Here is a 57,671-nt window from a genome sequence, read left to right as displayed (position 1 = left end):
GACGGTGAGCGTCACCTGCGCCAGCTGGGAGGTGGCGTTGTAGCGGTCGATGGCGCGCCGGTAGGCGGCGACGACGGGCTTGGTTCCCCACAGGCCCACGGTCAGCTCGGGCAGGTCCTCGGTCGGGGTGCCGCTCGCCGTGTCGGAGGCGTCCGCGGAGGAGGAGACGGTCGGCTGGCCCGAGAGGCCGCTCTCGCCCTCGGTGCTGCAACCGACCAGGAGGGCCCCGGTCAGGAGCGTCGCCACGGCCGTGGCTGCCGTCCGCCTGGTGCTGCGCGTGCGCGCGCCTCGTCCGACGACCACCGACTGTGCCTCCTGTGCCTCGTGCTCCTGCTGTGCACCGGCGTGCTGCCGGGGCGCCGAAACCATACCCACCGGCCCCAGGCACTCCGCAGTCCGCGACGCGGGCCAGGGCCGGGGAGCCCGTCGTGCCGGGCCCGGGGCTGGGCTCAGAGCAGCCGGTGGAAGCGCCGCGCCTCGGTGACGACCGCCTCGAACCGCACCCGTTCCAGGGCGGCGCCCTCGCGCCGCACCGACGTCTCCTCCAGCTCGATGAGCCGGTCCAGCCGGACCTCGCTCGGCCGCCGCTGGCGGTCCCAGGCGCCGGAGCCGACGTCCATCCAGTACCGGCCCCAGCGGGCCTCCTGCGTGGCGTCGCGGTCGTGGTCCTGGCTGGTGAGCATGAGGCCGTAGAGCCGCTTGCGGTCGCGGGCGACGAGCAGCACCGGGCGGTCCTTGCCCTGCCGCGGGTCCTCCTCGTAGGTGACCCAGGCCCACACGACCTCGCCGGGGTCGGGCTTGCCGTCGGGACGCGGCGCGTAGCTGACCTTCAGGCCCCGGGTGACCGCCCGCGAGCGGCGGCGCAGGGACGGGACCAGACGGCGCAGCGGGAACCTCACAGCGCGACCCTAGTGTCCTGCGGACGACGACGGGGCGCCCCTCCGGAGGAGGAGCGCCCCGTCGTGACGAGTGGTGCACGCCGGACCGGGAGCGCCTCACGGCGCGTGGCCGCTCGTAGCGGCTTATTTTGGGACCCGGGGCTGCCACAGCCCGACGTGCGCGTCCCACTGTAGGAGTTCTGCGCGCGACCTCAAGTCCACTGCGGCGTGGCGGATCTCATGCGCCCGCGGCCGCGCCCCCGGCGGGATCGCCTCAGCCCTCAGCCGAGGTGGCCACCCAGCTCGGCGTGCCCGGCGGCCTCCAGCTGCTCCGAGAGCGCCAGCATCCTGCGGACGTCGGCGGTCGGGCTGCCCTCCCCCGCCGCCCGGCCCGCGGCGACCACCCGGGTGAACGCCGCGGCGCGGAACAGCACGTCGGCGAAGTCCCCGGTGGCGATGCCACGCAGCACCTCGTCGACCATCGCCCGGAGCGCCTCGGGCCCGGGCGGGTCGGCCACCCCTGCCACGACGCGGGCCACCTGCGCGCTGGCGCGTCCGGCCTCGAAGTCACGGGCGGCGCCGGCGGGGTCGGCGTGCACCCAGGCGCGCAGCAGGTACAGCCGCCACAGGCAGCCGGCCAGCGTGTCGGCGGGCGCTGCCGACCACAGCTCGGCCAGCGTCTCCAGCCCCTCCTCCTCGGCCAGGTGCAGCACCCGGTCCGCGGTGCCGGTGTCGCCCGCGTCCCGCGCCCCGCGGACCAGCAGGTGCGCCGCCCGGTCGGCCGCCTCGCTCACCTGGAGCGGGTCCGGGCCACCCTCGACGCCGTCGAAGAACTCGCCCGTGCGCTGCATCGGGCGGTGGTGGGGGCGGCCGGAGGGCTGCGAGCCGGGAGAAGTCATCGCGCCGAGGCTACGCCGCCCCACCAGCCCTCCCCACCGCCGAGTCGGCTGTCGGGACCCCCGATGAACATTGCTGCCGACTCGGTCCAGGTCCGGGGTCAGGAGGAGGCCGCGGCCAGGGCCTTGCGGACGCGCTGGTCGGAGACGGGCCCGTCGGTGCCGAGCTGCTGGGCCCACAGCGAGACGCGGTACTCCTCGAGCATCCAGCGCACGCTGCGGTGCGCCTCGCTCGGCGGCATGCCCGCTGGCAGCGCGGCGAGCTGGTGCAGGTAGGCCTCCTGGAGGCCCGCGACCGCGTCCATCTGCTGGCGGTCGCGGCCCACGGAGCCGGCGCCCTCGCCGAGCTTCTCCCGCCGCACCCGCATCGCGTGCAGGTAGGTCGGGTACCGCCGCAGGCGGGCGGGGCCGGCCTCGCCGATGAACCCCTCGTGGACGAGGCGGGCCAGCTGCGCGTTGAGGTCCGAGAGCGCCGGCAGCATCGTCATCTCGGTGCGCCCGGAGAGCTCCTTCTCGGTGCGTCGCCAGGAGTCGAGCACCCGCAGGACGTCGGCGAGCAGACCCTTGACCCGCGCGGTCACCTCGGGACGCACGGCGGCGACGAGCGCGTCGAAGGCACCCTGGTCGCGCACGGCCGGGCGGGCGTCGACGGCCTCGCCGACGACCGCGGCGCGGCAGTCGGTGAGCAGGTCGGCGACGCTGCGGTACGGGGAGCCGGCGAGGCCGAGCTTCTCGGCATTGCCGAGCCCGTCCAGCACCTGCTTCACGGTGCTGTCGCCCGCCGCGTCCAGCGCGAGCAGCACCAGGCGCCGCACGGCCAGCCGGTGCCGGGCGTCCCGCTCGGTGGCCGACCCGACGACCTCCAGACCGACGGTGCTGCCCTCGTCCACGAGGCCGGGGTGGGCGGTGACCTCGTGGCCGGCGCGCTTCTGGGTGATCTCGGCGGGGATCTCGCCGAAGACCCAGGTGGTCTCGCCGGTGCGCGCGAGCCCGGAGTCGGCGGCCACGGCGCTCATGGCGTCGCTGAACTGCGGGCGCAGCGGCTCCTTGAGCGCCTCGAGGTCCTTGCCGCGGGCCTGCTCGCGGCCGTCCTCGTCGACGACGCGGAAGGTCGGCTTGAGGTGCTCGGGGATGCGGTCCCAGCCCCACGCGTCGCGGGGGATCACCACCGAGGTGGTGGCGCGGGCCCAGCGCTCCAGGGCGTCCAGCAGCGGCTCGGAGCCCGGAGGCACGGTGCGCAGGAACTCGCGCGCCTTGTCGGGGGCGGGCACGAGCGAGACGCGGAGGTTCTTGGGCAGCGAGCGGATGAGGCTCGTGACCAGCTCCTCGCGCAGGCCGGGCACGTTCCAGGAGAAGTCGCCGGCCTCGACCCGGTTCAGGGTCGCGACCGGCACGTCGATCGTGAGGCCGTCGTCCGCGTGACCCGGCTCGAAGTGGTAGGCGATGGAGAAGGTCAGCCCCTCGTCCTCCCACTGCTCGGGGTAGTCGGCGGCCGAGACCTCGTCGGCGGTGTCGAGGGTCAGCATCGCGGGGTCGAAGTCGAGCAGCCTGGCGTTGCGCTGCCGCTCCTTCTTCCACCACTGCTCGAAGTGCGCGCCCGAGACGACGTCGGCGGGCACGCGGGCGTCGTAGAAGTCGAAGAGGGTGTCCTCCGAGACCACGATGTCGTGGCGGCGGGCGCGGTGCTCGAGCTCCGCGGCTTCCTCCAGCAGCGCCCGGTTGTGCTCGTAGAACTTCTGCCGGCCCGACTCCAGCGCGGCCCAGTCGCCCTCGACCAGGGCGGAGCGCAGGAACATCTCACGGGCCACGGCCGGGTCGACCTTGCCGTACTGGATGAGCCGGTCGGCGACGAGCGGGACGCCGTAGAGCGTCACCTTCTCGTAGGCCATGACGGCGGCGCGCTTGCGGCTCCAGTGCGGCTCGGAGTAGCTGCGCTTGACCAGGTCGCCGGCGAGCTTCTCGGCCCACTCGGGCTGGATCGCGGCGTTCTGCCGCGCCCACAGGCGGCTGGTCTCCACCAGCTCCCCGGCCATCACGAAGGCCGGGTTCTTCCGGTGCAGCACGGAGCCGGGGAAGATCGCGAACTTCGCACCCCGCGCGCCCTGGTACTCCCGCGGGCCGCGCGGCCGGTCCTTGCCCTTGCTGCCCGGCGCGGGCTTCTCCCGCTCCTCCAGCATGCCGATGTGGCTGAGCAGACCCGAGAGCAGCGCGGTGTGGATGCCGTCGGCGTCGGGGACGTCGGCGGGCGTCCCGATCGCGATGTCCATCTCCTTGCAGACCTGGCGCAGCTGCGACTCGTAGTCCTGCCACTCGCGCACGCGCAGGTAGTTGAGGAACTCGGCCTTGCACATGCGTCGGAACGCCGAGGAGGAGAGGTCCTTCTGCTGACGGCGCACGTAGCGCCACAGGTTGAGCCAGGTGAGGAAGTCCGATCCCTCGTGCTTGAACCGGGCGTGCTGCTGGTCGGCCTGGGCCTGCATCTCGGCCGGCCGCTCGCGCGGGTCCTGCAGGGAGAGCGCGGCGGCGATGACGAGCACCTCGCGGACGCAGCCGAGCCTGTCGGCCTCCAGGATCATCCGGCCCAGCCGCGGGTCGATGGGCAGGCGGGCGAGCCGGCGGCCGGTCGGCGTGAGGCCGTCGTCCTCGCGCTGGCGTCCTCCCCTGCCGCGTCCCTGCTGCCCGTGTGCCTGCCCGCGCCCCTGCTCGCGGCGGGACGGCGGCGGGGCCGGCGTCCTCGCCTCGCCCACCCGGATCGCGCCGAGCTCCTCCAGCAGCTGCGTGCCGGCCTGCACGTTGCGCTTGTCCGGGGGTTCCACGAACGGGAACCGGCCGAGGTCGCCCAGGCCCAGCGAGCGCATCTGCAGGATGACGCTGGCCAGGTTGGTGCGCAGGATCTCGGGGTCGGTGAACTCCGGGCGCCCCTCGAAGTCCTCCTCCGAGTACAGCCGGATCGCGATGCCCGGCGCCACGCGGCCGCAGCGGCCGGCGCGCTGGTTGGCGCTGGCCTGGCTGACCGGCTCGATCGGCAGCCGCTGCACCTTCGTGCGCACCGAGTACCGCGAGATGCGGGCGACGCCGGTGTCGACGACGTAGCGGATGCCCGGCACGGTCAGCGAGGTCTCGGCGACGTTGGTGGAGAGCACCACGCGGCGTCCGGTGTGGGGTGCGAAGACCTTGTGCTGCTCGGCCGCCGACAGGCGCGAGTACAGCGGGACGACCTCGGTGCCTCCGCCGCGCGCGAGCACGCCGGACCCGGCGACCTCGGCCAGCGCGTCCGCGGTGTCGCGGATCTCCCGCTCGCCGGGCAGGAACACCAGGACGTCGCCGGGGCCCTCGCCCGCGAGCTCCTGGACGGCCTCGACGACCGCCTCCGTCTGGTCGCGGACGACCACGTCACCGTCGCCGTCCGGGGCGTCGCCACCGTCGGCTCCCGAGCCGTCGAGGTCCATCAGCGGCCGGTACCGGACCTCGACCGGGTAGGTCCGGCCCGAGACCTCGACGACCGGGGCGGGGTTGCCGTCGCGGTCGGCGAAGTGGGAGGCGAACCGATCGACGTCGATGGTCGCGGAGGTGATGACGAGCTTGAGGTCGGGTCGGCGCGGCAGCAGCTGCTTGAGGTAGCCGAGCAGGAAGTCGATGTTCAGCGAGCGTTCGTGGGCCTCGTCGATGATGATCGTGTCGTACTTCCACAGCATCCGGTCGCGCTGGAGCTCGGCCAGCAGGATGCCGTCGGTCATGAGCTTGACCCGGGTGTCCTTGCTGGTCCGGTCGGTGAAGCGCACCTGGTAGCCGACGACGCTCGCGTCCTGGCCCAGCGGCTGCCTGAGCTCCTCGGCGATCCGCTCGGCCACCGAGCGGGCGGCGATCCGGCGCGGCTGGGTGTGGCCGATGAGGCCGCCACGCGCCCGGGTCTTGCCGTCCCGGGCCGTGTGGTGGGTCTGGCGGCCGCGGCCCAGCTCGAGGCAGATCTTCGGCAGCTGGGTCGTCTTGCCCGAGCCGGTCTCGCCGGCGACCACGACGACCTGGTGGTCGCGGATCGCCTCGGCGATGTCGTCGCGCCGCTCGGAGACCGGCAGCTGCGGCGGGTAGGTGATCTCCAGGTCGGGTGCCGGTGCCGGCGCGTCGGGGGCCTGGGTGGGGGCGTCGCTCATCTCGCGGGCCATCGTGCCACGCGGGCCCGGGCACCCCGCACCTCGGTTTTCGCCCGCGCGGGTGGGGGGAGGCTCCGGCCACGGCACCCTCGACGTCCACGACACTCGGCCCCGACGATGTCGAGGGCGCCGGGGCGGCTCCGACCCAGGGGTGAGCGTCGCCACCGGCGGCGCCGCAGACGAGAGGACGACACCGTGCCGAAGTACCTGTTGCTCAAGCACTACCGCGGCGCCCCCGCGGCCGTGAACGACGTGCCGATGGACCGCTGGACGCCGCAGGAGGTCACCGACCACATCGCCTACATGCGCGACTGGGCGGCCCGCCTCGAGGCCACCGGCGAGTTCGTGGACGGGCAGGCGCTCTCCCCCGACGGGCTGTGGGTCCGCTCCGACGGCGAGGGCCGGCCGCCGGTCACCGACGGCCCGTTCGCCGAGACCAAGGACCTCGCCGCGGGCTGGATGATCATCGACGTGGAGACCCGCGAGCGCGCCATCGAGCTGGCCGGCGAGCTCTCGGCCGCCCCCGGCGCCGGCGGACGCCCCATCCACGAGTGGCTGGAGCTGCGCCCGTTCCTCAACGACCCCGCCCCGGCGACCGACGAGTGAGCGAGCCTGCCGCGTCCCTCGACCCGGGCAGCGCCCGGGTCGTGCGGGAGCTGGCGCCCCGGGTCCTGTCGGTGCTGCTGGCCCGGGGCGCCGACTTCTCCTCGGCCGAGGACGCGGTCGCCGAGGCCCTGCTGCAGGCGGTCACCACCTGGGCGCAGGACCCGCCGCGGGACCCGCAGGGCTGGCTGGTGACCACCGCCTGGCGCCGCTGGGTCGACGGCGTCCGCTCGGCGTCGGCCCGCACGGCGCGCGAGGAGGCGCTGGCCCTGGCCCCGCCGCCCGGCGACGTGCCGGGCACCGACGACACCCTCGAGCTCTACCGGCTGTGCGCCCACCCGGCCCTGTCCACCGCCTCGGCGGCAGCGCTCGTCCTGCGCGCGGTCGGCGGCCTCACGACGCGGCAGGTGGCGGACGCCTTCGCCGTGCCCGAGGCGACCATGGCGCAGCGGATCAGTCGCGCCAAGCGCACCGTGCGCGAGCAGGGGCTGCCGCCCTCCGGTTCCCTCACCAGCGTGCTGCGGGCGCTCTACCTGGTCTTCAACGAGGGTCACGACGGTGACGTGGACCTGTGCGAGGAGGCGATCCGCCTGGCCCGCGAGCTGCACCGGCGCACCGCGGACGAGGAGGCCGCGGGCCTCCTCGCGCTCCTGCTGCTGCACCACGCCCGACGCCCGGCACGCACGGACGAGGCGGGGCAGCTCGTGCCCCTGGACCGGCAGGACCGGACCCGCTGGCGCACCGACCTGGCGGCCGAGGGCGTCGCCGTGCTCCAGGCCGCGCTGGCCCGGGAAAGGCGCGGCGAGTACCAGCTGCAGGCGGCGGTGGCCGCCCTGCACTGCGACGCCGCCACCTGGGAGGAGACCGACTGGCCTCAGGTCGTGGCCTGGTACGACGACCTCGTGGCCCTCACCGCCTCCCCCGTGCACGCGCTCGGCCGGGTGGTCGCGCTCGGTGAGGCGCAGGGGTCGGCCGCGGGGCTCGCGGCGCTGGCCGCCGTCCCGGCCGACGTGCCCCGCCGCGTGGCGGTGGAGGCCCGGCTGCGCGAGGCCGCCGGGGAGCGGGCGGTGGCCGCGAACCTGTACGCCGAGGCGGCCCGGCGGGCCACCCGGGTGCGCGAGCGCGACCACCTCGTGCGGGAGGCGGCGCGGTTGCGCCAGGGCCGCTGAGGGCGTCCGGGTCACGGCCTGGATCAAGGCCGAGGACCAGGGCCGGGGTCAAGGCCGAGGTCACGATCAAGGCCAAGATCAAGGTCAAGGTCAGGGTCCCGGGAGCCTGGACCACCCGTGCTCCCGGGACCCTGACGCTGCCGGCGTGACGTCGCGGGCGAGACCCCCCAGTCCGCCCGGCCGCGCGCCGGCCACGGTCACCGCGGCAGCGGTCCCTCCCCGCCACGTCCGCTCGCCGGGCCGTGCCGCGTAGGGCAGGCGACCGGGGCGAGCAGCCGTGTCTCGGGTGCGGAGAGGACTGCCGTGTCGACCTGGTGACGACTCTGGCGCGGCAGCCTGTGGTGGGCCTGTGCCCGACGCGAGGTTGTGCTGAGGACCGGCTGCCGGACCGCTGACGCCACGAGACGGGCGCCCCCGAGCGCTGCCGGGAGCGTACTGACGTCCGCTGGCCGCAGCCCGTGCGTGCGCCCGGTGCGGCCGGTGCTGTGGCACTCTCAGGACACCGAGCGCCCTTTCACAGAAAGCGCACAGACAGGAGCCTCACAGTGTCAGCCATGGACCTCACCCGCCCGGACGGCACTCCCCTCCGCGTCCTCGTCGTGGACGACGAGATCAACATCGCCGAGCTCATCTCCATGGCCCTGCGCTACGAGGGCTGGGAGGTGCAGGCCGCGCACTCCGGCTCCAAGGCGGTGCAGGCAGCCAAGGACTTCCGCCCCGACGCGATCGTGCTCGACATGATGCTGCCGGACTTCGACGGCATGGAGGTGCTGCGGCGCATCCGCGGCTTCGACGCCCTCGTGCCGGTCGTCTTCCTCACGGCGCGGGACGCGGTGGAGGACCGGATCGCGGGCCTGACCGCGGGTGGCGACGACTACGTCACCAAGCCGTTCAGCCTCGAGGAGGTCGTGGCCCGGTTGCGTGGCCTCATGCGGCGGGCCGGCGCCCAGCAGCAGCAGGAGTCCTCGCTGCTCACCGTGGGCGACCTGTCGCTGGACGAGGACAGCCACGAGGTCTTCCGCGACGGCACCGAGATCAACCTGACCGCCACCGAGTTCGAGCTGCTCCGCTTCCTCATGCGCAACCCGCGCCGCGTGCTGAGCAAGGCCCAGATCCTCGACCGCGTCTGGAACTACGACTTCGGCGGCCAGGCCAACGTGGTGGAGCTCTACATCTCCTACCTGCGCAAGAAGATCGACGCCGGCCGCGACCCGATGATCCACACCATGCGCGGCGCCGGGTACGTGCTCAAGCCCGCCGCCTGACACGCTTCGCCGCGCCCGCACCCGCACCACCCCGAGGACGACCGTGCCCGAGCAGGACCCCGCCTCTCCCGTCACCGACGTGACGACCGCCGACGCGTCGACGTCCCCCACGGCAACCGCCGCGGGCGGTCCTGGGGGCGGTCCTGGGGGCAGCCCCGAGGGCGCCGCGTCCGGTCGCCGAGCCCGGCTGGCCGCGGTCCTGGGCACCTCGCCCCTGGCCCGGCCCGCCCGCGCGGTGTGGCGGCAGCGGCACCGGCTGGCGCCGCTCTCGACCCGCCTCGTCCTCACCGCCGTGGCGCTGGTCGTGGCGATCAGCGTGGTCATCGGCGGGGTCGCCACGGTGGCGGTGCACGCCTACCTGATGGGGCAGCTGGACGACGACGTCACCGCCGCGCTCGACCGGTCGGCGAAGTTCCCCGGCATCTCCGCGGGGTCACTCGGCGAGGCCCCGCCCGACGACGGGCGCGACTCCAGCACCGACCAGCGCGACGACGACCGCGGGTTCGGGCAGGGCTTCGGCTCGATGGAGGCCTACTTCCTCGGCGACGGGTACGTGAACTCCGACGGCACGACCGAGGCCGGCGTCGTCATCACCCAGGGCTCCGACGGGGCCGCGTCCTTCTCCCTGCTCTCCGGGGAGGCGCTCGAGCAGCTCTCCGACCTCGACACCGACGGCACCCCGGTGACCGTGCGCGTGGCGGGCCAGGGCGAGTACCGGGTGGCCGCGACGCAGACCGTGTACGGCGTGGCCGTGGCCGGTCTGCCGGTGGGCGACGTGGAGGACGTGGTGCGCACGCTGCTGGCCTGGGAGGTCGCGCTGATCCTCGGTGGCGCCGTGGTCGCGACCGGTGCCGGGCTGGTGCTGGTGCGCCGGCAGCTGCGGCCGCTGAAGGAGGTCGCCGAGACCGCGCACACGGTGGCCACGCTGCCGCTCTCCTCGGGCGAGATCGACCTGGACGAGCGGGTGCCCGACCACCTCACCGACGCCCGCACCGAGGTCGGCCAGGTGGGCGCGGCCCTCAACACGCTGCTCGAGCACGTCGAGACCTCGCTCTCCGCGCGGCACCGCTCCGAGCAGCAGGTCCGCCAGTTCGTGGCGGACGCCAGCCACGAGCTGCGCACTCCCCTGGCGACGATCGCCGGCTACGCCGAGCTGGCCCGCCGGCGCCCGGACGACGCCGGCGCCCAGCGCCTGGCCCTGGCCAAGGTGGAGGAGGAGTCGGCGCGGATGACGGCGCTCGTGCAGGACCTGCTCCTGCTGGCCCGCCTGGACGCCGGCCGCCCGCTGGAGCGTCGACCGGTGGACCTGACCCGGATGCTGCTCGAGGCGGTCTCCGACGCCCGGGTCGTCTCCCCCGCCCACGAGTGGCGCCTGGAGCTGGCCGACGAGGCCGTCGAGGTGGTGGGCGACGAGCTGCGGCTGCACCAGGTGCTGACCAACCTGCTCACCAACGCCCGCAAGTACACCCCCGAGGGGTCGACCGTCACCGTGGCCGCCCTGCCGGACGGGTTCACCGTGCACGACGACGGGCCGGGCTTCCCCGCCGAGCTGGTGGGGCACGCCTTCGAGCGGTTCGTCCGCGGCGACCAGGCGCGCAACCGCGAGGGCGGCGCCGGCCTGGGGCTCTCCCTGGTCCGGGCCATCGTCAGCGCCCACGGCGGCACGGTCACGCTGCGCTCCGTCCCCGGCGACACCACGATCGAGGTCCGGCTGCCCGTGGCCTGAGGCCCCGCACCCCGGCTCGCGCATCGTCAGATTGTCTGACAATCTTGGACTTGCGGCCGCACACCTGGTCTCGTGGAGGAGACCCCCGCGGTGCCGCGGCCCGGCGTGCCCGCGGCCCGAGCACCGTGGCCGCTCCCCGACCACGGCCGTCCCGCGGCCCCGCAGCACAGGAGGCGACATCGTGACCGTCACCGAGTCCAGCACCGAGAGCACCTCGGCCGGTGCCACCCGCACCACCCAGGCCTTCCAGGAGGCGGAGGCCCGCACGGCCCACAACTACAAGCCGCTCCCCGTCGTCCTGGAGCACGCCGAGGGCGCCTGGATGACCGACGTCGACGGCCGCCGCTTCCTCGACCTGCTCGCCGGGTACTCCGCCCTCAACTTCGGCCACGGCCACCCGGGGCTGCTGCGGGTCGCCCACGAGCAGCTCGACAAGCTGACGCTGACCAGCCGCGCCTTCGTGCACGACCGGTTCGCCGAGTTCTGCGCCTCGCTGGCCGACCTGTGCGGCAAGGACATGGTGCTGCCGATGAACACCGGCGCCGAGGCCGTCGAGACCGCCATCAAGGTCATGCGCAAGTGGGGCTACGAGACCAAGGGCGTGGCCCCGGGCCAGGCCACCGTCATCGTCGCCTCCGGCAACTTCCACGGCCGCACCACCACGATCGTCGGCTTCTCCGACGACCCGGACGCCCACGACGGCTTCGGGCCGTTCGCGCCCGGCTTCACGATGGTCCCCTACGGCGACCTGGACGCGATGGCCGCCGCGATGGACGAGAACACCGTCGGCGTCCTGATCGAGCCGATCCAGGGCGAGGGCGGCGTGGTGATCCCGCCGGAGGGCTACCTGCGCGGCGTCCGCGAGCTGACCGCCGAGCGCGGCGTGCTCTTCGCCGCCGACGAGATCCAGGCCGGCCTGGGCCGCACCGGCAAGACCTTCGCCTGCGACCACGAGGACGTCGTCCCCGACCTCTACGTGCTCGGCAAGGCCCTGGGCGGCGGCGTCGTCCCGGTCTCCGCCGTGGTGGCGGACGCGGACGTGCTCGGCGTCCTGCGCCCGGGCCAGCACGGCTCGACCTTCGGCGGCAACGCCCTGGCCTGCGCCGTCGGCACCGAGGTGGTCGCCATGCTGCGCAGCGGCGAGTACCAGGAGCGCGCCACCCGCCTCGGCGAGGTGCTCCGCTCCCGGCTCGAGGCCCTCGTGGGCCACGGCGTCCTCGCCGTCCGCGTCCGCGGCCTGTGGGCGGGCGTCGACATCGACCCCGCCGTCGGCACCGGTCGCGAGGTCTGCGAGAAGCTCATGGCCCGGGGGGTGCTGGCCAAGGACACCCACGGCTCCACCATCCGCCTCGCCCCGCCGCTGGTCGTCTCCGAGGCCGACCTGTCGTGGGGCCTGGATCAGCTCGAGGCCGTCGTCCGCGGCGAGTGAGCCGCGTGCGGACCGGTCCGGCCCGCGGGTCTGGACCGGTCGGGAACCCTGGGCGCTCGCGCCTGCGGCGGATGCCCGGAGGGGTAGCCTGACGGCGTCCTGACGACGCGCGATCGCCGCAGGACCGGCGGGCCCCAGGCCCGCCGACGCAACTCCTGGACGCGAGCGCCACGCCTCCCGAGGTCCTGAGACTCCCTCGGGCGCGTGGCGCTCGCTTCGTTCCGGAGCCGGGTCAGGAATCGCCGGGATCGGGCCGGGTCAGGACGGGGTCAGGACGGGGCGGGCAGCAGCGCCTCGGGCGCGGCCGAGGCCAGCAGCGCCGGCAGCGCGTCGGTGACGAGGCCGAGCAGGTCCTCGCGAGTCGCGCCGGCGCGGCGCCCGTCCGCGTCGACCGGCGCGCCCTTCCAGGCCAGGACGCTCTCCTCCACGAACGCCGCCCACCCGCGCACGGCCAGGCGGGCCATCGGGCCGTCGGCCACCAGCGCCGGCCGGGAGGCGAAGACCCGGTCGACCAGGACGGTCCGGGTCTCCTCGTAGATCGCGCGCAGCTCCTCGGCCCCGCCGGCGGCCGAGCGCACCAGCGACACGTAGCCGGCGTAGCTGGCGTCGACGTAGTCGAGGTAGCCCGCCATGGAGACCCGCAGCCGCTCGAGCGGCTCCCCCGTGCGCGGCGGCTCGGTGCGGGCGATCAGCTCGTCCGCGGAGCGCCGGACGACGGCCGCGTGGAAGTCGTGCTTGTTGCCGAAGTAGTGGTAGAGCAGGCCGCGGGAGATGCCGGCCTCCTCGGCCAGCACGTCGATGCTCAGCTGGTCCAGCGGCCGCGAGCCCAGGAGCCGCACGCCCAGGTCGAGCAGCTGCTCGCGGCGCTGCTCGGGCGAGAGCCGGACGCGGCCGCCACGGCTGCGGGCGGGCGCGGGGTCGCGGGGGGCGCTGCTCATGACGGCCACTCTATTGACCATTGTTCAATAGCGCCATACCGTCGGGAGACCCACCCCCGCACCTCCCTAGGACGTGATCAGCGTGCAGGACCTCCGCGACAAGGTCGTCGTCATCACCGGCGCCGGCTCCGGCATCGGCCGGGCCCTCTCCCTCGCCTGCGCCCGGCGCGGCAGCCTGCTGGCGCTCTCGGACGTGAACGCCGAGGGGCTGGCCGAGACCGGCCGCCTGGCCGAGTCGCTCGGCGCCCCCAAGGTGCGCACCGACACCCTCGACGTGGCCGACCGCGCCGCCGTCCTGGCCTACGCCGACGACGTGGCCGAGACCTTCGGGCGGGTCAACCTGGTCGTCAACAACGCCGGCGTGGCCCTCGCGGGCGACCTCGTCGACCTCGAGTTCGAGGACATCGACTGGCTGCTCGGCGTGAACCTGCACGGCGTGCTCAACGGCACCAAGGCGTTCCTCCCCCACCTCATCGCCTCCGGCGAGGGCCACCTGGTCAACATCTCCTCCCTCTTCGGTCTGATGTCGATGCCCGGGCAGTCGATGTACAACGCCGCCAAGTACGCGGTGCGCGGCATGACGGAGTCCGTGCGCGAGGAGATGCTGATCGCCGGCCACCCGGTGGGCGTCACCGCCGTCCACCCCGGAGGCATCAAGACCGCGATCGCCCGCAGCGCCCGCGTCTCCGCCAAGGAGGACCAGGCCGCCACCGCCGCCTACTTCGACAAGCACCTGGCCCGCACGACGCCGGAGAAGGCCGCCGAGGTGATCCTCGCCGGGGTCGAGAAGGAGAAGGCCCGGGTGCTGGTCGGCGCGGACGCGCACGCCCTGCACCTGGTCTCCACCGTGCTCGGCTCGCGCTACCAGGACGTCGTGGCCCGGTTCGCGCGGCGCGCGATGCCGCCCAAGAAGGGCGTCTGAGGCACTCCCCCGGCCCGCCCGGTCAGGAGGGTGAGGACGACGGACGCTGCCGCTGCCGGCGGCGTCGGTCGCTCGCCTCCTGCTCGGGCGTGACGGTGCGCAGGCTGCCCGTGGTCGTCGAGCCACGCTTGCGGCGCTTGGGCCGCGGCACCTTGAGCGGCCCGACCAGGCGCGGGCCGGAGAGCCGGTGCTCCAGCTTCGAGGCCTCGCGCGCCAGCGGCTGCGCCAGGTACTCGCCGAGGATGACGCCGGAGGCGATCGAGATGGCCACCGAGATGGCCGCGACCATCGCCAGCAGGCCCTCGGAGATCGCGCTGCCGCCCTCGCTGAGCAGCGTCAGCGACCGGTAGATCGAGAGACCGGGCAGCATCGGGACGACGCCGGAGACCACCACGACCAGCGGCGGCACCCGGTACCGCGCGGCCAGGTGGTAGGCCACGAGACCGACCGCCGTGGCGGCGAACGCGGTGGACCAGGCCCGCGCCAGGTCGACCTCGGCCAGGGTGCGGCTGATGACGATGGCCACGCCGGCCACGCCCGCCACCGCGGGCAGGACCCGCAGCGGCGCGTACGAGGCGTACGCGAACCCGGCGGCCGCCAGCGCGGAGCCGAGCACGAGCATGCCGACGGTCTGCAGGTTGTAGGTCCCCGGCTCCAGGACGGGGGTGGGCAGCCCGACCGCGCCGCCCAGGCTCAGCCCGCCCGAGACGCCGGCGATGATGCCGGCGGTCGCGAGGAACGCCTCCATCAACCGCGCCGAGGCGGTCACGTAGTAGCCGGTGAGCGCGTCCTGGAGCGCGCCGACGAAGCCGACGCCCGCGAGCAGCATGATGATGTTCGCGGTGACGACCTGGGAGACGTTGATCTGGAGCGGGGTGGCCGCCACCCCCAGCGCCAGCAGCGTCGCGACGCCGCCGCCGGCGACCTGCTGGTAGAAGCTGGGCAGGCGGCGCTTGGCCATCCGGTGCTGGATGCGGTCGATGAGCACGGCGGACACCGCGGCCAGGGCGATGACCAGCGGCTTGCCGCCGAGCTGGAGGCCGACGCCCGCGCACATGACGGCCCAGGCGATGGTGACGGCCCAGCGCGGGCGCGAGCGCCCGGTCGAGGTGATGCGGCCCATCTCGGTGCGGGCCTGGCGCAGGTCGACCTCCTCGCGCAGCAGCGCGCGGACGAGGTGGTCGACCGAGGTGAGCTGGTCGTAGTCGATGGTGCGGCGGCTGACCTGGCGGTTGCCCACGACCGGCGGGTCGCCCAGCTCCTCCTGCGCCGTCATCGACAGCGAGGTGAAGGTGACGTCCACGTCGACGTTGCGGATGCCGAGCGCGGCGGCCACCGACTGCATGGTGGCCGAGACGTCGGCGGCGCCGGCGCCGCTGCTGAGCAGCACCTCGCCGATGCGCAGGCACAGGTCCAGGCCCAGCGCGGTCTCGCGCATGACGGCCTCACGGCGGGCGGCCTCGAGCCGCTCCTGCTCGCGCTCGTGCTCGGCGCGGCGCGCGGCCTCCTCGGCGGTCGCCTCGAGGGCCTGCTCGGGCGCGGCGTCAGGGGGTGGAGTCTGGTCGTGCGGGGTCACCCTCGGATCGTGACAGCAGGCGCGGCGCGACCCCAATCGAGCCGATCAGCGCCCGATCCGGCCCCGATCCGGCCCACTCCTCCCCCGCGCGGCGGGGCACGGCCGGTGCCGAGTGTGGAACGCTGTCGCCGTGCGCATCGACTTCCGTTCCTCCCCCGAGCCCACGCTGGGGGTGGAGTGGGAGCTGGCGCTGGTCGACCGCACCACGCGGGACCTGCGCAACGACGCCACCGACCTCTTCGCAGCGGCCGGGCCCGTCATGGCCCAGCCCGAGAAGCTGCACTCCGAGCTGCTGCGCAACACCGTCGAGATGGTCACCGGCATCTGCCGCACCACCGGCGAGGCGGTCGAGGACCTGCGCCGCACCCTGAGCGACGTCGTCCCGACCGCGGACGCGCTGGGCATCGACCTCTACGGCGGCGGCACCCACCCGTTCGCCTCGTGGAGCGCGCAGCAGCTGACCGAGGGCCACCGCTACGCCGAGCTCATCAACCGCACCCAGTGGTGGGGCCGCCAGATGCTCATCTGGGGCCTGCACGTGCACGTCGGCCTGCCCGAGGTCAGCCGGGTGATGCCCGTCCTCAACGGCCTGCTCACCTACTTCCCCCACCTCCAGGCCCTCTCCGCGTCGTCCCCGACCTGGGCGGGCACGGACACCGGCTACGCCTCCAACCGGGCCCTGCTCTTCCAGCAGCTGCCCACGGCCGGGCTGCCGTTCCAGTTCGAGCGGTGGGAGGAGTTCGAGTCCTTCGCGCAGGACCAGCTGACCACGGGCGTGGTCGACCACCTGAACGAGATCCGCTGGGACGTGCGGCCCGCGCCGCACCTGGGCACGCTGGAGAACCGGATCTGCGACGGCGTCTCCACCTTCGCCGACCTCTCCGCCCTCGTGGCGCTCACCCACTGCCTGGTCGTCGACCTGGACCAGCGGGTGGCCGCCGGCGAGCAGGTCGCCACGATGCCGCCCTGGCACGTGCAGGAGAACAAGTGGCGCGCGGCGCGCTACGGCCTGGACGCGATCGTCATCCTGGACGCCGAGTCGAACGAGCGCCTCGTGACCGACGACCTCGCCGACCTGGTCGTGCGGCTGGAGCCCGTCGCGGAGCGCCTGGGCTGCAGCGAGGAGCTGGCCTCGGTGAACGACCTGGTCGAGCGGGGCGCCTCCTACCAGCGGCAGCGGCGCGTCGCCGAGGCCACCGGGGGCGACCTGGTGGCGGTCGTCGACTCCGTCGTCCGCGAGCTGCGCGCCGGCCTCTGAGACGTCCCCACCGCCCCCACCGGGCGGGACGCCTCAGCGCGGCGTCGGGGGCAGCGACTCCGTCGCCTCGAGCTGGTCGAGGCCCGTGACCATGAGCAGGTCGACGACCACCGAGCGCAGCAGGGCGAGCACCACCTCGGCGGTCATCTCGTCGGAGCGGGGCACGGACCCGGAGGCCTGCGCCACTGCGAGCAGGGCCGGGCGGGCGGCCACGGCCATCCGGTCCGCGGCGAGCTCGGCGACCACCACGTCCACCGCCAGCGCCAGCTCGTCCACGAGCGCCACGTACTCGTCGGGCACGACGCGCGCCCGGTAGGTGGCCACCGAGACCTGCCGCACCAGGACGCGGGTCGAGCGCAGCGCCCGGTCCATCGGGTCCACCAGGTCGGCCATCCGCCGGATGTCGTGCTTGTGCCGCACCCGGAACGGCGAGGAGCTGACCACCGCCATCCCCTCGTCGGCCGCCGCCCGCAGCTCGCGGACGAGCACGTCGGTCGAGCGGGCCTCCACGAGCAGCGCCCGCGCCCGCTCGGCGTCCTCCTCGCGCAGCGCCTGCGCGGCGTGGCCGAGCAGCACGGCGACCTTGCGCAGCACCCGCGCGGCCTGCTCCCGGGGGCGGCGCAGCGGCGCCGAGGGCACCACGGTCGCCGCGACCAGGGCGACCGCGCCCCCGATCACCGCGTCGATCCAGCGGGTGAACGAGGCCCCGGTGGTGGGCAGCAGCGCGAGCACGAAGATCGACTGGACGGCGGCCTGGTTGACCAGCAGCGCACCGCCGCCGCCCATGACGGCCACGGAGACGGCCAGGCCCACGACCACGACGATCTGCCACCAACCCGCGCCGATCCAGGCGACGAGCAGGTCGGCCATGAGCACGCCGATGGCGACGCCGGCGGTCACCTCGGCGATCCGCTTGAGCCGCTGGCCGTAGGTGGTGCCCAGGCCGAGCACGGCGGCGATCGGGGCGAACAGCGGGGCGTCGTGGCCGAGCAGGTCGTGCGCGACCAACCAGGCCACGCCGGCCGCGACGGCCGCCTGGCCGACCTGCCAGCCCTTGGCCCGCAGCCGCGCCCGGCGGGCGCGGAAGGAGAGCCGACCCCGGCGGAGCACCGCGGCACCGGGGAAGAACGCGACGTCCGAGGTGCGAGGCTCCACGAGGCCCGATCCTCTCACCGCCGCCCCCTGGCACGGCTCACACGGTCGCCCCGATCGCCGCGTCGTGCGCGTGCTCGAGCGCCTGCTGCAGGTCGGCGAGGTCCCGGTACCAGGTGCGCACCTCGGTGCGGCAGCGCACGCGGTGGCCGAAGCGCTCGTAGGCGGAGCACTCGGCCAGGGCCTCGGAGTCGGTGGGCGGGTACAGCGCGGTGCCGTCGAGGTGGTGGATGCCGAAGCCGTTCCCGGCGTCCCCGGTGACCTCGACGATCGTGTCGCCGGGGGCCTCGTCGGTGGGGCCGTCGGCGGCCGTGGCGAGGCCGGCGGTGACCCCCAGCGGCAGCCCGAGGACCAGCACCAGGAGGGCCAGGGGCAGGGCGCGCAGGGGCAGGGACGGGACGAGCGGGCGGAGGGGGAAGGTCGGTCGGCGCACGGTGCGCTCCTCGGTGGGAGGTGCCGGGCTGGTCCCGGCGGGTGCACACGACGCTAGGGACGCGCGAGGCCCGGTGGGGGCGCCGTCGTCCCGCCTGGGGAGGGGGGCGCTGCGGGGTCGGCCTGTGGACGGAGGACGGCCCCGCAGCGCCTGCGGGAGGGGGGTGGTCAGCGGGCGAGCGTCACCGTGATGGTGAGGTCGCTGCAGGTGGAGGCGAGGTCGGTCATGGCGGCCTTCTCGGTGGCGTCGACCGAGAGGCCCCAGCGGTGCTTCACGGCCGTCCACTCGCGCAGGTAGCGGCACTGCTGCTGGGCGGGCAGCCACTCGGCGACGTCGCGGTCGGACTTGGACTGGTTCACGTTGTCGGTGACGCCGACGAGGGTGCGGTAGTCGCCCAGGTCGTTGGCGTAGGCCTCGCGGGTGGCGTCGGACCAGGACCAGGCGCCGGAGCCCCAGGCCTCGGCGAGCGGCACCATGTGGTCGATGTCGACGTCGGAGGGGTCGTACCAGGAGACGCCGTCGTAGTAGGAGTACCAGCGTCCGCCGGACAGCGAGCAGCCCGCGCCGACCGTCACCGGGTCGTCGGCCTCGCTGATCAGCACCTCCCGGCGGGTGTCGCAGCCGTCGCCGTCCGCGTCGGTCCAGTGCTCGAACAGGTCCCGGTCGTAGCCGGTGGCGTGCTCGGCGGCCACGGGCAGGTCCGCCACGGCGCGGGACAGCGGGGCCGAGTAGGTCTGCCCGGCCGCGGCCGTGGCCGGCGAGCCCGCGATCAGCATGATCCCCACGACGAGCGCGACCGCGAGCCCCGCGAGGCCTGCCAGTGACAGGAGGGGCTGCTGGATCGGGGTGCACGGACGGGGCCTGTGCATGTCGTGCTCCTGGGGACCGGGTCGGGCACGCCCCGACCTCCGGGACTCAGTGAACGCCCGCACTCCCTCTCCCGACCAGCCCCAGGAACCTGCGCTGCACGAACCTGCAGCTTTACCCTGGTGGGTATCCGGCCGGGGTGTCCGGTGACGGTGACCGGTGGAGCCCCGCCGGACACGGGCCCGGGTGTTGTGGCCCCGCTCACAGTGCTCGATGATCGGGCCTCACCCTCCTGCCCCCGAGAGGACCCGTGGCCACCCTCATCGACCCGACGTCGGCGGCGTTCCTGCTGGCCGAGAACCGGTCCATGCCCATGCACGTGGGAGCGCTCCAGCTCTTCGAGCCGCCCGAGGACGCCGGCCCCGACTGGACGCGCGGGATGTACGAGTCCCTGCGCGACGCCGGCGACGTCTCCGCGATGTTCCTCAAGCACCCCTACCGGTCCCTGCGCACCGCGGGACAGCTGGTCTGGCTGCCCGACCGCCAGCTCGACCTCGAGCACCACGTGCGGCACAACGCCCTGCCCCGTCCGGGTCGCTACCGCGAGCTGTTCGAGCTGTGCTCGCGGCTGCACGCCCAGCGATTGGCCTGGGACCGCCCGCTGTGGGAGAGCCACGTCATCGAGGGCCTGGACGACGGCCGGGTGGCCGTCTACACCAAGATCCACCACGCCCTCATCGACGGCGTCGCGGGCATGCGGCTGCTCCAGAGCGTGCTCTCCCCCGACCCCGAGGCGCGCGACGTGCCGGCGCCGTGGTCGCAGCGTGCCGGGCACCCGCACGTCGACGCCACCGCCGAGGAGCAGACGGGCCCGTCCACCCCCGGATCGTCCGGCCCCGGAACGACCAGCCCAGGATCGCCCAGCCCAGGCCCACCCGTCTCCGGGTCGCCGGACACGCTGCTCCAGGCGGCGCTGGCCTCGCAGGACACGCTGCGCGACCTGGCCGGCAGCGTGCGCACCGGGTACGGGGTGCTGGCCGAGGCCGCCGGCATGCCCGGCGCGGTGGTGCGCGGGGTGCTGCGCGGCGCACAGGACCAGACGGGGGCGCTGAGCTTCCACGCGCCCCGGACGATCTTCAACCGGCCGATCACCGGGTCGCGCCGGTTCGCCGCCGAGGACTGGCCCGTGGAGCGGCTGAGGCTGGTGGGCAAGGCGGCCGGCACCACCATCAACGACGTCGTCCTCGCGATGACCAGCGGCGCGGTGCGCCGCTACCTGCTCGAGCACGACGCCCTCCCCGCCACCCCGCTGGTGGCGATGGTGCCGGTGGCGCTGCACGCGGAGCGCTCCCACCTGGCGGCCACGGACGGCGGCAACGCGATCGGCGCGGTCATGGCCTCGCTCGGCACCCACCTGGCCGACCCGGCCGACCGGCTCGCGCACGTGGCCGCCTCCATGACCGACGGCAAGCAGGCCCTCTCCGCCATGACGCCCACCCAGGTGCTGGCGATGAGCACGCTCGGGCAGGCGCCGGCGATCCTGGGCCCGCTGCTGGGCCTGGGCCGGCTCGTCCGCCCGCCGTACAACCTGGTGATCTCCAACGTGCCGGGGCCGCGCGAGCCGCTGTACTGGAACGGTGCGCGCCTGGTGGGCACCTATCCGCTGTCGATCCCGATCTCGGGGATGGCCCTCAACGTCACCTGCACCTCCTACACCGGTCAGATGGCGTTCGGCGTCACCGGCTGCCGGCGCACGGTGCCCTCCCTCCAGCGGCTGCTGACCCACCTCGACGGCGAGCTGGCCGACCTCGAGAACGCCGTCGGCGTGGCCTGACACGTGTCATGATCGGCGCTCGTCGTCGGCGCTGGGCCGACCCGTCCCGGATCGAGGCCCCGTGCTCGCGCAGATGCTCCACCGGACCCGCCTGTTCACCTGGCTGGCGCGCACCGTCGGCGGCTGCCTGCTGGTCGCCGCGCTCGCGGGCGTCGCCGGGGTCGTGCTCGGCAGGCTGCTCGAGGCCGACGACGTCCTGCCGGCCGCGGCCCTGCCCGCCGTCCTCGCCGCGGGGCTGTACCTGCTGGGCAGCAGCGCACCCGCCCCCGACGCCGACGTCCTCGCCCTGCTCGAGGTGGAGGACCCCGTCGAGAGCCCGGTGCAGGACGGCCTGCCGCACTGAGCGCCGCGCGGCTCAGCCGCAGACCAGCCCGCCGCCGAGGCGCGCGTCGACGGCGCGCAGCCGCGCCCGGGTGACGTCGGCGACGGTGGCGTGACCGGCGGCCAGGGCGGTCCGCCCGGCCGGTGAGTCGGTGCGCAGCGGGGCGGCCCGGTCGATCGAGGTGGACGTGCGGGTGCCGCCGTCCTCGGCGTTGAGCAGCGCCACCGCGTGCCCGGTCGTGCCGGAGCCCGCGAACGGGTCGAGCACGCGGGCGTCGGCGGGCATGGTGCCCAGCAGGCGGCGCAGCAGGCCGGTGGGCTTGGGGCTGGAGAAGACGTGGCCGACGAGGTCCTTCAGCTCGGCCACGGCCGTGTCGGTGGAGCCGACCTCCTCGGCCAGCCACAGCGTCGTCAGCTTCTTGCGGCGGCCCTCGTGCAGCCAGTCCCGCTGGTAGACGTCGACCCGCTCGCCGCGGTGCCCGCGCACGCGGCGGCACACCAGGTCGTCCTCGCCGCGCTCGGCGACCAGCGGCGGCGACCACCGCCACACCGCCGCCTGCCCGTCGCCGAAGACGGGGGTGATCTCCTCCGAGCCGGCGAAAGGCGTCGTCGCCACCCGCCCCGAGGCCGGGTCGCCGTGCAGCGCGTAGTGCAGCGTGGGCGCGCTGGCCGGGGTGAACCGCTTGTTGGTGTTGCGCAGCGGCAGCAGCCGGAACCGGCGGCCGGAGGCCTCGTCGGTGTGCCCGAAGTCCCGCTCGTCGACCGTGTCGGCGGTGCTGGCGTCGAGCACGCAGGACGCGGCGTCGACCGCGTAGACCAGCAGGTACTCGTGGCTGGTGGCGAAGCCGCGGCCCAGCTGGCGACCCTTGGGGTTGAGGTTGACCACGACCTGGGCGAGCAGGTTCTGCTCCCCCACCACCTCGTCGAGCAGCAGCCGCAGGTGCGCCACCTCGTGGTCGTCGATGCTCAGCGCGAGCGCGCCGGTGGGCTCCAGCAGCGCCAGCACCGCCTCCAGCCGCGGCCGCAGGGCCGCCGTCCAGGCCTGGTGCCGGCCACGCCCGCGCCCCACCGCGTCGTCGTAGACCAGGTCGCTGCGCGTGTTGTAGGGCGGGTCGAGGTAGGCCAGGTCGAAGCGGGCTCGCTCGGCGGCCAGGCGCGCCAGCACCTCGAGGTTGTCGCCCTCGAGGAAGGTGTTCTGCGGCGTCACGGGTGCACAGTAGGACGCCGGCGGGCGGCCGGGTCACGGATCGGCCACGAGCCCCGGCGATTCTCCCCGATCCGCAGCACCCCCGACCTACCCTCGTCGCCGTGATCCCCCGTCGCCCCCTCGCCGGCCTGGTCGCGCTCGTGACCGCGGGCGCGCTCGCCGCACCGCTCGGCTCCGCGCTCGCCGCGGACGGGTCCGAGCGCGGCACGAGCGCCGAGCGGGAGCGCACCGGACGGCTCGTCCTGGACCGGGACGCGGTCTCCTCCACCGGTGAGTCCGGCCGCGCGGTCGCCGACGACGACGGCTCCTCCGTGGTGCTCGGCGGTGCGACCGGCGGGCGCGTCGCGACGCGCACCGGCTCGGTCACCGAGGTGCGACCGGGCGTCTCGTTCACCCGGCTCTCCGCCACGTCCTCGCGCGGGACCACGCGCGCCACCCTGCTCACCGTCTCGCTGAGGCAGCGCGGGGTGGGCCTGGACGTGGAGGATGGCTCGAGCATCACCGGCCTCTCGCGCGTGCGGACGATGCTGGGCGAGCAGCGCCGCTTCGTGGCCGCCGTGAACGGGGACTTCTTCGACATCCACGGCACCAACGCGCCGCTGGGCACCGCCCTCTCCCCCAGCCGCGGGCTGCTCAACGCCCGCGCGCGGGACTGGAACCAGACGTTCATGCTGACCTCGCGCGGCCGGCCCGTCTTCGAGCAGGCCCAGCTCTACGGCCGCGTCGGGGGCGTGCCGGGTGGGCAGCTGACCAACGTCAACAGCGCCACGGTGCTGCCCGGCGGCATCGGCGTCTACACGCGGCACTGGGGCACCTACTCCCCCGGCCGGGCCGTGGTCGAGGGCCGGCGGCAGGGCGTGCGGATGGTGATCGTGCGCAAGGGGCGCGTCGCGGCCAACCGGGCGAAGGTCGTGGGCGGCAAGCGCGGCTGGGGCATGGTGCTCGTCGGCCGCGGCGCCGGCGCCAAGGCCCTGGCCACCCTGCGCAAGGGTGAGCGGGTCAAGGTCCGCAAGGGCTTGGTCGGGCAGCCGCAGCTGGCGCTGACCGGCAGCCGGATCATCATCGACGACGGCGTGGGCCGCGAGCTCGACGACACCGAGACCGCGCCGCGCACCGTCATCGGCATCGACCGCGACACCAAGGAGCTGCTGCTGCTCGCCGTGGACGGCCGCAGCTCGCGCAGCCGCGGGTTCACCCTCGCCGAGCTGGTCGGCGTCATGCAGCAGCTGGGCGCCGACGAGGCGCTCAACCTCGACGGCGGTGGCTCGACCACGATGGCGGTGCGGCGGCAGGGTCGGCTGCGGCTGGTGAACACGCCCTCGGACGGCGCCGAGCGCTCCGTGGCCAACTCGCTGGTCGTCACCTACGACAAGCCCGGGCGGGGATGACGGCGGGGATGAGCGCGAGGTGACCCGCCGCTCCTTCAGCCGCGCCGAGCTGGAGACGTTCCGCGACACCAGCGTGCCGGACCTGCTGCCCGGGCCGGGCCAGCGGCTGCGGCTGCTGTTCGTGGGGATCAACCCCGGGCTGTGGACCGCGGCGACGCAGACGCACTTCGCCCACCCCGGCAACCGGTTCTACCCGGCGCTGCTGCGCGCCGGCGTCCTCGAGCACGCGATCGACCCCGCGGCCGGGATGACGCCGGAGGACCGGGAGCGGCTGCGCTCCCGGGGCATCGGCATCTCCAACCTCGCCCACCGCGCCACGGCCAAGGCCTCCGAGCTCGGCGACGACGAGCTGCGCGAGGGCGGCGCGGCGCTGCGGGCCCTGGTCGAGCGCGAGCGCCCGGCCGTGGTGGCGGTCGCCGGGATCACCGCGTACCGGACGGCGTTCGGCCAGCGCCGGGCCGTGCCCGGGCGGCAGCCCGAGGGCTGGGGCACCTCCGAGCTGTGGGTCGTGCCCAACCCCTCGGGGCTCAACGCCCACGAGACCGTCGACTCGCTGGCCGCCGCCTACGCGGAGGTCGGCCGGGCGGCCGGGCTGCTCTGAGCTGCCTGGAGGGACCTCGGACGGGCGCTCGGACCGGGGCTCGGACAGGGGCTCGGACAGGGGGCTCAGACGGGGAACGTCTGCCCCTTGCCGATGACGGTGAGACCCTCCTGCACGACGAACCCGCGGGCCTGGTCGGCGGCCGGGTCGACGCCCACCTGCACGCCGGGCGGGATCACCACGTTCTTGTCCAGGATCGCGTTGCGCACCACCGCACCGGCGCCCACGCGCACCGCGTCGAGCAGCACCGAGCCGGTCACCTCGGCGCCGTCCTCGACCCGCACCGCGGGGCTGAGCACGGAGCGCCGCACGTGCCCGCCGGTCAGCACGACCCCGGGCGAGAGCACCGCCTCGTCCGCGCTGGCGGGGCTGCCGTCCGCGCCCTGCACCACCTTCGCCGGCGGCTGCGGGCCGTAGGCGGTGTAGATCGGCCAGTCCTGGTTGTAGAGGTTGAAGACCGGCAGCGGGCTGACGAGGTCCATGTGGGACTCGTAGTAGGAGCGCAGCGTGCCGACGTCGCGCCAGTAGCCCTGGTCGCGCTCGGTGGAGCCGGGCACCTCGTTGTCCTGGTAGTCGTAGACGCCGGCCGCGCCCTGCGCCACGAACGCGGGCACGATGTCGCCGCCCATGTCGTGCTTGGAGCCCTCGGTGGCCGCGTCCCGGGTGACGGCCTCGACCAGCGCCTGCGCGTCGAAGACGTAGTTGCCCATGGAGGCCAGCACCTCGTGCGGGGCGTCGGGCAGACCCACCGGGTCCGACGGCTTCTCGAGGAACTCGCGGATGCGCGTGGGCTCCTCGGGCACGACGTCGATGACGCCGAACTGGTTGGCCAGGCCGATCGGCTGGCGGATCGCCGCGACGGTGCACGCGGCGCCGGAGCGCACGTGCTGCTTGACCATCTGGGAGAAGTCCATCCGGTACACGTGGTCGGCGCCGACGACCACGACGATGTCGGGCTGCTCGTCGCGGATGAGGTTCAGCGACTGGTAGATGGCGTCGGCCGAGCCCAGGTACCAGTGCGGGCCGAGCCGCTGCTGCGCCGGCACGGGGGTGACGTAGTTGCCCAGCAGGGTCGACATGCGCCACGTCGAGGTGATGTGGCGGTCGAGGCTGTGGGACTTGTACTGCGTGAGCACGACGACCTTGAGGTAGCCGGAGTTCACGACGTTCGAGAGTGCGAAGTCGATGAGGCGGTAGATGCCCGCGTAGGGCACCGCAGGCTTCGCGCGGTCCGCCGTCAGCGGCATGAGGCGCTTGCCCTCACCGCCGGCCAGGACGATGGCCAGGACCTTCTTCCCCCGCTTGCGCATGTCGGGGAGGTTAACGCCCTGCAGGGTCTCCTGGGCAGTGCCTCGGGGCAGAAATACCCCGTGCGGCGTCAGGTCCGTCCCGGACAGCCTGCTGACGCATCCCGCACCGGGCGAGTAGGTTCCGCCTCGTGCGAGTCGACGTGCTGTCCAAGGAGTACCCGCCCGAGGTCTACGGCGGTGCCGGCGTCCACGTGGCCGAGCTGGTGCGTGCGCTGCGCGCGGTGGACGGGGTGGAGGCCCGCGTCCACGCCTTCGGCGCCCCCCGGGACGAGGCGGGCACGGCGTCCTACGCCGAGCCGGCCGGCCTGGCCGGCGCCAACGCGGCGCTGCGCACCCTCGGGGTGGACCTGGAGATCGCGGCCGCCACGGGCGGCGCCGACCTGGTGCACTCCCACACCTGGTACGCCAACATGGCGGGCCACCTCTCCTCGCTGCTGCACGGCGCCCCGCACGTGGTCAGCGCCCACAGCCTGGAGCCGCTGCGGCCGTGGAAGGCCGAGCAGCTGGGCGGCGGCTACCGCGTCTCGTCGTGGGCCGAGAAGACGGCCTACGAGGCCGCCGCCGGCGTCATCGCCGTCTCGGCCGCGATGCGCGACGACGTGCTGCGCTCCTACCCGAGCATCGACCCGGCCCGCGTGCACGTGGTCCACAACGGCATCGACACCGCCGACTGGGCGCCCCACCACGACCCCGAGCGGGTGCGCGCGCTGGGCGTCGACCCGGACCGTCCGACCGTCATCTTCGTCGGCCGGATCACCCGGCAGAAGGGCCTGCCGCTCTTCCTGCGGGCGTGCGCCGCGCTGCCGCCCGAGGTGCAGCTGGTGCTGTGCGCCGGCGCCCCGGACACCCCCGAGATCATGGCCGAGGTCGAGGGCCTCGTCGCCGACCTGCGCGAGAGCCGCGACGGCGTCGTGTGGATCGCGGAGATGCTCCCCCGTGCCGACGTGACGGCCCTGCTGACCAGCGCCGACGTCTTCGCCTGCCCCTCGATCTACGAGCCGCTGGGCATCGTGAACCTCGAGGCGATGGCCTGCGAGACGGCCGTGGTGGCCACGGCCACCGGCGGCATCCCCGAGGTCGTCGTGCCCGGCGAGACCGGCCTGCTGGTGCCCATCGACCAGGCGGACGACGGCACCGGCACGCCCCTGGACCCCGACCGCTACGTCTCCGACCTGGCGGGGGCACTCACCTCGCTGCTGGGTGACCGCGAGCGGGCAGCGCGCATGGGGCGCGCCGGGCGCGAGCGGGCGGTGGAGCACTTCTCCTGGACCGCGGTCGCGCAGCGCACGCTCGACGTCTACCGCGAGGTGCTGGCGGCCTCGTCCTGATCCTCCCGGGTGGAGCGATACCCCCACCCGCATAGTCACTTCGGGCCAGGCCGTACCGGTCGTACGGACCACCACCCCAGGGTCACGAGTAGGTACCCCTACCTACATCTCAGGGAACGCACCTCGCCGCCGATCAGAGGTGCTCACCATGAGTTCTGCTCGGGCACCCCCACCCTGCTCCGAGCTCCCCCTGAACGACCCGGAGCCACGGTGCCTGACTACACCCCTGCCCGCTGGACCAGCACCCCCGTGCTGGCACGCCGCTCGCGCCTCGTCGCGTCGCGGTTCAGCTACGGCACGAACCCCGCCCTCGTCGCCGAGGTGCAGGCCGCCGGCGGAGGGCTGCGGTGGTTCGAGCAGCAGGTCAGCGCCGCCGCCACCCGCAGCCAGGACGCCGACGTCCTCTTCGACTGGTGGCCCGACCTGAACAAGGACGCCGCGACCCTGTGGCAGCGCCAGGTCGACGACGTCCGCGGCGTGTGGGAGGTGATGTGGGACTACGGCCGCCGGCTGATGACCCGGCGGATCCACTCCGACCTCCAGGTGCTGGAGGTGATGACCGAGCTCTTCGAGGGTCACCTGCACGTCACCGCCGACGGCGACGCCCAGGCCACCCACCGGGCGCCCTACGGCGAGCTGATCCGCTCCCACGCGCTGGGCCGCTTCGACGACATGCTGGCCGCCGCGATCACGCACCCGGCGATGCTGCTGTACCTCGACCAGGCGACCTCGACCAAGAGCCACCCGAACGAGAACCTCGCCCGCGAGCTCCTCGAGCTGCACACGGTCGGCGTCGGGGCCTACACCGAGGACGACGTCAAGAACGCCGCCCGCATCCTCACCGGCTGGCGCGTGCGGATGTGGACGACCTTCGCGCCCTACTACGACACCGACCAGCACTGGACCGGGGCGGTGAGCGTCGGCGACTTCACCGACGCCAACACCGACCCCGACGGCCGGGCGCTGACCGACCGGTTCCTGCGTCACCTGGCGCACCGCCCCGAGACCGCGCTGCGCATCGCCCGCCGGCTGGCGGTGAAGTTCATCGGCGACGACGTCGGCGAGGGCCTGGTGCGACGGCTGGCCCAGACCTACCTGGACAACGACACCGCGATCGTGCCGGTGCTGCGGGTGCTGCTGCGCTCGCGGGCCTTCCGGCTCTCCCAGGACGCCAAGCTGCGCGACCCGGCCGAGGACGTCGTGGCCACCTACCGGGTGCTCCAGGCCCGGGTGCAGCAGCCGACCTCCGACGACGACGCGGCCAACGCGATGATCTGGCAGGCCCAGAAGGTCGGGCTCGTGCCGATGGCCTGGCCGCGGCCCGACGGCCAGCCGATCGACAACAGCGCCTGGGCCACCGCGTCCCGGGCGATGGCCTCGATGGAGATCCACTGGGTGATGGCGGGCGGCTGGTGGCCCTCGGAGGGCGTGGAGTTCCTCCAGCCCAGCGAGTGGGCGCCCACGCCCCTGCCGGTCACCTTCGCGCAGCTGGTCGACCACCTGGCGCGGCTGCTGCACGGCCGCCCGTCCAACCGCAACGTCCTGCGCGCGGCCTGCGAGGCCTGCTCGGTCGACCCGGACAGCACGGTCACCGCCTCCAGCGCGGTGCTCACCTGGAAGTTCAACCGGCTCCTCGCCGTCCTCCTCGACCACCCCCGTCACTACTCCCGGTGAGACGCGACCGATGACCCAGACCCCCGCCCCTCTGCCAGGCTGCTGCGAGGACTTCGCCCGCGCCACCGCCCTGACCCGCCGCGGCGTGCTGCGCGGCCTCGGCGTGGCCGGCGCCGCGTGGACCATTGGCTCGGCCGTCGTGCAGTCCTCCCCCGTCGCGGCCGCCGAGGCCGGCTCCGGCACCGGCTCGGTCGTGGTGCTCTCGCTGCGCGGCGCCGCCGACGGCATGTCGCTGGTGGTGCCGCACGGCGACCCGGTCTACGCCGCGGCCCGCCCCCGCATCGCCGTGCCGGCCTCCGCCGTGCTCGCCTCGGACGGGTTCTTCGGGCTCCACCCCGAGCTGGCGCCGCTGCTGCCGTTGTGGCAGGCGGGGTCGATGGCCGCCGTCCACGCCACCGGGCTGCCCGCCCCGAACCGCTCGCACTTCGCCGCCATGGAGGAGGTCGAGGACGCCAACCCCGGCAGCACCGAGCGGGTCGGCTGGCTGAACCGGCTCGTCGGCGACCTCCCCGGTGACGGACCGCTCCAGGGCATCAGCGTCGGCACCGAGTCGACCGCGATGTTCGGGCCGGCCGCGCGGATGTCGTTCAGCGCGCTCGACGACGCCGTGGTCGCCGGCGACGACCAGTGGGACCCGACCGACGACCGGCTCCGCTCGCTTCACCGCATGTGGGGCCGCTCCGGGCACCCGCTGGCCGGCAGCCTGCGCAGCGCCGTGGACGCGGTCGCGGACCTCGCCCCGGCCAAGGCCGTGGCCGCGGGCGACTACCCCACGACCGACCTGGGCAAGGCCCTGTCCTCGGTGGCCCGCACGCTCAAGGGCGACGTCGGGGCCCGCGTCATCACCGTCGACCAGGGCGACTGGGACATGCACACCGACCTCGGCACCCTGTCGTGGGGCAACATGAACACCAACGCCCGCCGTCTGGCCAAGGCGCTGGCGGCGTTCTTCACCGACCTCGGCGACGTCGCCTCCCGGGTGACGGTCGTGGTGCTCTCCGAGTTCGGCCGGCGCGTCGTCGAGAACGACAACTACGGCCTCGACCACGGCTGGGGCAACGTGATGCTGCTGCTCGGCGCCGGGGTGCGGGGCGGCCGCTACTACGGCACCTGGCCGGGCCTGGAGAACACCTACGACGCCGACCTGACCGTCACCACCGACTACCGCTCGGTGCTGGCCGAGGTCGTCGCGACCCGCACCTCGGCCTCGGTGGCCACCGTCTTCCCCGGCTTCACCCCCGAGACCGTCGGGGCGATGACCTCCCTCTGACCTCGGTGGTCGAGGTGCGAGGAGCGACCAGCCTCGAGACCGCCGCACCCACGACCGGCGTCACGTCAGACCGGCTCGACCCCCGCGAACGGGACGGTGAGCACCTGCCGGCCCACCTTGAGGTGGTAGCGGGTGCGGCCGCGCTTGACGACGGTGCCGACCGAGCCGGCGTACCGCCCGCCGACGATGATCCGGGCGCGCTGACCGGGGCCGAGGACCCGCATCCGCTGCCCGGCGGCCAGCCGCTCGAGCTCGGCGAGGTAGTTGGGGTGCAGCATCTCGGCCGTGGCCGGGCGGCCGTGGTGGCTCCACGTCAGCAGGTGGGCGAGGTCGAAGCGGCCCGGTGCGCACCGGGCGCAGGTGACGACCCGTTCGGGGCGTCGGTGCCGGCCCGCGGTGTGCCCGGCGGGGCAGGTGCCCTGCCACGGCTCGACGGGTCGGGGTGCGTCGGCCGGCACGCACCGTTCGCCGGAGCAGCCGATCGAGAGCGCGGTGCGGCGCCAGGTCGCGTCGTGCCCGTGCCGCGGCCCCACCAGCGCGTGGGCGATCTCGTGCAGGATCGTGTCGCGCACCTCGTCCTCGCTCGCCAGGGCGGTGAGCGGGGCGGAGAGACCGATGACGCGGCTGTCGAAGCGGGTGACCCCGGCCCGGCGCTTGGCGCGGTCGAGCGTGACGCGCCACCCGGTCAGCCCGTGCTCGGCCACCAGGTCACGCGCCAGGCCGAGGGCGTCCGCGAGATCCACACCCGCAGGCTAGGCCGAGCCGCCGACAGGACCGGACTCCTCGTCGCCCGCCTGTGGATCCTCGGCCCGCGCCAGGCGCTCGTGCAGGCGGTCGCGCACCTGCTCGGGGGTCAGGGAGGCCCGGCGGCGCTGGTCGCGGGCGACCACCACCCCGCCCGCGGCGACGCCGGCGGCACCCGCCAGTCCCAGCAGCTTCCACACCGTCGCGGCCTTCATGGACCAGACTCCTCCTCGTGAGCACGCACCCGACGCAGATCGGTCTCGACGAGGCCGTCGAGCTGACCCGCACCGGCGACCTGTGGCTCTTCCGCGGCCACTCCGCCGCCGACCACGCTATCCGGGCGCTGACCAACGCGCCGGTGAACCACGTCGGCATGGCGGTCGTCCTCGACGACCTGCCGCCGCTGATGTGGCACGCCGAGCTGGGCAAGGGTCTGCGCGACGTGTGGACCGACAGCCACCAGCGCGGCGTGCAGCTGCACGACCTGCGCGAGGCGGTCGTCCAGTGGACCGGCCGCTACGAGCAGGACGCGTGGTTGCGGCAGCTCGACGCCGAGGTGACGCCGGTGATGGAGGACGCGGTGCTGCGGACGATCTCGCGGCTCGACGGCACCCCGTTCCCCTCGACCGCCTCGCTGGCCGGCCGGTGGCTGCGCGGCCGGGTGCGGCGCGCGGCGCCCGCGGAGCTGACGTACTGCGCCGAGGTCGTCGCGGCGACCTACACGGCGATGGGCCTGCTCGACGAGAAGCGACCCACGAACTACTACGACCCCGGCCGGTTCTGGTCCGGCGACGACCTCGACCTGCTCGGCGGCGCCGCCCTCGGGGAGGAGATCTCCGTCCGCCCCTGACCCGCCCAGCGGTGGGTCAGCGGTGGGTCAGGGTGAGTCAGACGTCGAAGACCGGCGGCAGGGCGCGGCCGCGGTCGGTGAGCTCGAGGACGCCGGGCTGCGGGGCCTGCACGAACCCCTCGTCCGCCAGCTCCTTGCGGGCCTTGCGGGCGGCGGTGCGCCAGCGCAGCTCACCGGTGGGGCCCGTCTCGTGGTCGCCCGGACGCATCTGCTCGCTCATCCGCTCCGGCAGCTCGTCGTAGAGCAGGTCGGCCTCGCGCTCGCCGCCCGCCTCCTGGAGCAGGAGCAGGATGAACGGCTTGAACTCGACGGTCGGGGTACGCCGGTGGACGACCGGCGGCTTGGCCGGCGCGCCCGGCACCCGGGTCGAGGACGTGCGGCGGGTGGTGCTCGACGTGCTGCCCGAGGTCGACGAGACACGCTTGCGGGTCACCGGCGACGCCTTGGGCGGCGGCTGGGGAGCCCGGGCGTGGGGCGACGGCGGCGGCGCAGCCATGCCGTGCACGCACGTCGACATGGGGAGGTCGCAGAGGTCGCAGAAAGCCTCGGAACTCACATCCGCACCGTACCCGCCGACCCCGTGCGAAGACGAGGCGGCGGGAGGGTCACGGGCGTCACGTGGGCGTGACCAGGGCGTGACCAGGGCGGGACCAGGGCGGGACGGCCTCAGGACTCGCGCCGACGCAGCAGCACGAGGGTCTCGTGGTGCGCGGTCTGCGGGAACATGTCGAGCACCTGGGCGCGCACCGGGTCGTAGGACGGCAGGTCGCCCAGGTCCCGCGCGAGGGTCGTGGCGTGGCAGGAGGAGTAGAGGACCAGCGGCGGCGCCGCGTCCTCGATCGAGGCGCAGAGGTCGGCGCCGAGCCCGCGCCGGGGCGGGTTCACCACGACCAGGTCGGGCGTGCCGTCGGCGGCCCAGGCCGTGGCGTCGCCGGCGGTGAAGGTGGCCGGCAGGCCGGCCTCGGCGGCCGAGCGCCGGGCGGCCGCCACCGCCTCGGCCGAGATCTCCACACCGTGCACGCGCGTGCCGGGTGCCGCCGCGGCCAGGTGCAGCGCGAACCCGCCGACGCCGCAGTACAGGTCGACCACGGAGGCGGGCGCCGCGTCGCGCACCCACGCGGCGGCGGTCGCGTAGAGCGCCTGCGCGACGACCGTGGAGGTCTGGAAGAACGCCTGCGGACGCAGGTGCAGGGTGACCGCACCGGCGGCCGAGCCGGACAGCCTCATCGGCAGCGTCTCGTCCTCGGTGAGCACGACCTCCTCCGGGCCCTCGAGCACGGCCTTGTGCTCGGGCTGGAGGTTGACCGACGCCACCCGCAGCGGGGCGCCCGCCTCCGCGAGCGCCGCCGCCAGCGCCGGCAGGTGCTTGCGCAGCCGCGAGAGCGCCTCGGTCGAGCGCAACACCCAGCGGACCATGAGCTCGCCGTCTGGGGAGCAGGTCACCAGCACGTGCTTGAGCTCGCCGCGCCGCGTGGGCACGTCGTAGGGCACGAGCCGCGCCGTCGTCACGAAGGACGCCAGCACCGGCAGCGCGGCCACGATCGCCGGCTCGTGCAGGCCGCAGCCGCGCAGGTCGACGCCGTGCCCGTCGCCGTCCAGGATGCCGAGGGTGGGGGCCTCGACGGTGCCGCCCGCGACCATCTTGGCCTTGTTGCGGAACCCCGCCTCGGGCGGCGCGAACGGCGCCTCCCACGCGACCCCGGCGCCCGGCCGCACCTCGGCGACGAGCGCCCGGGCCGCCCGGTCCTTGCGGGTCAGCTGGTCGGCGTGCGACTCCCCCATGAACGCGCACGAGCGGCACGCGCCCGCGTCGAAGTAGTCGCACTGCACGGGAGCCGAGCCTAGAGGGCGCCCGGCGTCAGACCGCGATCCCCTCGGCGGGGGCGCCGGACGCCGCGACGGCGGCGAGCGCACGCTCGACGGCCCCCGGGTCGGTGACGGTCGGGTAGAAGGACGCGTCCACCTCGAGCCCGGCGGGCCCCGCGGCGAACGCGACCGTGACGCCCCCGGGCCCGTCGGGCTCCGCGGCGATGACGGCGCGGGCCTCGGTGGGCTCCGTCCAGGGCAGCCGCTCGAAGCCGGTGCGGCCCTGGTAGCTGAGCGTGAGCCGCTGGGGCACCGGTCCGTCGACGCGGGCCGCCCGCCCCTCCCCCGGCAGCCCGACCACGTCGACGACGCCGACCCGGCCGAGCGCCGCGCGCAGGCCGGTGCGCACCGTGACCGCACCCAGCAGCACCAGCGGGACGCCGGCGGCGGTGACGCGCTTGAGCGCCGCGCCCAGCGCGGCCGCGTCGGTGGGGTCGACGTCGAGCCACGGCCCGGTCGCGAAGTTGCCCGACACCGGGGCGCCGCCGAGGCTGCCGCGGCAGTCGGCCATCACCTTGCACCCGGCCGAGGAGATGCCCTCGGCCGCCAGCGCCGCCGCGGTGCGGGCCATGAGCAGCGCGGCGACCGAGGCGCTCGTGCCGGTGCGGTCGCGCTCGGCGCGCACCGCGTCCACCACCGCCTGGGGCAGCAGGACGCTGCGGGTCACCGGCGCCCCCACGGGCCCGGGCACGCGCGGCTCGGACGTCGGCTCCGTGCCGGGCCCCAGGGGCAGCGCGGCGCGCACCGCGGCCACGGCGTGCTGCGGGCGCCGCCCCCACGTGCGCCACGCGGCCTGCACGAGCGGCAGCCGCGGCTGCTCCGGGGTGCGCAGCAGGTCGAGGTCGAGCTGGGCGATCCCCAGCAGCCACCGGTTCTTCGTGGCGCCGTCGCCCACCGCGTGCGCGATCGAGCCGGCCAGGCAGCCCTCCCTCTCCGCAGGATCGGACGCCGGGTCGGACGCCGGGTCGGACGCGGGGTCGGACGCCGGGTCGGACGCCGGGTCGAGGCCCAGCACCAGCGCCACGGCGAGGTCGTGCACCGGGTCGGCCTGCAGCCGGTCGCACAGCGCCGCGGGGTCGGTCTCGTCGGTGACCGCCAGCACCCGGTCCAGGTGCGCGGCGAGCACGGCCGCGCCGGAGACGGCCTGCGAGCGCAGCCGCGGACCGGCGCTGGTCGGCTCGAGCACGCACAGCAGCGGGTGCTGCGGCTCGACCTCGGCCAGCCGGAGCAGCAGGTCCCGCACGTCGTCCGGGCTCGGCAGCCGCAGCCGGCCGAACGCGTACACGGTGCGGAACGGCGCCCAGGTGCGGTCCCGCACGGAGATCCGGCGGGTGGCACGGGCGGGCCCGGTCATCGCGTGGCCCCCAGCTCGACGAGCACGTCGTCGGCGGGCGGCTGCCCGTCCGCGGTGCCCCAGCGGGCCTCCCCGACGGGCAGCCCGCGGGTCGCGGCGGCGGCGAGCCGGCCCGGGCGCAGCGCCCAGGAGATCCCGGTGCCGATCACCGCGAGGTGCAGGGCGCAGAACGCGACGTTGTTGAGCATGCCGGCGCTGCGGTCGACGGCCAGGCCGTAGGCGGAGACCGCCACCAGGGCCGTGCACAGCACCAGCCCCGGCCACACGGCCAGCGGCTGCCAGGAGCCGCCGCCCTCCTTGGGCGTGACCACGAACTTCCCGCCCTTGCGCAGCAGCACCTGGAACGTGGCGACCACGTGGATCCACGCCGAGGCGGCCTGCAGCGCGAACGCCTGGAACGAGTAGGTGCCGCCACCACCGACCGCCACGAGCGTCAGCGCCATGAGGAAGTAGGGCGCGAAGTGCAGCAGGAAGGCGTCCGCGGAGGCCGCGGCCACCGCCTGCTCGCCGGTGAGGATGCGGATGATCGGCAGCGAGAGGTAGACGAAGACCGTCCAGCCCGAGAGGAAGTAGAGGGACGACAGCGCGTACTGCGCCTTGATCCGCAGCGGCACGCGGGCGGTGAGCGCCCGCCCCAGGGCGGAGAGGCAGCCACGCGCCCAGCGCAGCTGCTGGCCGGCGTAGGAGGCCATGTCGTCGGGGCCGAGCCCCTGGACGAGCACCTCCGGCACGTAGGCCGTGCGCCAGCCCCGCTGCACCATCCCGAGGGAGAGCTCGAAGTCCTCGGTGACGCTGTGCTGCGGGAAGCCGCCGACGTCGTCGAGCGCCGCGCGGCGGAAGACCACGTTCGTGCCGCAACAGAACATCGCGTCCATGTCGTCCTTGCCGCGGGCGATGCAGCCGAAGAACAGCGCCTGCTGCGCCCAGGCCGCGGCCGCGACCGGGTTGCGGTCGGCGTTGGCGTAGTACTGCGGGGTCTGGACGAAGGCGACCTTCTCGTCGGAGAGGTGCCCCAGCGTGCGACGCAGCAGCTCGGGGTGCGGCACGTGGTCGCAGTCGAGCACCAGCACCGCCTCGCCGTCCACGAGGCCGAGGGCGTGGTTGATGTTGCCGGCCTTCGCGCCGTCGTGGACCTCGCGGGTGACGTACCGGGCCCCGACGCGGGCGGCGAGCGCCGCCATCTCGGGGTCGTCGCCGTCGTCGAGCAGGTGGACGGTGACGTCGGCGCCACGCAGCCGCAGGGCGGCGCTGAGCACCGGCTCCACCACCGAGACCGGCTCGTTGTAGCGGGGCACCAGCACGTCGACGGTCATGTAGTGGGCGATGGGGACGCTGCGGCGCACCGTGCGGTCGTGCAGCAGCGTCCACCAGAACCCGACGGCCTGCACGAGGTTGAACATCTCGGCCGCGACCAGCAGCCCGTAGAGCCAGGGGTTGCCGACCCGGCCGGGCACGAGCAGCCACCCGAAGTACCAGAGCGAGGCGGTGGCGGCCAGGGCGACGAGCAGCCGCACCAGCCAGGGGCGCTGCTCGCCCAGCACCTGGCTGGAGAGCCCGGGCGTGGGCCCGGTCTCGAGCGCGGTCGCGGGACCGCCGGGGCTGCTGGGGCTGCCGGGGTCGCGGGGGTTCGTGGAGCGCGAGCGGATCATCGGCTGACCTCCTCGGTGACGGCGTGGCGGTACGCCAGGGATCGGGGGGCACGTCGGCGGCGGGACACCGCGAGGACGGGGACGGCGGCGAGCGCGAGCGCGCCGGGGCCCCCGGCGGTGCCGCCCGTCGTGGCGCCGCCGGAGGACCCTGCGTCCACGCCCGTCCAGGCCGTGGTGGTGCCGGCGGACGAGCCGGCCTCGGCGGCCTCGGGACCTGACCGGGGGGTGTCGGAACCGGAGCCACCTGACGTCGCTGTACCCGTCGAGGCCTGCGTCGAGTCTGCGCCGCGCGACCTGGTTTTGCCAGGGCTCCCACCCTCGGCGACCGGGCCGGAGCCGGCGACGGCACCGACCACGTCGTCGGTGGCCACCAGCTCCCAGACCCGGACGTTGGCCGTCCGGTACTGGTCGTCCAGGGCGTAGCCGCCCTGCTCGAGCGCGGCGAGCACGTAGCCGACGTTGCCGGAGACGCTGGCGTCGGAGAGGAACGAGCCGAACACGAAGACGCGCTGGGGCATCTCCACGTCGGGCACGGCCCGCGAGGTGGCCCCGCCGATGGCCGCGCGCAGCCCCAGCTGGCGCTTGTCGCCGTCCACCTTGCCGCTGGAGACGGCGGGCAGGCCGGAGTCGTAGTAGAGCATCTCGTCCTTGAGGTAGACCGGCGCGTAGACCAGCAGGTCGTCGCTGCTGCCGCTCTCGCCCTGCACCCAGTCCACCGCCGAGGCGAAGTCGTAGGTGCGCGGGTTCGACTGGTTGACCTGCTGGTCGGCCAGGCCGAGCACGAGGGTGGCGACCAGCGCCGCGGGCATCAGCACCCGCACGACCGGCCCGCGCGCCCAGGTGGCGGTGAGCCGGCTGAGCAGCAGCAGGGTCATCGGCACGGCCGCGGTGAAGTAGCGCAGCTCGAACAGCTGGCGCCGCTCGAAGCCGATCGCGAACAGGATCGCGACGGGCACCAGGGTCAGCAGCGCCAGCGCCCACACCTCGCGGGAGCGGCCGCGGCCCAGGCCCATGAGGGCCCCGATCAGCACGACCGGCCAGAGCGCCGAGACCAGCACCATCACCGAGTCGGCGTGGTAGCCCCAGATCGCCCAGATGGTGTTCGCGACGATCGCGTAGACGTCGGGGGCGTCCGAGGCGATCGCGGTGGCGTCGGTGCCGACCTGGCCCGGCGTGGTGGAGGCACCGCCGCCGGCGGCGACCACCGAGCCCAGCTGCTCGAGCGCGAACGGCACGAGCGGCAGGACGAGGAGGAGCGCGCCGAGCCCGGAGACCACCCAGCGCCACCACATCCGGCGGAACGTCGGCCGCAGCACGAAGCCGAGCATGAGCGCCTGCGCGACGAGCACCGGCAGCGCGGCGAACCACTGCATGTAGACGGCCAGCGCCGAGGAGACGGCGAACACCGCCCAGTCGGCCCAGCGGCCGCGGCCGCCGTCGCGGCCCACGTCCCGCAGCACCCGGAGCTGGGCCCACGCGGCCAGCGTCGCGAAGAGCATCCAGAGCGCGTACATCCGCGCCTCCTGGGCGTACCAGACGGCGACGGGGGCCACCGAGAAGACGATCGCGGTGATGTTCGCGGTGCGGCGGTCCCACAGGTCGCGGGCGAACGCGTAGGCCACCACGAGCAGCGCCATGCCGGCCACGAGGCTGGGCAGCCGGACGACGTACTCGGCGGTCGAGCCGGTCGCGTGCACCAGCGCCCACAGCAGCGTGTGGAAACCGGGCGGGTGCACGTCGTTCTCGGCCAGGTCGGAGATCATCGCCCCGTAGCCCAGCTGGGCCTGGCGGATGCTGATCGCCTCGTCGATCCAGATCGAGCGGGTGACGGCGAGCCGCAGGCCCAGCCCCACGACGAGGGCCACGACCAGGAGCCAGTGCTCGGCCAGCCAGGCGCGGGCGCCGGAGCGCGGCGCGGCCACGTCCGACGGGACGGCCGGTGCGGCGACGGCAGCAGGTGCGGGAGCAGCGTCCTCGACGGTCGGGCGGGCGTGGGTGTCCGTCATCGTCTCGGGGGCCTTCCGGTCGGTGGTGCCGCCCGCGTCGACGGCCCCCACCGTCGACGCGGGCGGAGCTGCGAAGGGGCTGAGCGCGGCCGCGCCGAGCAGCAGGAACAGGCACGCGACGAGGGTCGCGGTGACGATCCCGGTCGCGTCCTCGGCCCGCAGCAGCAGCGCGAGCTGGAGGCCGACGGCGAGGGCGACGAGCACGGCCCCGGCCCAGGCCCGGCCGTTCATGCACAGGCGGGCCACGAGCACCTTGGCGACGCCGAGCGCGGCCATGGCGCCCACGTAGGCGGGGGCGTAGGTCGCGGCGTCGCGGTAGGCCTCGCCGACGACGAGGGCGTAGCCGGACGCCGGGATGGCGGCGACCACGAGCAGGGCGGCCAGCGAGATGCCGGCGGCGGCGGCCAGGGCGACCGCGAGCGAGCCCTTCTGCTCGGCGCCGCTGCTGGGCATGAGCACCAGCGGGATGGTGGCGGTGGCGAAGTAGGCGGCGCCGCCGATCGTGGCGACGGCCGCGATGACGCCGGCCTCGGCGCCGGGCAGCACCTTGTTGGCGATGATCACGTCCTGCGCGGCCACCACGGCGACCAGCAGGAAGGTGAGCACGGTGCCCCAGTGACCCCGGCGGGCCGCGGCCGCGTCGGCGTCGACGTGGGCGCCCCGTCCGGCCAGCAGCGCCACGGTGAGCGCGAGGTACCCGGCCGCGACCGTGCCCGCCGCGGCACCGCCGGCGCCGAGCACCGGCACCAGCGCCAGCCCGACCGCGGCGCGGCCGAACGGCTCCGTGGCCAGGGTGAGCGCGGCGCCCACGCTGCGGTGGGTGCCGTAGAGCCGGCCCCGGGCCAGCGCCAGCAGCACCGCGGACGGGGCGGAGAGCCCGAGCAGCGCCACGAGCAGCGTCGGCAGCCCGACCGGCCCGGCCAGCGCGGGCGCGACGGCCACGCCGAGCGCGGCGAGGGCGAGCGAGCCGAGGAGCGCGCGACGCAGCAGCCGGCCGTGCAGGGCCGGGTCCATCGCGATCGCGGCGGTCACCGAGGAGGCGATGGTGTGGAGCATGACGTAGGCGCCGAGGAACGCGGTGTAGGCCGCGTAGTCGCCCGGCAGCAGCAGCCGCGCCAGCAGCACGGAGACGACCAGGTTGCCCAGGCCCGCGACCAGCTGGCCGGCGAGCACGGCGACCTGCCGGCGTCCGGCCGTGGTGGCGGCGGCGCGGTCCTGCGCGCGCGTGCCCTCGGGGGTGCGTGAGGAGGTCAGCGTCATCGGGTCACCCCCGTGGGGCGCAGGCGCGAGGCCTGGAGCGCGGAGTTGTGGCTGGGGTGCCCGCTGGTGCCGGCACCCTCGGAGAGCAGCAGCACGAGCAGGTCGAGCACCTCGCCGGCCGCGGCCACCTGCTCGCGGACGGCGGAGAGTCCGCGGTCGCCGAGGTGGGCCAGCAGCCCGCCGGCGCGCTGGCCGGTGGGCCACGGGGTGACAGGCGTGCGGGCGGCCGCGGCGGCCAGCAGCGTCTCGGCGTCGGCGGCGAAGACCCGCGCCGAGGCCGCGAGCAGGTCGCGCTGGGCGCGCAGCGACGGCGAGGGCGGCAGGACGGCGGCCGAGAGCCCCTTCGCCCGCAGGCCGAGCGCCAGCGACTGGGCGGCGTCGAGGTCCACCCCGGCCGCGCTGCCGGGGCGGCGGGCCTGCACGGCCAGCCGCTCGGGCAGCAGCCCACCGGCGGCGGCGCGGTGCAGGTCGAGGGCGATCCGGTCGGCGAGGACCGCCGGGCCTCCCCCGCCCACGAGGGTGGCGTCGTCCACCACGACCAGGGCGCCGAACGTGGCCGGGCCCTCGGTGCGGACCGGCAGGTCCTGGAGGTCGTGCCAGCCCAGGTGCGCCCCGACCCGGATGGGCGTGGGCAGCCCGGCGGCGGCGAGCCGCGCGGCGGACTCGGCGGAGTCGAGCACCGTGAGCGAGGAGCCGGCCAGGAGCCGGCGGGCCGTGCCCTCGCGGCGCGGGGACAGCTTGCCGACGCCGAGGTCGACGAACGCGACGCGGCGGCCGGCGGCCCGGTAGGCCTGGCTCAGCGCGGCCAGCGAGCGCAGCGAGAGCAGGGACTCCCGACGGCCGGCCAGCGGGCGGCCGCCGAGCACGACGAGGGTGTCGGTGTGCCCGGCCGAGCGCAGCAGGTGCGGCAGGTCCGCCGGCACGGTCGGGACGCCGGTGACGCGGGCGGTGCGCTGCGGGTCGGCGGTGGCGGCGGCCACGTCGATGCCGTCGATGCCACCGACCTCGCGGGCGACGACGGCCAGGGCGGCGTCGTCGGCGTTCTCACGCCACGGCGTGGTCTGCAGGATCAGTGCTGCGCTCATCGGTCACCTCCTGGCTGTGGGTGGCGGTGGGGGCGGGCAGGGCCGCGTCGTCGACGGCCTCGTACAGGGCGGCGTGCCGACGCGCGACGGCCGGCCAGGTGCGGTCGGCGGCGAGGGCGTCGGTGCGCCCGCGCAGGGCGGCCAGCGCGCCGCCGTCCGCGGCGAGGGCGTCGAGGCGGGCCGCCCAGTCGGCGGCCTCCCCGCGCCCGCCGACGGAGAGCGCCGGCACCCCGATCACCTCGGCCAGGCGCGGCGAGAGCACCATCGGGGTGCGGTGCGCCAGCGCCAGGGCCAGCGGCCCGGAGGAGGCGTGCGGCTCGGGGTAGTTCAGGCAGAGGACGTCGGCGGCACGGAACCAGTCGGCCACGTCGGTGTCGGGGACGAACCCGGTGAAGCGGGCGCGGTGGCCGTAGGTGGCGATCAGCCGCTCCTCGTAGTCGTCGCCCTGCGCGGCCAGCCGCGGGTGGGTGCCGCCGGCGACGACGACCTGCACGTCCTCCTGCGTCATGGTGGCCGCGGTGAGCACCGTCTCGAGGCCCTTGTACGGGGCCACGAAGCCGAAGCTCATCGCCACGAGGGCGTCACCGGTGACGCCGAGGCGCTCGCGGGCGCCCTCGCGGGAGCCGGGCTCCGGCACCTCGATCCCGTGCGGCACCACGACCGCGCCCGGCACCAGCCGCTCGAACGCCGGCTCGTGCACGATCGTGGTGCTGGCCAGGCGCGGCAGCGCCCGCTGGACGCCGGCGATCGCGGCCCGCGCGGCCACGGGCGGCACGCCGATCCGGTGCATCCGGGTGTACTCGGCGGTGACCTTCGCGGGGTCGACGACCTGGTGCATCGTCAGGGTCAGCGGGGCCCCGGCCCGGCGGTGGTGCGCGAGCGCCGCGACGGTCACGGGCAGCCCGGAGGCGCCGTGGTAGAGGAACAGCTCGAACTGGAGGTGCACCTGCGCGGCACCCGTGGCGCGGGCCGCGGCCAGGGCGTCGCGGACGGCGGCGGGCCGGCCGCTGGTGAAGGCCCGGCGCACCTCCACGGGGCCGTCGTGGCCCACCGCGGGCTCGCCCTCGAGCACGGGCGCGACCACGCACACCGCCAGGCCGGCGTCCGCGAGGGCGTGGGCGAGGTTGGCGGTGTAGGAGGCGACACCGGAGTCGCCGTCGTGCCGCGAGCCGAGCCGCGGGTAGAGGCTGACGATCGCCACGTCGGGCGTGGTGCCGGCGGTGCCGGTGCCGGTGGTGCGGGGGGACGCGGGGTGCTCAGGCACGGGAGGCCTCCTGGGCGAGGGGATCGGGGGTGCGCGGGTCGTGGGCGTAGGTGTCGGGCGCGTAGGCCGCGCGCGTGCCGGCGGTCGGGTGCGGCAGCGGCTCGGGGAACCGCACGCCCCCGGCCCCGTCCGTGCCGAGCCCCGCGTCGATCACGGGCATCTCGCCGGTCGCGGGCGAGCCGGCGCCGGCGGGCAGCGACTCCACGAGGGCCTTGGCAGGCATCCGCACGGGGACGACGCGGTGGTGCAGCCAGAGGCGGCCCAGGGAGGCCGCCATGCGCACCGAGTCCGACAGGGCGTCGACGCGGGAGCCGTCGCGGTCGATCCACACCGTCGGCATCTCGGCCACGGTGAGGTCGAGCGCCCGGGCGGTGACCAGGAGGTCGACGTCGAAGACGAAGTCGCGGCTGGAGACCAGCGGCATGATCCGCTCGGCGGCGGTGCGGGTGAGCACCTTGGCCCCGCACTGGGTGTCGAAGAACGGCAGCCCGAACAGGCGACGCACCGCGGCCTGGAACCCGACGCTGGTCACCTTGCGCTTGAGCGAGCGCGGCCGCGGCAGCACGGACGCGGGGTGGAAGCGGGAGGCGATGGCGATGTCGGCCGCGGTCTCGTCCAGGGTCCGGGCGAGCAGCGCGATCTCCTCGGGCGGGGTGGAGCAGTCGGCGTCGACGAAGGCCACCTGGTCGGCCGTGCTGGCGCGCATGGCCTCGGCGAGCACGCCGCCCTTGCCGAGCCGCGGGTACTCGGTGAAGCGGATGCGGGGGTCGTGGACCGCCGCCGCGGCGACGATGTCGCGGGTCCCGTCGGTGCAGTCGTCGAGGGCGACGGTGATGACGAGGTCGGGGTCGGACAGCTCGGTGTACGCGTGCAGCGTCTGTCCGATGCGGTGCTGCTCGTTGTGCGCGGGGATGACGATCTCGATCGACACGGGATGCTCCTGGTGCTCCTCTACGTCACGACGACCGCGCCCGACCGGGTGGTGGGGCACGCGACGTCGCGTTCGGGTGGGAACGCCGGCGCCACCCGGCGTCGTCGTCGACGTCACGGGTGGAAGGGCTCGGGCTGCCTCGTGGTGTGCGTCGCAGCGCCCTCCGATACCCGGGAGGGGGCTGCGGGACCGGGGGGACCCGGTCGTGTCAGGGAACTGCGTTCGAGGTGGCGAGGTCGTGCGGGCGGTGCTGCTCCGTCGTCCTTCGGCGGCGGGCCCGGGCTGCGCTGGCGTCCTCACCGTGTCGAGCCACGAGGGGGCTGTGCAAGCGCGGATCGCTGTGACGCACGGCTCCGGACCGCCCGGGTGAGGCCCGTCCCGGCCGTTCCACGCGGAGGATCGACGCGGGACCCGGACCGTTACGTGACGAAGGACGCTTCTCGTTCCGTCCCCGGAATCGGGTAAACATGAGAATCGGCCTGGATTTCGGTGGTGCTCCTCTCAGTCTAGGCCGCCGTCCCGGACGTCTCGCACCACCCCGAGGACGACCGCGAGGCCCCTGCAGGGCCCGCCACGGCTCCGTCGGGCCGTCGGTTCAGGCCCGCACGACGGCTCCCGATGCTCCGCACAGGGGCAGGCGACGCGACCCGGACCCCGCCCGGAGGGGCGGGTGGTCGCGACCCGCCACGGCTGCGACGATGCGGGCGTGACACCCCCTGCTCCGACCCCCTCCGAGGAGCCCGGCCCCGGGCCCGCCGCCGACGACCGGCCGACCCCGCTGGGGTGGCCCGCCCGTGCCGAGGACGCCGTCGACGCGGTGCTCGGCAGGGCGCTGCGCGGGCGCGGCTGGACCGAGCGGGTGCTGCCCGCGCCGGGCTACGGCCTGGAGGGCGCGTGGGTACGGGTGTTCGCCCGAGTGCTGCTCGCGCCCCCGCCGGAGGAGGGCGACCGCGAGCCCGCCCGCTCCGCCGAGGAGCCCGCGCCCCGGGGCTGGCGCCGCTTCACCGTGCAGTCCGTCTCCGACACCGAGGTCACGGTGGACGTCGGCGGGCGCACCGTGCTGCTGCGCACGAACCGCGAGGGCTACGTGGACGCGCGCCTCGACGTGCCGCTGCCGCCCGGGCCCACCGAGGTCTCCTTCTCGGTGCCCGGCCGGCCCCCGGTCTCGGCCACGCTGCACGTGGTCGCCGCCGACGCCCGTCTCGGCCTCGTCTCCGACCTCGACGACACGGTGATCGTCACGGTGCTCCCCCGCCGGCTCCAGGCGCTGCGCAACGCGTTCCTCTCCCGCGAGGACTCCCGCCGGCCCGTGCCGGGGATGTCCCGGCTCTACGAGGAGGTGCTCGGCGAGGAGACCGGCACCGGCGAGGCGTTCTGCGTCTACCTCTCCACCGGCGCCTGGAACGTGGCGCCGGCGATCGAGCGGTTCCTGCGGCGGCACGGCTACCCCGCGGGCCCGATGCTGCTCACCGACTGGGGGCCGACGGCCGGGCGCTGGTTCCGCAGCGGGGTGGCCCACAAGCGCGGCGAGCTGCGACGCCTGCTGAGCGACCTGCCCCACCTCACCTGGCTGCTGGTCGGCGACGACGGCCAGCACGACCCGGAGACCTACGCCGACCTCGCCGTCGAGCACCCCGACCGGGTCGCGGGCGTGCTGCTGCGCGACCTGCCGGCCACGGAGGCCGCGACCCGCTCCCTCCCGGGCCACGTGCACGCCCGGCGTCGGGCGACGGCCGCGGCGCGGGCGGTCGGCGTCCCCGTCGTCCACGGCGCGGACGGGGACGTGCTGCGGCGCCGGCTGCCCGAGCTGCCGCGGCTGCGGCGCCTGCGGGGCGGGCGGGCCTAGCCGCTCCTCGGCACCGGCGCACCGGGGAGCGCTGGTTCCGGCGCTGGTCTCGCGCTAGTTCCAGGACCGGCGCCAGCCGGAGGTGCGCCCGACGCCGGCGAGCTCGCCCAGCGTGGCGGTGAGGTGGTGCAGGTGCCGCACGACGGGGTCGTCGTCGCGGTCGGCGTGCGGGCCGGCGAACAGCACCAGCCCGCCGCGGCTCAGCGGCTCCTCGGCCTGCGGCGCCCGCTGCCCCACGCCGGCAGCCGTGAGGGCGCGCAGGCCCTGCGCGATCGCCTCGGCGGCGGCCGCGGTGGCGGAGGGGTGGGCCGGGGGCCGCGCCTGGAGGCTGAGGGCCAGCGCCCGGCACTGGCTGGTGGCGGCGGCGTACAGACCGAGGCGGCGGCGGGTGCCGCGGCTGCTGGCGCCGATCGGCAGGGTGCGCACCAGGGGCCGGGCCACGAGCGCCACCCGGCGCGCCTTGTCGTCGACCGCGCGGGCCAGCGCGTCGAGGTCGACCCGCCCCCCGCCGTCCGCGCCGGAGCCCCCACCGGCGCCCGTGCTCGTGCCCGACGACGGCCGCTCCCGTCGGCGCGGGCGCTCCGGCTCGAGGGCGCGCGTGTAGGTGGCGACGCCGTCGAGCAGGGTGGCCATGGCCTCGTACAGCTCGTCGCGGGCGGCACGCACCGTGTCGCGGGTGGAGAGGGGCGCGATGACGAGCGCGACGACGGCGCCGGTCAGCGCCCCCACGAGGGTCTCGCCCAGGCGCAGCGCGAGCAGGTCGTCGCTGAAGGAGCCGAGCACCGTGTAGAGCTCGCCGAGCACGAGGGTGATGAAGAACGCGGTAGCGGCCTGAGAGACCTTCACGAAGTACATCGCCAGGAAGATGCTCACCAGGATCACGGTGAGCACCAGCGGCGTGCTGCCGGCGGTGGCGTGGGCGAGCACGATGGCGACGGCGATGCCGAGCAGCGTGCCGACGACGCGGCCCAGGCCCTTGACGAAGGTCTCGGTGCGGCTGCCGGTGCCGGTGACCGTGATGAACGTGGCGACGACGGCCCAGTAGTACCGCGTCGGCGAGAGCAGGGAGCCCAGCAGCAGCGCCAGCACCCCGGCCAGCACCATCTGCACCGCCTGCCGGGTGGTCATGGAGACCCGGGTCAGCGGGTTGAGCCGGCTGCCCCGCACCTGCACGTCGCGGGCGACGGCAGGGCTGCCGGGCAGGCCGCCGAAGACGAGGCTGGTGGCGGCCTCGAACTCGACCTCGCCGGGGTCGACCTCGGGCGGCTCGTCGGCCGCGTGGTCGAAGCGCAGCAGCTCGCGCAGGCCGTGGGCCAGGTGCCGGGCCTGCCAGCCGCCGGTCAGGCCGGGCGACCCGTCGATCTCGGCGGCGCGGCGCACCAGCCGGTCCGCGGCCACCTCGGCCGCCCGGTCCCGGCGGGCGGCGAGGTGGTCCAGCGCGCGGCGGGCCTCGTCGACCAGCGCGACGTCGACCCGCAGCCGCTCCTGCCCGCGCACGCCCTCGGCCCGCAGCCGGGCCAGCTCCTCGGCGGCGGACGCGCAGCGCTCGGCGGCCTGCTGGGCTTCCAGCGTGCGCCGGCGCAGCGCGGCGGCCGACCAGCCCTCGGGCACGGCCCGCGGCTCCTGCGACCACGCCTCCACGAGCAGGGCGGACTCCCCCAGTGCCGCGACCCGGGCGCCGAGGGCTCGTTCGGCGCGGGTCGCTCGGCCGGGGCTGTCGGGCGGCACCTCGAGCAGGTCCGCGGCCTCGCGGGCCACGGCGCGTCCGCCCGCGAAGAAGGCGCCGAGCGTCGCGTGCAGCACCCGCCGCGGGTCGGCGTGCAGCAGCGTCGAGGTCACCGTGGCCACCCACGCGGCGCTGACGACGGCGGCCAGCAGCAGCGCCGGCAGCTGGGGCGGGGAGACCTGGAGGAAGGTGCCCGCGAAGAAGCCCATCCAGCCGAGGAAGCCGTAGAAGAACCAGGGTCCGCCGAAGCGGCGCACCCACACGGCGAGGAACAGGACGACGGCGAAGCCGAGGCCCTGGGTGAGCCGGTCGCCCAGCACGCTGGCCAGGCCGACGCCGAGGCCGGCCGCGACCGGGAACCACGCCGCCGTCCGCCAGGCGTACCCGCGGCTGCTCCCGAACAGGGCGTTGGAGCCGAGCATCGCGGTGATCGCGCCCAGCATGACCGTGGCCAGGCCGGTGGCCGCGTCGTGGCCGAGCAGGCCGGAGACGCCCATCTGGAGCGGGATCGACCCACCCACGCAGACGGCGGCCGAGAGCCCCTGCCGCAGCCGGCCCGCGCCCGGGTCGCTCACCCGGGCGCGGTCGCGGGCCTCCAGCAGGAAGCGCCGCACCGCGTCCGGCAGCGCCTCGGCGAGACGGCGGGACAGGGTGGGCACGGGTCGATCCAACCACCGTCGATCACCCCACCGGGGCGGGCGGGGCTCAGGCGCCGAGGCTCTCCTGCGCCTCGAGGCCCCGGTCGTCGTCGACGCACGTCCGCTCGAGCTCGTGGACGAGGCGGACCCGGTCGGCGCGGAAGCGGTCGAAGACCGTCTGCACCGGCTGGTCCTCGGCGTCGTAGTAGGTGATGTCGCGGTTGATCAGCGCCGTGCCGGGCTGCACCCTCAGCAGCCGGGCGGTGCGGTCGTCGGCCACGTCCGCACCGATGCTCACGATGCCCCGGCCCACGGTGACGTGGAAGAAGCCGGAGAGCACGTCGACCATCCGCACCGGCTCGGTCACCCACACGGCGGGGTCGATCGAGTAGGAGGTGCGGAAGTAGGCGGTGCGCATGCCGAGGAGGTCGCCGTCGGCCGACCAGGTGTTCTCGACCATGCGGACCACCTCGTCGTCGGTCTGGAGCCGCTCGCGCAGCAGCGGCGACGTCGCGACCCGACCCTGCTCGGTGATCTGGAGCTCGATCTCGCCGGCGTCGTCCTGGAAGTCGGTGAGCGCCAGCTCGGTCCAGCCGCGGTTGAGCCAGGTGCCGACCCGCGGACGGCGCTCGACCATGCCGGAGGCGGCGAGCTGGCCGAGGGCGGAGCGCACGGCGGCGCGCGAGGAGCCGAAGACGCGCATCAGGTCCTCCTCCGCGAGCGGGCGGTCGGGCGAGATGACGCCGTCGCGGATCGAGGCGTTGAGCAGGTCGAGCACGCGGCGGGCGGAGGGCTGGCGACCGCGGGCGGAGCCGCCGGTGGCACGAGGGTGTCCGGGCACGGGGGGAGGTTCCTCTCAGGGCGGAGACGAGGGACACACCGGCACGGCGACACTGACGTGGACGGGCACGAAAAGTATGTGACAGCGAGGACAACGCCGCAGCCCCGAATCGGCGTGATCCGTGAGGCACCCCCCCTGACCTGCACGGATGCGTCGATCTTGATGGCGGGTAGATGCGCAAAGGCCGTTTAACCGCTGCGGTACCCGCGGCGAAATCTGGGCTGCGCACAGTTGCGTCTCGGTCGCCGCTCCAGCGTCGGGACGGCCGCCGCACCGCTCCCCGCTCCATCCCCCGCTCGCTCCCCACCACTCACCAGGAGGACGCCGTGAGCACCACCGACCACGTCGTGGAGGCCGCCCCGGCGGACCCCGACGCCGGGGCCACCGACGCCGGCACCGACGCCGGCACCGACGCCGAGAGCACCGCACCCCGGCGGCGCTCGGCGCCGTCGCTGCGCTGGCTCGTCCGGCCCGTGGCCACCGCCGTGGGCAACATGCTGGCGTTCGTCGTCATCTCCTTCCTGCTCGTGCAGCTGATCCCCGGCGACCCGGTGGTCACCGCCACCGGCGGCCGCCTCCAGGGCGACGCGCTGGAGGCCGCCCGCGCCTCCTACGGGCTCGACGGCTCGGTGTGGGACCAGTTCCTCACCTACCTGGGCCAGCTCGCCCACCTCGACCTCGGCGAGTCCATCGCCAGCGGCCGGCCGGTGATCGAGGACTTCGCCACCCGCATCCCCGCCACGCTCGAGCTCATCACCACCGGCCTCTTCTTCGCCTGCATCGTCACCGTGCTGCTCTCCCACTTCGTGGTGACCCACCCGGGCAACCCCGTCAGCCGCGTGCTGAGCGCCTACGCCCGCTCCGCCGGCGCGCTGCCCGAGTACGTGCTCGGCATCGCCTTCCTCTTCGTCTTCTACGCGGTGCTCGGCTGGGCCCCCGCGCCCTCGGGCCGGCTGGACCCGCTGCTCATCGCCCCCGACGACGTCACCGGCTTCCCGGTGCTGGACGCCCTGATCGCCGGCGACACCGCCGCCGCCTCGTCCTACGTCTCCCACCTGGTGCTGCCGGTGATCGTCATGGTGGTCGCCCACACGCCGATCCTGATGAAGTCGCTGGTGCTCGGCCTCCAGGGCGCGATCGACGACCCCTCGACGCGGTTCCGCATCGCCGCCGGCGCACCCCGCCGCGTCGTCCTGCTCAGCATCTACCGCCGGGCGCTGCCCCAGGCCGTGGCGATGCTCGGCATGATGTTCGGCCTCTTCCTGGGCGGCGCCGTCGTCCTCGAGGCGCTCTTCGGCCTCGGCGGCCTCGGCCAGTACGCCGTGGACGCGGTGAACAACTCCGACATCTTCGCGCTGCGCTCGTTCCTGCTGGTCGCCGCCGCCCTGTGCCTGGCGATCTACCTGGTCGTCGAGATCGTCATCGCCCTGCTCGACCCGCGCCGCCGCACCGGAAAGGCCGCCTGAGATGACCGCCACCGCACCCACGCCCGACAGCGCCGCCACCGCCCCCGAGGCCGCCCTCGGCACCGGCTCCCCCGCCGGCGCCCGCAAGGCGCCCCGCGCCTCGGCCACGAAGCCCCGCCACCGGCGGGTGGGCTTCTGGCTGCGGCTGCTGCCCTTCGCGATCCTGGTCGTGCTCGCCGTGCTCGGCCCGTGGCTCGCGCCGATGGACCCCGAGCGGGTCGTCGGCCCCAGCTCCAGCGCCCCCGACGGGGAGTTCTGGTTCGGCACCGACGCCAACGGCATGGACGTGCTCTCCCGCGTGCTGGCCGCGTTCCGGCTCGACGTCACCATCGCCATCGCGGTCACCGCCCTGACCACCGTCCTGGCGATCGCTATCGGCCTCGTGGCCGGCATGTACGACTCCCACCGGGGGCCGCTCGGCTGGGCGGCCCGCCTGCTCGGCCGGCTCATCGACCTGGTGCAGGCGATCCCGGTGATGATCGCCGGGCTGGTCGTGGTCTCGTTCTTCGGCCGCAACTCGCTGGTGATCTCGCTGGCCCTGGCCGTCGTCCTGGTGCCGTTCTCGGCCCGCCTCATGCGCACCGAGGTCGGCGTGGTCAAGCACGCCGGCTACCTCGACGCCGGGCGTCTCTCCGGCGAGTCCGAGCTGCGCATCCTGGTGCGCCGGGTGCTGCCGAACTCGCTGCTGCCGGTCATCGAGAACACCTCGGCGATCTTCGGCATGGCGATCATCTTCTGCGCCGCCCTCGGCTTCCTCGGCGTCGGCGTGCCGGTGCCCACCGCCGAGTGGGGCTCGATGCTCGCCACCGGCGCCCCCGACGCCGCCGTCGGCCGCTGGTGGGGCGTCCTCTTCCCCTCGCTCGCCCTCGGCTACGCCGTCTGGTCGGCCTCCACGCTCATCTCCGCCTTCGACCGCGACAAGGGCTGACGCCCCGGCCGCCTCTCTCCGCCCCGTCTCACCACCCAGCTCCCGGCTCCCACCAGGGACGTCGGCCGGGCCGGTGCGCCCTGCGCTCGGGCGCACCACCCACCAGCACCACCCACCAGCACCACCACCCGCACCACCGGCAACGGCGCCGTCCTCTCTCTCGGAAACCGCCCACACGCACCCTCCGCGTGCCACGGAAACGAACGGAGCTCCCCTGCTCATGAAGAACCGCACCAGGACTCGCCTCGGAGTCCTCCTCGCCGCCGGGTCGCTCCTGGCCCTGGCCGCCTGCTCCGGCGGCAGCTCGGGGTCGGACAGCGCCGCCTCCGACTCCGACACCCTCGTCATCGCGACGGCGTCGCAGCCCGCCGGTTTTGCCTACGAGATCTCCCCGACCGGCTACGAGACCGCCGAGTTCTTCGAGAACACCGGCGCCACCCTCATCCGCAACCCGTACGTGGACAACGAGGACGGCACCGCCCAGCAGCAGGACTACTACAACTTCGAGCCGATGCTCGCGGAGAGCTACGACGTCAGCAAGGACGGGCTCACCTACACGTTCCACCTCGACCCCGACGCGGTCAGCGTGAACGGCAACACCCTCACCTCGGAGGACGTCGTCTTCACGATGCAGCGCCGGTTCAAGACCGACACCAGCATCAACGCCTTCATCTCCGCGCCGATGTTCACCGACCCCGACACCCAGGTGAAGGCCATCGACGACGAGACCGTCGCGTTCACCGTGGAGAAGAAGTCCTACGGCTTCACGCTGCTCTCGCTGCTGGCGAACATCCCCTACACGATCTACGACAGCACCGAGCTGAAGAAGCACGTCACCGACGACGACCCGTACGCCGTCGAGTGGTCCAACACCCACCCCAACTTCGGCTTCGGCGCCTACAGCGTCGCCGACTACACCCCCGGTGAGCAGATCGTCTACGAGGCCAACGAGGACTTCGTCCTGGGCGCCCCGAGCGTGAAGCGCATCGTGCAGCGGGTCGTCTCCGACGCCGGCCAGCGCGCCAACCTGCTCGCCTCCGGCGACGTCGACATCGCCACCCAGCTGCGCCCGGCCGACCAGGTCGACCTCGCCGACAGCGACGAGGCCAACATCTACACGGTCGACTCCAACGCGTTCGTGTACATGCCGCTGACCACCACCATGGAGCCCTTCGACGACGTCACCGTGCGTCAGGCGCTCACCCACGCGATCCCCTACGACGACATCATCAACGACGTCTACCGCGGTCGCGCCTCGGAGCTCTCCGGCATCCTCGGCTCCAGCGCCCCGGGCTACTCCGACGAGGGCCTCTCGCCCTACACCTACGACCCCGAGCTCGCGAAGTCGATGCTCGAGGACGCCGGCTACACCGACCCGGTCGAGTTCACGCTGACGGTCAACAACTCCTACCCCGACCTGGAGGAGGTCGCGACCCAGATCCAGACCGCGGCCGCCGACGCCGGCTTCGACGTCACCATCGACGAGGTCAACTACGCCACCTTCCAGGAGGGCCTGTCGGCCAAGACCTTCCAGGCCTCCATGGGTCGCGACTACGCGATCGTCCAGTCCCCGCCGTACGTCCTCGGCCTCTTCTACACCGCCGGCTCGCCGATCAACTGGCCGAACTGGGAGGACCAGGACTTCTACGACGCCCTCGACGCCGGCAACAACGGCGGCGACCCGCTCTCCGACGCGTCCGGCGAGTACTGGAACGAGGCCGAGCAGATCATGCGCGACCAGGTGCCGACCATCTGGATGAACTACGTCCAGCCGCTCAACGCCTTCGCCACGGACGTCGACGGCTACGCGTTCCGCTCCGACAACGTCATCGACTACTCGAACCTGTCGGTCGGCTGACGCACGCCGCCTGATCCAGGCGTCTGATCACAGCCCGCGGGGCCGGTCCACCACCGGCCCCGCGGGCCCCACCCCCGGCGGGAGGACACCCATGCCGAGCACCACCACCTCGCACCCCGCGCAGGGCACCCAGCCCGTGCTGTCGGTGCGCAACCTCGACGTCCGCTACGGCGACGTCGCCGCCGTCACCGGCGCCGACCTCGACATCCACCCCGGCCAGCGCGTCGCCATCGTCGGCGAGTCCGGCTCCGGCAAGACCAGCCTGGGCAACGCCGTCGCCGGCTTCCAGCCCGCCGCCGCCACGATCACCGCCGACCGGCTCGAGCTCCAGGGCACCGCCCTGGACCGCTCGTCCGCGCAGCCCATCCCCACCCGGACGCCGGGGCTGTCGATGATCTTCCAGGACGCCATGCGCTCCCTGGACCCCGTCTGGACGGTCGGCAGCCAGCTGCTCGCCGTCCTCAAGCCCGGGCGCAGCCGCAAGGAGGCCCACCGGGCCGCCCTCGGCTGGCTCGACGAGGTCGGCATCACCGACCCCGAGCGCGTCATGGACGTCTACCCCCACCAGCTCTCCGGCGGCATGCGCCAGCGCGTGATGATGGCGATCGCGCTGGCCTCCAAGCCGTCCCTGCTGATCGCCGACGAGCCGACCTCCGCCCTCGACGCCAGCCTGGCGGTGACCGCGATGCGGCTCATCGTCTCCATGGCCGAGCGGGAGGACGCCGCCGTCCTCGTGATCACCCACGACATCGAGCTGTGCCGGCACTTCGCCGACGTCGTCGTCGTGATGTACCACGGCGAGATCGTCGAGACGATCGCCGCGAGCGACCTCGACCGGGCCCAGCACCCCTACACCCGCGGGCTCGTCGCCTGCGTGCCCACGCTCGCCTCGGCGAAGCTGGAGGAGCTGCCCACCCTGGCCTCGGTCATGGGCACCGAGGGGGACGCGGCATGAGCGGCGTGCACCTCGCGGTCGAGGGCGCGGTCAAGCGCTACGGACGCGCCACCGCCCTGGCCGGCGTCGACCTCACCGTCCACCCCGGCGACCGGCTCGGGCTGGTCGGCGAGTCCGGCTCCGGCAAGTCCACCCTCGGCCGGCTCCTGCTCGGCCTGGAGCACCCGGAGGAGGGCAGCGTCCTCGTCGACGGCCGCGAGCTGCGCTCCGTGCTCTCCACCCGCTCCGGCCGGCTCGGCTACCGCCGCCGCGTGCAGCTCGTCGCGCAGGACACCAGCTCCACGTTCGACCCGCGGCACTCGGTGGGCGACTCGATCATGGTGCCGGCCCGCCTGCTCGGTGGGCACGACACCGCCGGCGCCCGCGCCGCGATGGAGCAGGTCGCGACCGAGCTCGAGATCCCCCTCGCGCTCCTCGACCGCCGCCCGGACCAGCTCTCCGGCGGCCAGCGCCAGCGCATGGCGATCGCCCGGGCGCTCGTCGTGCGGCCCGAGCTGGTCGTGGCCGACGAGGTCGTCTCCGCGCTCGACGTCTCCGTGCAGGGCACGGTGCTGAACCTGCTCAAGCGGTACTGCCGCGAGCACGGCGCCGGCCTCGTCTTCATCTCCCACGGCCTGCCCGCCACGGCGTTCATCACCGAGCGGCTCGTCGTGCTCTACCACGGCGTGGTCGCCGAGACCGGCCCCACGGACCAGGTGCTCGAGCACCCCCAGGACCCCTACACCCGCAGCCTCGTCGCCGCCTACGCGTTCTCCGACGCCGACGCGGTCTGAGTCCTTCCCGCTCATCCCCTCACGGCGGCACCCGCCGCCCACCAGCCACTCCCCTGAGCTTCACCCCACGAAAGGAAACGCAGCATCATGTTCCACCTCGGATGGTTCCTCGGCAACGGCTTCGGCATCCAGGCCTGGTCGCAGACCAACGGCGACGGCCCCTGGACCGGCACCAACATCACCGACTGGACGAAGCCCGACCTCTACCAGGACCTCGCCCGGGGCCTGGACCGCGCCGGCTTCGACTACATCCTCATCGAGGACACCGCGATGGTGGAGGACTCCTACCAGGGCTCCGCCGACACCTCCCTGCGCCGCGGCTTCATGGCGCCGAAGAACGACCCGATGCCGCTGGTGCCGCTGATGACCGCGGCGTCCAAGAACATCGGCATCATCCCGACGTTCTCGACCATCCAGTACCCGCCGTACCTGGCCGCCCGCCTCGGCGTCACGCTCGACCACCTCACCGAGGGTCGGGTCGGCATGAACGTCGTGACCTCGGTGACCGACCGCGTGGCCCAGAACTACGGCTACGAGGAGCACCTCGCCCACGACGAGCGCTACGAGATGGCGATGGAGTGGGTGGACGTCGTCCAGCAGCTCCAGGGCTCCTGGCTGCCCGGTGCCGTCGTGGCCGACGCCGACGGCGGCGTGTACGCCGACCACACCAAGGTCAAGCCGATCGACCACGTGGGCAAGTTCTTCCGCAGCCGCGGCCCGCTGAACACGATCCCCGGCCCGCAGGGCAAGGTGCCGATCTGCTCGGCCGGCTCCTCCGAGGCCGGCCGCACCCTGGCCGCCATGTACGACGACACGATGATCGCCCTGGCCAAGACGCCGGAGTCCGCCAAGGCCCTGCGTGAGGACATGCGGGCCCGCGTCGCCGCCAACGGCCGCAACCCCGACGACTTCAAGATCTTCTTCATCGTCTCCCCCACCATCGAGGACACCGACGAGCACGCCCTCGAGGCGGCGGCGAAGTACAAGGCGTACATGGCCTCCGACAAGGGCGTCGAGTACAACCTGTGGAACATGTCCTACACCTCCGGCGGCCGCATCGACTTCGGCGCGATCGACCCGGACACCAAGGTCGAGGACATCGACCTCTCGAAGCAGAACGGTGAGTACACCTCCATCGAGAAGCTCTTCGAGAACCAGGAGGGCCGCACCCTGCGCGAGGTCGTCGCCGACTCGTTCCAGATCAACGACCTCGGCTTCGTCGGCTCCCCCGACACCGTGGCCGCCAAGATGGGCGAGTTCATGGACGGCGTCGGTGGCGACGGCTTCCTCATGTACCTGCCGACCACCCGCCACAACATCGCGAAGGTGGCCGACGGCCTCGGCCCGGCCCTGCGCCGCCGCGGCCTGATCCGCGAGGAGTACACCGGCGGCTCCCTGCGGGACAACCTGCTGCAGTTCTGACGGCTCGCCCGTCACCGGCGCGGGGGGGGGCCCCCCCCCGGGGGGGGGGCCGCCCCCCCGGGGGGGGGGCGCCCCCGCCCCCCCCCCCCCGGGGCCCCCCCCCCCCCCCCCCCCGCGTCCGCCGTTCCTCCGCCTCTCCCCCTCCCGTTGCTCCCTCCCCCTCTCCCTTCCTGGAAGGCGCCCTCGTGGACCACACCCGGCTCGGCTCGACCGGCCTCCGCATCCCCCGCCTCGCCCTCGGCTGCATGAGCGTCGGCGACTCCTCCCGCGGCGGGCACCCGTGGGTGCTCGACGAGGACGCGGCGGCGCCGCTGTTCACCCAGGCGCTCGAGCTCGGCATGACGTTCTGGGACACCGCCAACAGCTACAACCTCGGCTCCTCGGAGGAGATCGTCGGCCGCGCGGTGCGCCGGTACACGCGGCGCGAGGACGTCGTCCTGGCGACCAAGCTGTGCCTGCCCGTGGGCGACGGCCCGGGCGGGTCCGGCCTGTCGCGGCGGGCCGTGATGGAGCAGGTGGACGCCTCGCTCACCCGGCTCGGCACCGACTACGTCGACCTCTACCAGATCCACCGCTTCGACCCCCTGACCCCGGTCGAGGAGACGATGGAGGCCCTCCACGACGTCGTGAAGGCCGGCAAGGTCCGCTACCTCGGCGCCTCCTCCATGTGGACCTGGCAGCTGGCCAAGCTCCAGACCGCCGCCCTGCTCGGCGGCTGGACCCCGTTCGTGACCATGCAGGACCAGTACTCCCTGCTCATGCGCGAGGAGGAACGGGAGATGTTCGGCTACCTCGCCGACACCGGCATGGGCTCGCTCCCCTGGTCGCCCCTGGCCCGCGGACGCGTCACCCGGCCCTGGGGCCAGCAGACCGCCCGCTCCTCCTCGGACCTGTTCGAGGGCGTCGTCGACCCGGCCTCCGACGAGGGCACCGTCAACGCCGTCGAGAAGGTGGCCGCCGAGCGGGGCGTGCCGATGGCGCAGGTCGCGCTCGCGTGGGTGCTGCGCAACCCCGTCGTGGACGCACCGATCGTGGGGGCCACCAAGCCCCACCACCTCACCGACGCGGTCGCCGCCCTCGACATCGACCTCTCCGACGACGAGGTCGCCCTGCTCGAGGCCTCCTACACCCCCCGCCTCCCCACCGGCTTCTGACGCCCGCCCCCGTCGTCGAGGCGCGAGGAGCCCCGGCGACCACCGGTCGTCGAGGTGCGAGGAGCGCCAGCGACGAGCCACGAGACGCCCGCACCCGACCATGGCGAGCGCCACCACCACGTGCACGGGTCTCGTGGCTCGGCCGTGGACGGCCTCTCACCTCGACCACCGAACGCCCCCCCCGGTCGTCGAGGTGCGAGGAGCCCCGACGACCACCGGTCGTCGAGGTGCGAGGAGCCCCGGCGACGAGCCACGAGACGCCCGCACCCGACCATGGCGAGCGCCACCACCACGTGCACGGGTCTCGTGGCTCGGCCGTGGACGGCCTCTCACCTCGACCACCGAACGCCCCCCCCCGGTCGTCGAGGTGCGAGGAGCCCCAGCGACGAGCCACGAGACGCCCGCACCGATCACCGCCCCGCTCCGCCGCGCCTGCGGGCAAGACCGGGCAGCAGGTCCGTGCGGCCGGCGATCAGTGCCTCACGCTTGGCTCGGCCCCACCCCTGCAGCCGCTTCTCGAAGGCGAATGCCTCGTCCACGCGGGCGAACTCCGCTGCCCAGGCGAGCTGGACAGGACGACGGCCACGCCTGCGGGTGTACGCACTGGCGAGACCCTGGTCGTGCTCCCAGAGACGACGGTCGAGGTCGATGGTGCTGCCGACGTAGTAGGAGCCGTCGGCGCAGCGGAGGATGTAGGTCCAGGCCATGGGCGGAGCCTTGCCCGTCCTCGACCCCGCACACGCCAGCAGCCGGTGCCTGTGGAGAACGGTGGAGGCCGGCGGTCAGGTGCGGGGGTCTCGTGGCTCGGCCGTGGACGGCCTCGCACCACGACCCCCGAACGCCCCCCCCGGTCGGGGGGGGGGGGGGGGGGGCGGGCGCCGCGCCCGCCCCCCCCCCCCCCCCCCCCCGGCCCCCCCCC

General features: G+C 74.6%; 47 protein-coding genes (1 of these 47 running past the window's edge). 23 read left to right on the top strand and 24 right to left on the bottom strand.

The features are described from left to right. The 4 genes from M8316_RS06770 to hrpA all read right to left on the bottom strand — a co-directional run. Positions 1 to 246: the 5' end (the start) of an ABC transporter substrate-binding protein gene (locus tag M8316_RS06770; RefSeq protein ID WP_250053122.1), read on the bottom strand. Its footprint begins 1,164 nt before the window's first position; 246 of the gene's 1,410 nt are visible here — the first part of the coding sequence; the start codon lies at positions 244 to 246; its stop codon lies beyond the left edge, outside the window. Positions 247 to 449: 203 nt separating this feature from the next. Beyond that, positions 450 to 899 carry a type II toxin-antitoxin system PemK/MazF family toxin gene (locus M8316_RS06765; protein WP_250053121.1) on the bottom strand — a complete coding sequence of 150 codons (450 nt, stop codon included), beginning with the start codon at positions 897 to 899 and terminating at the stop codon, positions 450 to 452. A gap of 260 nt (positions 900 to 1,159) precedes the next feature. After that, positions 1,160 to 1,777 carry a hypothetical protein gene (locus tag M8316_RS06760; RefSeq protein ID WP_250053120.1) on the bottom strand — a complete coding sequence of 206 codons (618 nt, stop codon included), beginning with the start codon at positions 1,775 to 1,777 and terminating at the stop codon, positions 1,160 to 1,162. A gap of 98 nt (positions 1,778 to 1,875) precedes the next feature. Continuing rightward, complete coding sequence (gene hrpA, locus M8316_RS06755; RefSeq protein WP_250053118.1) at positions 1,876 to 5,925, bottom strand: ATP-dependent RNA helicase HrpA; 4,050 nt, start codon at positions 5,923 to 5,925, stop codon at positions 1,876 to 1,878. Between the two features lie 195 nt (positions 5,926 to 6,120). Between hrpA and M8316_RS06750 the strand changes: the two genes are divergently transcribed. The 5 genes from M8316_RS06750 (at position 6,121) to rocD (ending at position 12,117) form a co-directional block, all read left to right on the top strand. Beyond that, positions 6,121 to 6,531 carry a YciI family protein gene (locus M8316_RS06750; protein ID WP_250053117.1) on the top strand — a complete coding sequence of 137 codons (411 nt, stop codon included), beginning with the start codon at positions 6,121 to 6,123 and terminating at the stop codon, positions 6,529 to 6,531. Next, the gene (locus M8316_RS06745) at positions 6,528 to 7,697 is read left to right on the top strand and encodes an RNA polymerase sigma factor (protein ID WP_250053116.1); all 1,170 of its coding nucleotides are present in this window, start codon (positions 6,528 to 6,530) and stop codon (positions 7,695 to 7,697) included. Before M8316_RS06750 ends, M8316_RS06745 begins: the two co-directional genes overlap by 4 nt. Before the next feature lie 554 nt (positions 7,698 to 8,251). Continuing rightward, the gene (locus tag M8316_RS06740) at positions 8,252 to 8,962 is read left to right on the top strand and encodes a response regulator transcription factor (protein ID WP_250053115.1); all 711 of its coding nucleotides are present in this window, start codon (positions 8,252 to 8,254) and stop codon (positions 8,960 to 8,962) included. A gap of 43 nt (positions 8,963 to 9,005) precedes the next feature. Next, positions 9,006 to 10,688 carry a sensor histidine kinase gene (locus M8316_RS06735; RefSeq protein ID WP_250053114.1) on the top strand — a complete coding sequence of 561 codons (1,683 nt, stop codon included), beginning with the start codon at positions 9,006 to 9,008 and terminating at the stop codon, positions 10,686 to 10,688. A gap of 181 nt (positions 10,689 to 10,869) precedes the next feature. Further along, positions 10,870 to 12,117: an ornithine--oxo-acid transaminase gene (gene rocD / locus M8316_RS06730; protein ID WP_250053113.1), complete on the top strand. Its 1,248-nt coding sequence runs from the start codon at positions 10,870 to 10,872 to the stop codon at positions 12,115 to 12,117. A 269-nt stretch (positions 12,118 to 12,386) separates the two neighbouring features. Here rocD and M8316_RS06725 read toward each other — a convergent pair whose 3' ends face one another. Continuing rightward, complete coding sequence (locus tag M8316_RS06725) at positions 12,387 to 13,055, bottom strand: TetR/AcrR family transcriptional regulator (protein WP_250053111.1); 669 nt, start codon at positions 13,053 to 13,055, stop codon at positions 12,387 to 12,389. A gap of 82 nt (positions 13,056 to 13,137) precedes the next feature. On the opposite strand from M8316_RS06725, the gene M8316_RS06720 reads away from it, so the two are divergent. Next, positions 13,138 to 13,977 carry an SDR family NAD(P)-dependent oxidoreductase gene (locus tag M8316_RS06720; protein WP_250053110.1) on the top strand — a complete coding sequence of 280 codons (840 nt, stop codon included), beginning with the start codon at positions 13,138 to 13,140 and terminating at the stop codon, positions 13,975 to 13,977. Positions 13,978 to 13,999: 22 nt separating this feature from the next. On the opposite strand, the gene M8316_RS06715 is transcribed toward M8316_RS06720, so the two are convergent. Next, positions 14,000 to 15,553 (bottom strand): threonine/serine exporter family protein, encoded by a 1,554-nt coding sequence (locus M8316_RS06715; RefSeq protein ID WP_250053109.1) that lies wholly within the window; start codon positions 15,551 to 15,553, stop codon positions 14,000 to 14,002. Positions 15,554 to 15,683: 130 nt separating this feature from the next. Between M8316_RS06715 and M8316_RS06710 the strand changes: the two genes are divergently transcribed. Continuing rightward, positions 15,684 to 16,811 carry a glutamate--cysteine ligase gene (locus M8316_RS06710; RefSeq protein ID WP_250053108.1) on the top strand — a complete coding sequence of 376 codons (1,128 nt, stop codon included), beginning with the start codon at positions 15,684 to 15,686 and terminating at the stop codon, positions 16,809 to 16,811. 33 nt (positions 16,812 to 16,844) lie between these two features. On the opposite strand, the gene M8316_RS06705 is transcribed toward M8316_RS06710, so the two are convergent. From M8316_RS06705 to M8316_RS06695, 3 genes are all read right to left on the bottom strand, one after another. Further along, complete coding sequence (locus tag M8316_RS06705; RefSeq protein ID WP_250053107.1) at positions 16,845 to 17,966, bottom strand: FUSC family protein; 1,122 nt, start codon at positions 17,964 to 17,966, stop codon at positions 16,845 to 16,847. Positions 17,967 to 18,003: 37 nt separating this feature from the next. Next, complete coding sequence (locus M8316_RS06700; protein ID WP_250053106.1) at positions 18,004 to 18,396, bottom strand: hypothetical protein; 393 nt, start codon at positions 18,394 to 18,396, stop codon at positions 18,004 to 18,006. A gap of 167 nt (positions 18,397 to 18,563) precedes the next feature. Continuing rightward, on the bottom strand, positions 18,564 to 19,265 hold the full coding sequence (locus tag M8316_RS06695; RefSeq protein WP_250053104.1) for an HNH endonuclease family protein: 702 nt from the start codon (positions 19,263 to 19,265) through the stop codon (positions 18,564 to 18,566). A gap of 248 nt (positions 19,266 to 19,513) precedes the next feature. On the opposite strand from M8316_RS06695, the gene M8316_RS06690 reads away from it, so the two are divergent. Beyond that, on the top strand, positions 19,514 to 21,037 hold the full coding sequence (locus M8316_RS06690; protein WP_250053103.1) for a WS/DGAT/MGAT family O-acyltransferase: 1,524 nt from the start codon (positions 19,514 to 19,516) through the stop codon (positions 21,035 to 21,037). A gap of 61 nt (positions 21,038 to 21,098) precedes the next feature. Beyond that, positions 21,099 to 21,380, top strand: a complete 282-nt coding sequence (locus M8316_RS06685; RefSeq protein WP_250053102.1) for a hypothetical protein — start codon at positions 21,099 to 21,101, stop codon at positions 21,378 to 21,380. Between the two features lie 12 nt (positions 21,381 to 21,392). On the opposite strand, the gene M8316_RS06680 is transcribed toward M8316_RS06685, so the two are convergent. Continuing rightward, complete coding sequence (locus M8316_RS06680) at positions 21,393 to 22,565, bottom strand: site-specific DNA-methyltransferase (protein ID WP_250053101.1); 1,173 nt, start codon at positions 22,563 to 22,565, stop codon at positions 21,393 to 21,395. Between the two features lie 101 nt (positions 22,566 to 22,666). Between M8316_RS06680 and M8316_RS21010 the strand changes: the two genes are divergently transcribed. After that, the gene (locus tag M8316_RS21010) at positions 22,667 to 23,953 is read left to right on the top strand and encodes a phosphodiester glycosidase family protein (protein ID WP_250053100.1); all 1,287 of its coding nucleotides are present in this window, start codon (positions 22,667 to 22,669) and stop codon (positions 23,951 to 23,953) included. Positions 23,954 to 23,972: 19 nt separating this feature from the next. Continuing rightward, positions 23,973 to 24,554: a mismatch-specific DNA-glycosylase gene (locus M8316_RS06670; RefSeq protein WP_250053099.1), complete on the top strand. Its 582-nt coding sequence runs from the start codon at positions 23,973 to 23,975 to the stop codon at positions 24,552 to 24,554. Between the two features lie 65 nt (positions 24,555 to 24,619). Here M8316_RS06670 and glgC read toward each other — a convergent pair whose 3' ends face one another. Beyond that, on the bottom strand, positions 24,620 to 25,864 hold the full coding sequence (gene glgC, locus M8316_RS06665) for a glucose-1-phosphate adenylyltransferase (protein ID WP_250053098.1): 1,245 nt from the start codon (positions 25,862 to 25,864) through the stop codon (positions 24,620 to 24,622). 128 nt (positions 25,865 to 25,992) lie between these two features. On the opposite strand from glgC, the gene glgA reads away from it, so the two are divergent. The 3 genes from glgA to M8316_RS06650 all read left to right on the top strand — a co-directional run bounded on the left by glgA (position 25,993) and on the right by M8316_RS06650 (position 30,136). Then, positions 25,993 to 27,192: a glycogen synthase gene (gene glgA, locus M8316_RS06660; protein WP_250053096.1), complete on the top strand. Its 1,200-nt coding sequence runs from the start codon at positions 25,993 to 25,995 to the stop codon at positions 27,190 to 27,192. A 210-nt stretch (positions 27,193 to 27,402) separates the two neighbouring features. Further along, entirely contained in the window at positions 27,403 to 28,866 is a 1,464-nt protein-coding gene (locus M8316_RS06655; protein WP_250053095.1) for a DUF1800 domain-containing protein, read from the top strand. A gap of 10 nt (positions 28,867 to 28,876) precedes the next feature. After that, the gene (locus M8316_RS06650) at positions 28,877 to 30,136 is read left to right on the top strand and encodes a DUF1501 domain-containing protein (protein WP_250053094.1); all 1,260 of its coding nucleotides are present in this window, start codon (positions 28,877 to 28,879) and stop codon (positions 30,134 to 30,136) included. A 65-nt stretch (positions 30,137 to 30,201) separates the two neighbouring features. Here the strand turns inward: M8316_RS06650 and M8316_RS06645 are convergent, their stop codons facing one another. Both M8316_RS06645 and M8316_RS06640 read right to left on the bottom strand, forming a co-directional pair. Next, on the bottom strand, positions 30,202 to 30,879 hold the full coding sequence (locus M8316_RS06645) for a SprT-like domain-containing protein (RefSeq protein ID WP_250053093.1): 678 nt from the start codon (positions 30,877 to 30,879) through the stop codon (positions 30,202 to 30,204). Between the two features lie 9 nt (positions 30,880 to 30,888). Further along, positions 30,889 to 31,095 (bottom strand): hypothetical protein, encoded by a 207-nt coding sequence (locus M8316_RS06640; RefSeq protein WP_250053092.1) that lies wholly within the window; start codon positions 31,093 to 31,095, stop codon positions 30,889 to 30,891. Between the two features lie 17 nt (positions 31,096 to 31,112). Here M8316_RS06640 and M8316_RS06635 point away from each other — a divergent pair, with 17 nt between their 5' ends. Further along, complete coding sequence (locus tag M8316_RS06635; RefSeq protein ID WP_250053091.1) at positions 31,113 to 31,730, top strand: hypothetical protein; 618 nt, start codon at positions 31,113 to 31,115, stop codon at positions 31,728 to 31,730. Between the two features lie 37 nt (positions 31,731 to 31,767). Here the strand turns inward: M8316_RS06635 and M8316_RS06630 are convergent, their stop codons facing one another. The 8 genes from M8316_RS06630 to M8316_RS06595 form a co-directional block, all read right to left on the bottom strand. Continuing rightward, positions 31,768 to 32,163 (bottom strand): winged helix-turn-helix domain-containing protein, encoded by a 396-nt coding sequence (locus M8316_RS06630; protein ID WP_250053089.1) that lies wholly within the window; start codon positions 32,161 to 32,163, stop codon positions 31,768 to 31,770. A 233-nt stretch (positions 32,164 to 32,396) separates the two neighbouring features. Continuing rightward, on the bottom strand, positions 32,397 to 33,560 hold the full coding sequence (locus M8316_RS06625) for a methyltransferase domain-containing protein (protein WP_250053088.1): 1,164 nt from the start codon (positions 33,558 to 33,560) through the stop codon (positions 32,397 to 32,399). Between the two features lie 28 nt (positions 33,561 to 33,588). Then, entirely contained in the window at positions 33,589 to 34,950 is a 1,362-nt protein-coding gene (locus M8316_RS06620; protein WP_250053087.1) for a hypothetical protein, read from the bottom strand. Continuing rightward, entirely contained in the window at positions 34,947 to 36,599 is a 1,653-nt protein-coding gene (locus tag M8316_RS06615; protein WP_250053086.1) for a glycosyltransferase family 2 protein, read from the bottom strand. The genes M8316_RS06620 and M8316_RS06615 overlap by 4 nt, the downstream gene beginning before the upstream one ends. Beyond that, positions 36,596 to 39,865 (bottom strand): glycosyltransferase family 39 protein, encoded by a 3,270-nt coding sequence (locus M8316_RS06610; RefSeq protein WP_250053085.1) that lies wholly within the window; start codon positions 39,863 to 39,865, stop codon positions 36,596 to 36,598. The genes M8316_RS06615 and M8316_RS06610 overlap by 4 nt, the downstream gene beginning before the upstream one ends. Continuing rightward, on the bottom strand, positions 39,862 to 40,950 hold the full coding sequence (locus M8316_RS06605) for a hypothetical protein (protein WP_250053084.1): 1,089 nt from the start codon (positions 40,948 to 40,950) through the stop codon (positions 39,862 to 39,864). Before M8316_RS06605 ends, M8316_RS06610 begins: the two co-directional genes overlap by 4 nt. Then, the gene (locus M8316_RS06600) at positions 40,910 to 42,214 is read right to left on the bottom strand and encodes a glycosyltransferase (protein WP_250053083.1); all 1,305 of its coding nucleotides are present in this window, start codon (positions 42,212 to 42,214) and stop codon (positions 40,910 to 40,912) included. The genes M8316_RS06605 and M8316_RS06600 overlap by 41 nt, the downstream gene beginning before the upstream one ends. After that, entirely contained in the window at positions 42,207 to 43,145 is a 939-nt protein-coding gene (locus tag M8316_RS06595; RefSeq protein ID WP_250053081.1) for a glycosyltransferase, read from the bottom strand. The genes M8316_RS06600 and M8316_RS06595 overlap by 8 nt, the downstream gene beginning before the upstream one ends. Positions 43,146 to 43,851: 706 nt before the next feature. Here M8316_RS06595 and M8316_RS21005 point away from each other — a divergent pair. Continuing rightward, positions 43,852 to 44,991, top strand: a complete 1,140-nt coding sequence (locus tag M8316_RS21005; protein ID WP_250053080.1) for an App1 family protein phosphatidate phosphatase — start codon at positions 43,852 to 43,854, stop codon at positions 44,989 to 44,991. 54 nt (positions 44,992 to 45,045) lie between these two features. Here M8316_RS21005 and M8316_RS06585 read toward each other — a convergent pair whose 3' ends face one another. Both M8316_RS06585 and M8316_RS06580 read right to left on the bottom strand, forming a co-directional pair. Further along, complete coding sequence (locus tag M8316_RS06585; protein WP_250053079.1) at positions 45,046 to 47,376, bottom strand: FUSC family protein; 2,331 nt, start codon at positions 47,374 to 47,376, stop codon at positions 45,046 to 45,048. A gap of 46 nt (positions 47,377 to 47,422) precedes the next feature. Further along, positions 47,423 to 48,196, bottom strand: a complete 774-nt coding sequence (locus M8316_RS06580; RefSeq protein ID WP_250053078.1) for a GntR family transcriptional regulator — start codon at positions 48,194 to 48,196, stop codon at positions 47,423 to 47,425. 326 nt (positions 48,197 to 48,522) lie between these two features. Between M8316_RS06580 and M8316_RS06575 the strand changes: the two genes are divergently transcribed. From M8316_RS06575 to M8316_RS06545, 7 genes are all read left to right on the top strand, one after another. Further along, entirely contained in the window at positions 48,523 to 49,662 is a 1,140-nt protein-coding gene (locus tag M8316_RS06575) for an ABC transporter permease (RefSeq protein ID WP_250053077.1), read from the top strand. A gap of 1 nt (position 49,663) precedes the next feature. Continuing rightward, complete coding sequence (locus M8316_RS06570; RefSeq protein ID WP_250053075.1) at positions 49,664 to 50,590, top strand: ABC transporter permease; 927 nt, start codon at positions 49,664 to 49,666, stop codon at positions 50,588 to 50,590. Positions 50,591 to 50,810: 220 nt separating this feature from the next. Continuing rightward, positions 50,811 to 52,448, top strand: a complete 1,638-nt coding sequence (locus M8316_RS06565; protein ID WP_250053074.1) for an ABC transporter substrate-binding protein — start codon at positions 50,811 to 50,813, stop codon at positions 52,446 to 52,448. Positions 52,449 to 52,539: 91 nt separating this feature from the next. Then, positions 52,540 to 53,403 carry an ABC transporter ATP-binding protein gene (locus tag M8316_RS06560; RefSeq protein ID WP_250053073.1) on the top strand — a complete coding sequence of 288 codons (864 nt, stop codon included), beginning with the start codon at positions 52,540 to 52,542 and terminating at the stop codon, positions 53,401 to 53,403. Next, positions 53,400 to 54,176, top strand: coding sequence for an ABC transporter ATP-binding protein (locus tag M8316_RS06555; protein WP_250053072.1), 777 nt, complete (start codon positions 53,400 to 53,402; stop codon positions 54,174 to 54,176). Before M8316_RS06560 ends, M8316_RS06555 begins: the two co-directional genes overlap by 4 nt. Before the next feature lie 87 nt (positions 54,177 to 54,263). Further along, the gene (locus M8316_RS06550) at positions 54,264 to 55,598 is read left to right on the top strand and encodes an NtaA/DmoA family FMN-dependent monooxygenase (protein WP_250053071.1); all 1,335 of its coding nucleotides are present in this window, start codon (positions 54,264 to 54,266) and stop codon (positions 55,596 to 55,598) included. 185 nt (positions 55,599 to 55,783) lie between these two features. Then, positions 55,784 to 56,752 (top strand): aldo/keto reductase, encoded by a 969-nt coding sequence (locus M8316_RS06545; protein WP_250053070.1) that lies wholly within the window; start codon positions 55,784 to 55,786, stop codon positions 56,750 to 56,752. A 410-nt stretch (positions 56,753 to 57,162) separates the two neighbouring features. Here the strand turns inward: M8316_RS06545 and M8316_RS06540 are convergent, their stop codons facing one another. Further along, positions 57,163 to 57,459, bottom strand: a complete 297-nt coding sequence (locus M8316_RS06540; RefSeq protein WP_250053068.1) for a GIY-YIG nuclease family protein — start codon at positions 57,457 to 57,459, stop codon at positions 57,163 to 57,165. Between the last annotated feature and the right edge of the window lie 212 nt (positions 57,460 to 57,671).

It is taken from the genome of Nocardioides bruguierae (assembly GCF_023554635.1).
GTDB lineage: Bacteria > Actinomycetota > Actinomycetes > Propionibacteriales > Nocardioidaceae > Nocardioides > Nocardioides bruguierae.
The sequence above is the reverse complement of the archived record's forward strand: the minus strand, read 5'-3'. Positions and strand labels throughout refer to the sequence as shown.

Bases quoted from the DNA above. Each gene is read 5' to 3' on its own strand.
- M8316_RS06760 (WP_250053120.1), bottom strand. From the start codon at position 1,777: ATGACTTCTCCCGGCTCGCAGCCCTCCGGCCGCCCCCACCACCGCCCG.
- hrpA (WP_250053118.1), bottom strand. From the start codon at position 5,925: ATGAGCGACGCCCCCACCCAGGCCCCCGACGCGCCGGCACCGGCACCC.
- M8316_RS06740 (WP_250053115.1), top strand. From the start codon at position 8,252: ATGGACCTCACCCGCCCGGACGGCACTCCCCTCCGCGTCCTCGTCGTG.
- M8316_RS06725 (WP_250053111.1), bottom strand. From the start codon at position 13,055: ATGAGCAGCGCCCCCCGCGACCCCGCGCCCGCCCGCAGCCGTGGCGGC.
- M8316_RS06695 (WP_250053104.1), bottom strand. From the start codon at position 19,265: ATGCACAGGCCCCGTCCGTGCACCCCGATCCAGCAGCCCCTCCTGTCA.
- glgC (WP_250053098.1), bottom strand. From the start codon at position 25,864: ATGCGCAAGCGGGGGAAGAAGGTCCTGGCCATCGTCCTGGCCGGCGGT.
- M8316_RS06650 (WP_250053094.1), top strand. From the start codon at position 28,877: ATGACCCAGACCCCCGCCCCTCTGCCAGGCTGCTGCGAGGACTTCGCC.
- M8316_RS06640 (WP_250053092.1), bottom strand. From the start codon at position 31,095: ATGAAGGCCGCGACGGTGTGGAAGCTGCTGGGACTGGCGGGTGCCGCC.
- M8316_RS06620 (WP_250053087.1), bottom strand. From the start codon at position 34,950: ATGACCGGGCCCGCCCGTGCCACCCGCCGGATCTCCGTGCGGGACCGC.
- M8316_RS06615 (WP_250053086.1), bottom strand. From the start codon at position 36,599: ATGATCCGCTCGCGCTCCACGAACCCCCGCGACCCCGGCAGCCCCAGC.
- M8316_RS06610 (WP_250053085.1), bottom strand. From the start codon at position 39,865: ATGACGCTGACCTCCTCACGCACCCCCGAGGGCACGCGCGCGCAGGAC.
- M8316_RS06605 (WP_250053084.1), bottom strand. From the start codon at position 40,950: ATGAGCGCAGCACTGATCCTGCAGACCACGCCGTGGCGTGAGAACGCC.
- M8316_RS06570 (WP_250053075.1), top strand. From the start codon at position 49,664: ATGACCGCCACCGCACCCACGCCCGACAGCGCCGCCACCGCCCCCGAG.
- M8316_RS06565 (WP_250053074.1), top strand. From the start codon at position 50,811: ATGAAGAACCGCACCAGGACTCGCCTCGGAGTCCTCCTCGCCGCCGGG.
- M8316_RS06560 (WP_250053073.1), top strand. From the start codon at position 52,540: ATGCCGAGCACCACCACCTCGCACCCCGCGCAGGGCACCCAGCCCGTG.
- M8316_RS06555 (WP_250053072.1), top strand. From the start codon at position 53,400: ATGAGCGGCGTGCACCTCGCGGTCGAGGGCGCGGTCAAGCGCTACGGA.
- M8316_RS06550 (WP_250053071.1), top strand. From the start codon at position 54,264: ATGTTCCACCTCGGATGGTTCCTCGGCAACGGCTTCGGCATCCAGGCC.
- M8316_RS06540 (WP_250053068.1), bottom strand. From the start codon at position 57,459: ATGGCCTGGACCTACATCCTCCGCTGCGCCGACGGCTCCTACTACGTC.